General features: G+C 45.0%; 44 protein-coding genes and 1 pseudogene (1 of these 45 only partly in view). 25 read left to right on the top strand and 20 right to left on the bottom strand.

The window, feature by feature from the left end; genetic code table 11:
* The 4 genes from ACED36_RS11075 to ACED36_RS11060 form a co-directional block, all read left to right on the top strand.
* A protein-coding gene (locus tag ACED36_RS11075; RefSeq protein ID WP_017002873.1) for a lipocalin-like domain-containing protein crosses the window boundary here: on the top strand, positions 1-713 show its 3' portion. It extends 406 nt beyond the left edge of the window; the window shows 713 of its 1,119 coding nt (coding positions 407-1,119); the start codon falls outside the window, past its left edge; it ends in the stop codon at positions 711-713.
* A gap of 275 nt (positions 714-988) precedes the next feature.
* Entirely contained in the window at positions 989-1,864 is an 876-nt protein-coding gene (locus ACED36_RS11070; RefSeq protein WP_016962209.1) for an aldo/keto reductase, read from the top strand.
* A gap of 141 nt (positions 1,865-2,005) precedes the next feature.
* Positions 2,006-2,329, top strand: a complete 324-nt coding sequence (locus ACED36_RS11065; RefSeq protein ID WP_017002872.1) for a hypothetical protein — start codon at positions 2,006-2,008, stop codon at positions 2,327-2,329.
* A gap of 13 nt (positions 2,330-2,342) precedes the next feature.
* Positions 2,343-2,579: a hypothetical protein gene (locus ACED36_RS11060; protein WP_026023793.1), complete on the top strand. Its 237-nt coding sequence runs from the start codon at positions 2,343-2,345 to the stop codon at positions 2,577-2,579.
* A gap of 146 nt (positions 2,580-2,725) precedes the next feature.
* On the opposite strand, the gene ACED36_RS11055 is transcribed toward ACED36_RS11060, so the two are convergent.
* The 4 genes from ACED36_RS11055 to ACED36_RS11040 form a co-directional block, all read right to left on the bottom strand.
* Entirely contained in the window at positions 2,726-2,920 is a 195-nt protein-coding gene (locus tag ACED36_RS11055) for a hypothetical protein (RefSeq protein WP_017002799.1), read from the bottom strand.
* Between the two features lie 26 nt (positions 2,921-2,946).
* Positions 2,947-3,456 carry a hypothetical protein gene (locus ACED36_RS11050; protein ID WP_016962205.1) on the bottom strand — a complete coding sequence of 170 codons (510 nt, stop codon included), beginning with the start codon at positions 3,454-3,456 and terminating at the stop codon, positions 2,947-2,949.
* Complete coding sequence (locus ACED36_RS11045; protein WP_017002798.1) at positions 3,419-4,126, bottom strand: winged helix-turn-helix domain-containing protein; 708 nt, start codon at positions 4,124-4,126, stop codon at positions 3,419-3,421. The genes ACED36_RS11050 and ACED36_RS11045 overlap by 38 nt, the downstream gene beginning before the upstream one ends.
* Positions 4,127-4,223: 97 nt before the next feature.
* A complete protein-coding gene (locus ACED36_RS11040; protein WP_371733257.1) occupies positions 4,224-6,965 on the bottom strand; it encodes an Ig-like domain-containing protein in 2,742 nt (913 codons plus the stop codon).
* A 252-nt stretch (positions 6,966-7,217) separates the two neighbouring features.
* Here ACED36_RS11040 and ACED36_RS11035 point away from each other — a divergent pair, with 252 nt between their 5' ends.
* Both ACED36_RS11035 and ACED36_RS11030 read left to right on the top strand, forming a co-directional pair.
* Entirely contained in the window at positions 7,218-7,982 is a 765-nt protein-coding gene (locus ACED36_RS11035) for an EAL domain-containing protein (protein ID WP_016962202.1), read from the top strand.
* Positions 7,983-8,056: 74 nt separating this feature from the next.
* Positions 8,057-9,230, top strand: a pseudogene (locus ACED36_RS11030) (IS3 family transposase).
* Positions 9,231-9,370: 140 nt separating this feature from the next.
* Here the strand turns inward: ACED36_RS11030 and ACED36_RS11025 are convergent.
* Both ACED36_RS11025 and cra read right to left on the bottom strand, forming a co-directional pair.
* Positions 9,371-9,748: a YibL family ribosome-associated protein gene (locus tag ACED36_RS11025; RefSeq protein ID WP_017002795.1), complete on the bottom strand. Its 378-nt coding sequence runs from the start codon at positions 9,746-9,748 to the stop codon at positions 9,371-9,373.
* Between the two features lie 147 nt (positions 9,749-9,895).
* Complete coding sequence (gene cra, locus ACED36_RS11020) at positions 9,896-10,876, bottom strand: catabolite repressor/activator (RefSeq protein ID WP_017002794.1); 981 nt, start codon at positions 10,874-10,876, stop codon at positions 9,896-9,898.
* 245 nt (positions 10,877-11,121) lie between these two features.
* Between cra and fruB the strand changes: the two genes are divergently transcribed.
* From fruB to fruA, 3 genes are read left to right on the top strand one after another with little or no spacing between them, the layout of a single operon-like run.
* Positions 11,122-12,237: a fused PTS fructose transporter subunit IIA/HPr protein gene (gene fruB / locus ACED36_RS11015; protein ID WP_371733255.1), complete on the top strand. Its 1,116-nt coding sequence runs from the start codon at positions 11,122-11,124 to the stop codon at positions 12,235-12,237.
* Between the two features lie 3 nt (positions 12,238-12,240).
* On the top strand, positions 12,241-13,209 hold the full coding sequence (gene pfkB, locus ACED36_RS11010; RefSeq protein WP_371733254.1) for a 1-phosphofructokinase: 969 nt from the start codon (positions 12,241-12,243) through the stop codon (positions 13,207-13,209).
* Positions 13,206-14,939, top strand: coding sequence for a PTS fructose transporter subunit IIBC (gene fruA, locus ACED36_RS11005; protein WP_371733253.1), 1,734 nt, complete (start codon positions 13,206-13,208; stop codon positions 14,937-14,939). The genes pfkB and fruA overlap by 4 nt, the downstream gene beginning before the upstream one ends.
* A 108-nt stretch (positions 14,940-15,047) precedes the next feature.
* Here the strand turns inward: fruA and ACED36_RS11000 are convergent, their stop codons facing one another.
* From ACED36_RS11000 to ACED36_RS10990, 3 genes are all read right to left on the bottom strand, one after another.
* Positions 15,048-15,515, bottom strand: a complete 468-nt coding sequence (locus ACED36_RS11000) for a hypothetical protein (RefSeq protein ID WP_016962194.1) — start codon at positions 15,513-15,515, stop codon at positions 15,048-15,050.
* Positions 15,516-15,590: 75 nt separating this feature from the next.
* Entirely contained in the window at positions 15,591-16,280 is a 690-nt protein-coding gene (locus tag ACED36_RS10995) for a DUF3334 family protein (RefSeq protein ID WP_016962193.1), read from the bottom strand.
* Positions 16,281-16,353: 73 nt separating this feature from the next.
* Positions 16,354-19,665 (bottom strand): ATP-binding protein, encoded by a 3,312-nt coding sequence (locus ACED36_RS10990; protein WP_371733252.1) that lies wholly within the window; start codon positions 19,663-19,665, stop codon positions 16,354-16,356.
* A 282-nt stretch (positions 19,666-19,947) separates the two neighbouring features.
* On the opposite strand from ACED36_RS10990, the gene ACED36_RS10985 reads away from it, so the two are divergent.
* The 4 genes from ACED36_RS10985 (at position 19,948) to ACED36_RS10970 (ending at position 23,687) form a co-directional block, all read left to right on the top strand.
* Positions 19,948-20,292: a DUF3802 family protein gene (locus tag ACED36_RS10985; RefSeq protein ID WP_016962191.1), complete on the top strand. Its 345-nt coding sequence runs from the start codon at positions 19,948-19,950 to the stop codon at positions 20,290-20,292.
* A gap of 122 nt (positions 20,293-20,414) precedes the next feature.
* Complete coding sequence (locus tag ACED36_RS10980) at positions 20,415-21,131, top strand: tRNA-uridine aminocarboxypropyltransferase (protein ID WP_016962190.1); 717 nt, start codon at positions 20,415-20,417, stop codon at positions 21,129-21,131.
* Between the two features lie 153 nt (positions 21,132-21,284).
* Positions 21,285-22,196 (top strand): N-acetylglucosamine kinase, encoded by a 912-nt coding sequence (nagK, locus tag ACED36_RS10975; RefSeq protein WP_016962189.1) that lies wholly within the window; start codon positions 21,285-21,287, stop codon positions 22,194-22,196.
* Between the two features lie 213 nt (positions 22,197-22,409).
* Positions 22,410-23,687: a GGDEF domain-containing protein gene (locus ACED36_RS10970; RefSeq protein ID WP_241823336.1), complete on the top strand. Its 1,278-nt coding sequence runs from the start codon at positions 22,410-22,412 to the stop codon at positions 23,685-23,687.
* Positions 23,688-23,754: 67 nt separating this feature from the next.
* On the opposite strand, the gene ACED36_RS10965 is transcribed toward ACED36_RS10970, so the two are convergent.
* The 4 genes from ACED36_RS10965 to ACED36_RS10950 form a co-directional block, all read right to left on the bottom strand.
* Positions 23,755-24,846, bottom strand: coding sequence for a ketoacyl-ACP synthase III (locus tag ACED36_RS10965; RefSeq protein WP_016962187.1), 1,092 nt, complete (start codon positions 24,844-24,846; stop codon positions 23,755-23,757).
* A gap of 179 nt (positions 24,847-25,025) precedes the next feature.
* A complete protein-coding gene (locus ACED36_RS10960) occupies positions 25,026-26,396 on the bottom strand; it encodes a DASS family sodium-coupled anion symporter (RefSeq protein ID WP_017002788.1) in 1,371 nt (456 codons plus the stop codon).
* Between the two features lie 202 nt (positions 26,397-26,598).
* Positions 26,599-27,261: a vancomycin high temperature exclusion protein gene (locus ACED36_RS10955; protein ID WP_017002787.1), complete on the bottom strand. Its 663-nt coding sequence runs from the start codon at positions 27,259-27,261 to the stop codon at positions 26,599-26,601.
* Positions 27,262-27,391: 130 nt separating this feature from the next.
* Positions 27,392-29,083 (bottom strand): NAD-dependent malic enzyme, encoded by a 1,692-nt coding sequence (locus ACED36_RS10950; protein ID WP_016962184.1) that lies wholly within the window; start codon positions 29,081-29,083, stop codon positions 27,392-27,394.
* Positions 29,084-29,375: 292 nt separating this feature from the next.
* Between ACED36_RS10950 and ACED36_RS10945 the strand changes: the two genes are divergently transcribed.
* A complete protein-coding gene (locus ACED36_RS10945; protein WP_016962183.1) occupies positions 29,376-31,721 on the top strand; it encodes a helicase-related protein in 2,346 nt (781 codons plus the stop codon).
* 106 nt (positions 31,722-31,827) lie between these two features.
* Here ACED36_RS10945 and ACED36_RS10940 read toward each other — a convergent pair whose 3' ends face one another.
* From ACED36_RS10940 to ACED36_RS10930, 3 genes are all read right to left on the bottom strand, one after another.
* Positions 31,828-32,361, bottom strand: coding sequence for a dihydrofolate reductase family protein (locus ACED36_RS10940; RefSeq protein WP_016962182.1), 534 nt, complete (start codon positions 32,359-32,361; stop codon positions 31,828-31,830).
* 86 nt (positions 32,362-32,447) lie between these two features.
* Positions 32,448-32,930 carry a YajQ family cyclic di-GMP-binding protein gene (locus ACED36_RS10935; RefSeq protein WP_016962181.1) on the bottom strand — a complete coding sequence of 161 codons (483 nt, stop codon included), beginning with the start codon at positions 32,928-32,930 and terminating at the stop codon, positions 32,448-32,450.
* A 59-nt stretch (positions 32,931-32,989) separates the two neighbouring features.
* Positions 32,990-34,048: a 3-deoxy-7-phosphoheptulonate synthase gene (locus ACED36_RS10930; RefSeq protein WP_016962180.1), complete on the bottom strand. Its 1,059-nt coding sequence runs from the start codon at positions 34,046-34,048 to the stop codon at positions 32,990-32,992.
* Between the two features lie 342 nt (positions 34,049-34,390).
* Here ACED36_RS10930 and ACED36_RS10925 point away from each other — a divergent pair, with 342 nt between their 5' ends.
* Both ACED36_RS10925 and ACED36_RS10920 read left to right on the top strand, forming a co-directional pair.
* Positions 34,391-35,194, top strand: a complete 804-nt coding sequence (locus ACED36_RS10925; RefSeq protein ID WP_016962179.1) for a putative PEP-binding protein — start codon at positions 34,391-34,393, stop codon at positions 35,192-35,194.
* A gap of 268 nt (positions 35,195-35,462) precedes the next feature.
* Positions 35,463-36,299, top strand: coding sequence for a S1 RNA-binding domain-containing protein (locus ACED36_RS10920; protein ID WP_016962178.1), 837 nt, complete (start codon positions 35,463-35,465; stop codon positions 36,297-36,299).
* Positions 36,300-36,567: 268 nt separating this feature from the next.
* Here the strand turns inward: ACED36_RS10920 and rsmF are convergent, their stop codons facing one another.
* The 3 genes from rsmF to ACED36_RS10905 all read right to left on the bottom strand — a co-directional run bounded on the left by rsmF (position 36,568) and on the right by ACED36_RS10905 (position 41,995).
* Complete coding sequence (gene rsmF / locus ACED36_RS10915) at positions 36,568-37,998, bottom strand: 16S rRNA (cytosine(1407)-C(5))-methyltransferase RsmF (protein WP_026023785.1); 1,431 nt, start codon at positions 37,996-37,998, stop codon at positions 36,568-36,570.
* A gap of 144 nt (positions 37,999-38,142) precedes the next feature.
* The gene (locus ACED36_RS10910) at positions 38,143-40,767 is read right to left on the bottom strand and encodes an MlaD family protein (RefSeq protein WP_371733251.1); all 2,625 of its coding nucleotides are present in this window, start codon (positions 40,765-40,767) and stop codon (positions 38,143-38,145) included.
* A complete protein-coding gene (locus tag ACED36_RS10905) occupies positions 40,754-41,995 on the bottom strand; it encodes a paraquat-inducible protein A (protein ID WP_016962175.1) in 1,242 nt (413 codons plus the stop codon). The genes ACED36_RS10910 and ACED36_RS10905 overlap by 14 nt, the downstream gene beginning before the upstream one ends.
* Positions 41,996-42,352: 357 nt before the next feature.
* On the opposite strand from ACED36_RS10905, the gene ACED36_RS10900 reads away from it, so the two are divergent.
* The 4 genes from ACED36_RS10900 to ACED36_RS10885 all read left to right on the top strand — a co-directional run bounded on the left by ACED36_RS10900 (position 42,353) and on the right by ACED36_RS10885 (position 46,417).
* Positions 42,353-42,811 carry a GAF domain-containing protein gene (locus tag ACED36_RS10900; RefSeq protein WP_017002783.1) on the top strand — a complete coding sequence of 153 codons (459 nt, stop codon included), beginning with the start codon at positions 42,353-42,355 and terminating at the stop codon, positions 42,809-42,811.
* A 114-nt stretch (positions 42,812-42,925) separates the two neighbouring features.
* Positions 42,926-43,582: an RNA chaperone ProQ gene (gene proQ, locus ACED36_RS10895; protein ID WP_017002782.1), complete on the top strand. Its 657-nt coding sequence runs from the start codon at positions 42,926-42,928 to the stop codon at positions 43,580-43,582.
* Positions 43,583-43,599: 17 nt separating this feature from the next.
* Entirely contained in the window at positions 43,600-45,603 is a 2,004-nt protein-coding gene (gene prc / locus ACED36_RS10890) for a carboxy terminal-processing peptidase (protein WP_017002781.1), read from the top strand.
* 151 nt (positions 45,604-45,754) lie between these two features.
* Positions 45,755-46,417, top strand: a complete 663-nt coding sequence (locus tag ACED36_RS10885) for a hypothetical protein (RefSeq protein WP_017002780.1) — start codon at positions 45,755-45,757, stop codon at positions 46,415-46,417.
* A 112-nt stretch (positions 46,418-46,529) separates the two neighbouring features.
* Here the strand turns inward: ACED36_RS10885 and pncB are convergent, their stop codons facing one another.
* Complete coding sequence (pncB, locus tag ACED36_RS10880; protein ID WP_026023784.1) at positions 46,530-47,708, bottom strand: nicotinate phosphoribosyltransferase; 1,179 nt, start codon at positions 47,706-47,708, stop codon at positions 46,530-46,532.
* Between the two features lie 306 nt (positions 47,709-48,014).
* On the opposite strand from pncB, the gene pepN reads away from it, so the two are divergent.
* The 5 genes from pepN to ACED36_RS10855 all read left to right on the top strand — a co-directional run bounded on the left by pepN (position 48,015) and on the right by ACED36_RS10855 (position 57,648).
* Positions 48,015-50,624, top strand: coding sequence for an aminopeptidase N (gene pepN / locus ACED36_RS10875; protein WP_371733250.1), 2,610 nt, complete (start codon positions 48,015-48,017; stop codon positions 50,622-50,624).
* Positions 50,625-50,691: 67 nt separating this feature from the next.
* A complete protein-coding gene (locus ACED36_RS10870) occupies positions 50,692-50,919 on the top strand; it encodes a DUF2835 domain-containing protein (RefSeq protein WP_371733249.1) in 228 nt (75 codons plus the stop codon).
* Between the two features lie 155 nt (positions 50,920-51,074).
* Entirely contained in the window at positions 51,075-55,892 is a 4,818-nt protein-coding gene (locus tag ACED36_RS10865) for an NAD-glutamate dehydrogenase (RefSeq protein ID WP_371733248.1), read from the top strand.
* Positions 55,893-55,950: 58 nt separating this feature from the next.
* Positions 55,951-56,961, top strand: a complete 1,011-nt coding sequence (gene pyrD, locus ACED36_RS10860; protein ID WP_017002776.1) for a quinone-dependent dihydroorotate dehydrogenase — start codon at positions 55,951-55,953, stop codon at positions 56,959-56,961.
* Positions 56,962-57,099: 138 nt separating this feature from the next.
* Complete coding sequence (locus ACED36_RS10855) at positions 57,100-57,648, top strand: cell division protein ZapC (RefSeq protein ID WP_371733247.1); 549 nt, start codon at positions 57,100-57,102, stop codon at positions 57,646-57,648.
* Positions 57,649-57,671: the final 23 nt, after the last annotated feature.

Below are 57,671 nucleotides of genomic sequence, written 5' to 3'. Positions count from 1 at the left end.
AGCGATTTGCGCGAGGGGGCATTGGTCAAACAGGTGTGACGAGCAAACCGTTCAATGCTTGGCTCGATAACTGGGAATGGCGCAGTCAAACAGCCGCCCCTTTTCCTGCAGAGCTCACCGCACAAGACGATGATTTCAGTTTTGATCTTAATATGGTTCAGAGCCAAGCTGAAATCATGCAAGGCGACCAAGGTTATAGCCGAAAGCATGCGACAAAAGATGTCGCTTCCTACTACTTCAGCGTTCCTGCTGTGGTATTTGAGGGCACAGTGACCATTAATGGCGAGAATATCGAGGTCAGCGGAAAAGGCTGGGTAGATCGCGAGTGGAGCACACAAGCCCTAAGTGACGATCAGCGAGGCTGGGATTGGTTTTCACTCCAGTTGGACGATGGCCAGTCGTTGATGGTGGTACAGGTACGAAGTGAGCAGGGACCGTATCGTTTTGGCTCACTAACTGCCGCTGATGGCAGTACGCGTACTTTGGATCATGATGACATCAACATGGTGCCTACGTCGTTCTCAAAAATGCCTACCGGGCGCCATTTGCCAACCGAGTGGCAAATTCAGATAGCGGACGTAGACATGACAATAACCACGTCTCCGGTGAACGCTAACAATTGGTTGCCGTTCGCCTTTCCATACTGGGAAGGCCCCATTAATGTATTGGGCTCTTCGACAGGCGTCGGGTTCATGGAAGCAACGGGCTATTAGCATGCAGGTGTGCGCTAAGCGGGGCGCACTTATCTTCCAATATCTGATCTCAAGAATCGCACAGTTCATCCCTCATATTTAACCACTTCATCATCATCTGAATATCACTCTTTATCGCGTTTATCTGTTGTTTTAGACGGAGATTAGAATGAATATCGACTCGTTCAATGGTTGTAAACACAGACAAAGGCTATTGTTATAAGGAAATTTAACAATAGTGCAACATGCCTATCTCAATGTTCACTGTGAGTATGGGCTGTGGAGGATGTGGCAGAATGTTTCCCATTATTTTAGGTACGGCAAAATTCGGTACCTACACCAATAAAGACGACAGCTTCGCGGTTCTTGATGCTTTTCTGGAAATGGGGGGCAGTCGCTTAGATACTGCCAATAACTATGCGTGTTGGCACCCCGATGGGAAAGGGGACGAAAGCGAAACCGTATTAGGGCAATGGCTGCAAGGCAAAGACAGAAAGCGTGTAGAGGTGATGACGAAAATAGGGGCTCAATCCGTCGATGGATTCACTTATGACAAATTAGACGGTCTTTCTCCCGACAATATCAAACGCTCATTGGACAAAACACTAACACGACTCAACACCGATTATCTTGATGTGTTGTACGCGCACGTGGATGACTTAAACGTGCCATTACTCGATACTTGGAAAACACTGTCATCCTTGGTGGACGAGGGGATTGTCAGACAGTTGGGCATTTCAAACTATAAAGAATCGCGGGTGTTAGAGCTCGTTGATGTGATTGAACAACATCAACTTAGGCCTTTCGATTATGCTCAATATCGATACTCGATTATTTCACCAAACGCAGGCGCAGATTTTGGTCCGCAAGTGATCCTCAATGAACATCTTTTTGGCGCATTGAAGCGACTGGCTGTTAAACCAGAGATTATTGGCTACAGCCCTTTACTGGATGGATGCTACGAATTCTCCGCAGACGATCTGCCAGAGAATTACGACAACTTGTTGAATTGCGCCATGCTTGACGACATTCAAGCGCAAGCTGAAGGGAATGGTTCAACGCCTTCAGCCCTGGTGTTGAAAACCATTGCTGATTACGGCATAACACCCGTCACGGCAGCGTCAACGCCAGAAAGGCTTAAGTCTAACCTTCAGTTGCTTCTTCCTATATAAGAGAGCGCTTAACCCCGATCTTAACGTTACTCAGGGATATATAGGATGTAGGGGTACATCCGTCAGTTAGGCTGTGCTAATGTGTTGAATATGTTGTGATGTCGTCACGGCGGACAATAAAGTAAACATGGAAATAGTCTAATGATTAAGCCAATTCTAACCTTAGGGTTTGCTTTGTCGCTTGCGGCCTGCACTTCGTCACCGGATCCTGTAGACGAACGTATTGAAGCAGCGATAAAGCTTTGTCATAGCGACAGCGCCAAAGCGTTTTCACAAACCGTTGATGGCCTGCGTGTAATGTGTCATAGCGGAAGTTCATACATCATTCGTGGTGACATTTCTCTGGATGACATAGTCGAAATGGACAGGGTGTATTGTTCAAGCATGGGCATTCGTGATTTTGTGTCGAGCGAAGCTGGCGAAGTGAAACTCTCTTGTAGCGATGGTTCCAATTACGTTTTATAAAGCGAGAATAACAATGAAAAAAATAATGGTGATGGCGGTCATTGCCGCGTCAATGGCAGGTTGCTCTTCGATTGAAACGGCAGAATCTATGCCAAACCCTGATCAACGTGTTGTTGACAGTCGATTGAACATTTCGACAGACCTGAACGCCACCTACTGTGAAGGTAAAGGCTTCGAGAAGTACATGGAGCGCGAGAAATACTATACGTTTACCTGTAAAGATGGTGCTTTCTTCAATATAGCGAAGTGATTTAGCTACTTTTGTTATTGATTTTTAAAGGCGTTGACGGTAGTCGGCGCCTTTTTGTTATTTGAGATTGTTTTATCCTTAATATTCTGTATTTAAAGGATAATGATAGCGCTAAATTACCGTATTTCTGCACAAATTTCTGTGTATTAGAGTGGGAAGATTGTGTCTTTTAGGTGGTTCATCATTATTTCTTCCAAACGAGAACGCTCTCTTCGCGAATTTTTAGAAATGATTTGCTCGGTGATATGGCGCTGACGGGCTGCCTTTCTTTGTTGGCGAATACTTGGTCGATAAGTGAAGAAGGTACTGGCTGACCACACCGGAAGCGCGACATTGTTCATTCTAAAAGTTCTTCCTGTTTTTATTTCTACTCAACACCGATGAATTTTGGTTTGTAATCAATGAATCCAAACTTACCGTTAATATTATCCTCATGGATTAAATCAATGGGGTAGTCATAAACTGAATAGATTTTCCCCTCTGAGGACTTGAATATCTTTGCAGACAAGAAATTGACATGGTCATATTGAAAATCCTGTAAGTCGATATCTTTTTTGTTAGATATATCGATAGGTTTCTGCCATTTTTCTGAAATTAAATAGAGAAATATATCGCTACCCCAATAACCCCAAATATACTTTTTCGTGTATATTCTTCCTGATTTTTTCTGATGCACTACTGATGTCAATATGCCATCTATACATGCACCTTGAGACTTCAAGCTCTCCGATTCACTATTGAATTTGAACTTGCATCCGGTGCCATTTATGAAAGGCTTGATATTCCAGAGGAACATAAGTAGACCCAACACGATGAGAGCTGCAAGTACAGAATATTCTCTATTCGACTTTTTTAAATGATGCTTCAGCTTCGCCATTATAGTGTCCATATAGGTATTCACCATCTTCTAACCCTGAAGTATCCCCTATATGACCACTCGTGGAACAAACAACTTTACCGTCAAAAGTGATACATTCAAGCGATGCTTGATGGGATTGAAAAACAAAAGAAACAAAAAACGACAATGCATAAATGAAGAATAACAACGTAATCAAGACTAATTTTGTTTTCTTATTATGAATTACATTTTCTTTTTTATGCGGTATTGATTTGACTTCTTCACCTTCATAAAAACGTGCAACGGGATCGTTATTTTCAGACACGGTGGGTTCAGCTGTCGCACTGTCTTTAACATTAGGCATGTCGCCTATTTTTTCATCTAAACTATCTTCTATAAAGCCAGAGTGAAGCATATACCCTTTACCGGGCAGCGTTTCTATTATTTCGCCTTTGTCTGAAAGTGCTTGGCGAATGGCTTTTATTGCCATTGTCAAAGAGTTTGGACCTACCACTCGCATCGGCCAACCAGCAGCAATAAGATCTGATTTTGTGACCTCATTGCCTTTATTTTCAATAAGATGAGAGAGTACCATTGATTCAGATATACTAAGCTTTGACACTTCTCCAGTGCTATTGTTAAAAATAGTTTTTTTCAACCTATCAAAAATGTAGCTGTGCATATTTTCTTCTCGAATCAATGAAGACACACTCTCTCTCCTACCTATTATAGATTACAATATGGGAACGGGATTTACATTAGTCGTCCGGGTAGTAATCAGACCCAGAACCATCAGTTTATAGAGCTCAATTTGCAAATTCACCAGGTAATGGATCTCTTATGGTAAATCGATCTGTGAAATAGGAGATTCGTTTTTTCAATTCTCCACCACCTGTTGTTGTTGAATTTTCGTTAGAATAATAAGTTTGCTCTACTTCGAAAATAAAAATAAATTCCCCTCTCGTTTCTTTACCGAAACTTAATGTATTATTGTTGTTACAACCTACTTGCTCCGCACTTACATTGCATGGGAATTTAATATATGAACTTGGATTAGGATTACTTTCTAATCCTGAATTACTTGCTAATAAACTTTGATCAATAATTTTCACTGATCTTACTTTCTTGTCATTTTCATCGTTATTGAACGTCTCACCGAAATCATCACCTTTATCTAAAACCAGTAAATATAAATAGTATTGGCGACTATTGAGAAATTCTTTTATTCCGTCGGCGACCCAGGTATTTTGGGTTATAGTTGCATATACTTGATGATTTGTATAATTAAGACTTTCAGCTCCGGTCATTTGTGGAAGTAATGAAGTCTCTTTTACCTTGATCGTTTTAGATGAACAAAGACTATCCATTTCTTTATGGCAATATGTTATTTTGAAATCGCCTGCTTTTTTTGCTATGAGTTGTTGAGCTCTTTCATCAAATACAATACAGCCACCATCTGCGCATCCTGTAACTTGTATTTGTCTCTGGGAAACATGCTCTTGATGCATGCTGTTACTATTTAGGAAGCCTACTAGTATCTCTATTTTTCTCCTTTCTCCGCGTAGCATTGGCGTTTCATCTACAAGAAGTAAGAGATTTGATGCTTGTTCGACTGAGATGATCATACGCTCTGTTGCAACATGTTGATTTGATCTTAGTTTTGCCTGCAGAGTAAAATCGCCCTCACCAGTCGCTGTTAAATAAGAGTTATTTTGTTCAGTCACATTAATATTGTCACCATTATTCTCGATAACAAAGATCACATCCTCCACATCGCCGACAGAATCATCTGTATAGATGCCAGAAACCGAAATTTTTGTTGTTATACCCGACGGTATTCTGATATTAGAGTTTTTGAAAAAGATCTTCTTGAGCTCTTTTTCTGCTACTTCTAATTTTTTGGGTTCGGACTCAAAATTATTTAAAAATGCAGAGATCTCTACTTCACCTTTCTCTAATGCATAGATGTAGCCGTTCTCTATGTTGATGATTTTATTCGAACCTGGTTTTTTATAATCCCACCCAACTACACTAGTGACATCTGCTTTTTGCTTATTATTGTATGTGGCAGTGACAGAAAATTTTGTGCTGCTTCCTTGGCTAAGTTTCACTTTATCTATATCTATCACTAATGCTTCTATTTCTGCAGAAGATATATCAAATGTAAACTCATCACTCTCTATCTCCTTCCAAGCCACTTTAACAAAGGCCTGACCGTACTCTTTGAATTTTATAAATCGCTGATCTAAATCTTTGCTATTTGTTCTAACGACTTCAATATTATCAGATGTATTCCAAAAAACTTGGGAGGTGACAATACTGGAACTCTCATCGCTAAATTTACCAGTGGCTTGGATTTTTTTGCTCAAACCTACGATATAAGAGCTAGTGGTCTGCTCGCTTTGCTCAACCCAATCTAACGTTATTGCTTGAAGCTCAGCCTCTGTAACTTCAACTAAAAATGTATGAGAGACATCTCCATTGTCATAAGTTAAATTGACCTGACCAGGTGTTTTAGATGAAAATAAAACGTTACCGTTACCGTCTTTGTTAATGATGACATCTGTGATATCTGTGGCGTCTTGATACTCCGCCTTAATATGCTCTAGGTCAATATCGATATCATCAGTTGTTCCGTTGGTGTAGGTCCCTTTAACGGTAACTAATGTCTCGATACCCGCAGGAATAATTGGTTTATTCACGCTTAAGTTGACGCTTTGAAGCGTTGCTTCAGACACTTCTAACGTGAATGCAAAAGAGACACACTTTTCCTCACATAAACTATCATTCGGTGTTTCACCGCTTGGAATTTGCTCACCATAATATACAAGGACAGGCACATTCGTCGCTTGGTTGATATTAGTCAGATCCAGGTTATTATTTTCATCTAAAGAAACTGTTGGTGCGTCACCTACTGCGGACTGGTTTTTAGCAATTTTCAGATTACCCTTATCAATGAGATTAGACGATGTTTGAACGCGAGATCCATCGCTAAAAATGATATCCATGTCAAAGGGCTTATTTACACCCGCTATCGCATTCTGATCCTTTACCTCTATGGAAAGTACCTGTTTTTCTAATACTTCCAAGTCATAGGTTGAATCGATGAGATTGTAGCCATCTAGCCTTGGATCTTTATATGTTGCTGTAATGACAGTACTACCAGAATTATTCCCTTTAACTATGCCATTAGAACTAATGAATGCCACGCTTTGATCACTGGATGACCATTTAATATATTGACTATTAGTGAGGTCATCTGTCGAGCCATCAGTAAAATATCCAGTTGCTGTAAAACTATTTAAGAATCCTGAGACTAATCCTGTTTCTGTATCACCTTTTATTTTTGTATTGTATTCGATTCTTAGTTCTTCAAGAAATGGCGCTTCTTCATTAGCATCGTCGATAGCTTCTACATCTCCGGCTTGTTGTGCTACAGATGTCTTATCACCCTTACAGCCTGATACTAATAAAATAAAAAATATTATACATAGTGCAGATATTATTAACCTGATTTTTTCTTTTTTATCATTTACTACTTTGTTCATGGTTTGTACTCATCTTTCCACATTGGTTAAAAGAGGTCCTGATGATAGTGGCATTGTTTTTTTTTGCATCCAATAAAAGATAATAAACATTATAAATGTTATAAAACAATGGCTTGTAGGTTTCCTTTGGTTTGTTTTATATTGTTAATTCAGGCTGACTTTTTAGCTTTATTTCTTATTATAATTTATTACTTCTGGTTTTTTGTTTTTGTTTTTATATTCCTCGGTGAATTATTCTGTTGAGGTGTTACAATGTTTTCTACTAAAAAAGCCGCGAATTTAGTCCGTAATTACAAGCTGGATGACTTTCATTTTTTTAACGTTAATAAAACTATTCAGACCTGGGAGATCAATGATATTGAAAGTTCGGTTGTAAGGTTTCGTGTTTTTAGTCAGCCTATAGTTAGGCGATTCGGCCAATTCGAAAAGAAAGCGAGAGAGTTACTTTTTAGACCACATAATATTGATGATGTGGACGCTTTTTATGATGGTTTATCGCGAGAGTACAGAAGAAACCTTGCTGAGGAGCAAATCAAATTCTTGACATTACAGGTTAGGAAGAAAAACATTAACCTCGATGAAGGTGAACTGATATTTATCAATATGGAACCTGAGGTGTTATCGTTTCTAACCGTGGAAGTTTATGAACTTTACCAAGCGCTTTTTTTCGCTGGCGCGAATTTGGTTATTGAAATTACGGAAAGAAATATTGAACGACTCGATCTTAGAAGTGTATATAGGCTTTTTGATCTTGGTGTTGAGTTTGCGCTTGACGATTTCGATCTGATGGGGCAGTACTTGGACTTCTCGCTTTTGGCGAATGAGTGTTTTCGTTTTATAAAGATTGAGCTTGATATGGCGTTACAAAATAAAAACACTGTATCTGAAATAAGAGAAAGTTTTGGTAAAGAAGTGATCGTTGAGCGTATTGAATTTCAAGAGTCTATGTTAGAGGTTATGACGTTACATTGTGACTACCTACAAGGATATTTATTGGCTGATCCACAGTTAATTTAATGGAACTGTAGTGGTCTAATGTTCCCGGACACCATTTAAGGTGATAAAATGACCACTAAAGAAAGAGGTGTTCCATGACAAGACAACGTCGTTCATTTTCAGCTGAATTCAAACTGGAAGCAGCCTGCTTGGTGCTTGACCAAGGGTATTCAATTGCTGAGGCTAGCCGCTCATTAAACATCGGTGAAACAGGACTCAGACGCTGGGTCACACAACTTGAACAAGAGCGTGGCGGTAGTACGCCAGTTTCCAAAGCCTTAACGCCAGAGCAGCAGAAAATCCAAGAGTTAGAGGCAAGGATCCATCGACTTGAACGAGAAAAATCCATTCTAAAAAAGGCTACTGTAGATTCAACTGCTCTCTTGATGTCGGACGAACTCGAACGTACGCGTTGATAGACCAATTGAGAGAGCAAGAACCGGTGAATTGGTCTGTGCTGTGTTCGGTATCGCCACGTCGACTGACTATGAGCACTGCCAACGACGCCATGATATTGATGCTGAACGTTTGCATCTTCGTAGCGAGATCAACCGACTGTTTACGCTGAGCAGAAGCTCTGCGGGTAGTCGCACTCTGGTCGACATGATGTGTGAAATCGGACATAAGATTGGACGATTCAAGGTTTGCCGATTGATGAAAGAGGCACAACTCATCAGAAAGCAACCCGACTCACATAACTATAAGCAAGCCACGGTTGAGCGGCCTGATATTCCCAATCATCTTGATCGTCAGTTCATTGTCGACGGCCCAGATCAAGTATGGTGCGGCGATATTACCTATATATGGGCGGGTCATCGTTGGTGCTATCTTGCCGTTGTCATTGACCTGTATCGCAGACGGGTTGTCGGTTGGGCCATGTCTGACAGTCCTGATGCGGCATTGGTGACAAAAGCGTTGTCGATGGCGTATGAGCACCGAGGAAAACCAAGTGGCGTGATGTTCCATTCGGATCAAGGGTCCCAATACAGCAGTCGCCAGTTTCGACAACACCTGTGGCGGTATCGGATGACACAAAGCATGAGTCGACGTGGCAACTGCTGGGACAACGCTCCAATGGAAAGGCTATTTAGAAGTCTAAAATCTGAATGGATACCAGCAACAGGCTATGCATTTTTCGCTTAGGCATCCAAAGATATCAGTCATTACCTGATGAGCTATTAAAATTGGAAGAGAGCGCATAGTTATAACGGTGGGCTTCCACCTGCGAAAGCTGAAAATCGACCTAATTTACTGTCCGGAATGAGTTGACCACTACAATTTTCGAGGGTGTAGCGAAGACAGTGATGCTAAAAGATCGCGTTGTTTGAGTTGGATTATTGGTTTCAACGAGCCAAGAGAGTGAGAACCCAGCGTCGCACGATGGGTTCTCACTGCAAATAATGGGTCGATTAGAATGGCTTTTGTGCGTAGCCTGTTACTTCTGTGACACCGATTTCTTTACCCAATGCAGTCATTGGATGCACAACCATTAGGCCGCGAACAGATTTCTTCAATTTACCCATGTCGGCTTGTTCGGTTTTTGATAAAACACGATTGAAGTTCAAAGCAACGATTTTTTGTGCTTTTGCACTTAGATGAGTTTGTTGCTGGGACTTAGCTTCGGAAATTTTAAGCGTTAATGTGTTGATTTCATTAGTCAGCTTCGCAATTTCTTCGTGGTTTTTTGTCAAGTTGGCCACTTCTAGGTGACGGCGACAAAAATCAAGCTGCTTATTGTCTTCTTGTATTGTGGTTTTTAAATTCATGGCTCTGCCTTTTTTGAACATGCCTTTTCAGATGCCTTTAATGAAAGGTCTGTTTTAGGACGTTGATCTGTCTTTTGTTTAATGCGGAGAGTATACCAGTAAGTGTTTTGTCTTTTTCAATAAATGTGATCTTAAGCCTCTTCCGCCGCTATTTCTTTGCCTTTTGGGTTATATGCGCCACTTCGGCTTTCTTGGCACTACTTCCACACCTTGTTGGTAGCGGCCTGCAATGGCATTGAGGGTGAGTTCTAATGCGTGTTCACTGATCAATTCAAACTGCTGTGGCAAAGATTGCACTTTCATCGGGATGAAATCGAGCATGCGGTTGTCACCAAAAGTGGCGAATTTCGTGTGATTAGCAATGTCGGGATGAACGAGAATAGCATCAAGTACACCTTCAAATAGCGCATAAGAGGTAGTAACCACGGCATCGGGTAGCAGGTTATTCTCGTACCAGCACAGCATCAACCGCTTACCTTCTTCTTGGCTGAAATGGTCTCCGTGAATCACTTGTGTGGCGACACCGGCTTGACTTGCCGCGGAGAGAAAGCCCTGTTCGCGCTCTTTCGATACGCCCAACTCTGGGACTGCACCAATCAAGCCTATCGATTTAACGTTCTCTTCCATCAATTTTTCCGTCAGGGCGAATGCCCCTTCGAGATCTTCGCTAATGACACAGGCGAAATATTCATCATCCAATGCTCGGTCAATGGCGATGACAGGTGTGCCTGAAGATTGAATGGCAGGGTAGAAGTCATTGTCCGCAGGCAATGAGGAGGCAACAATCAAGGCATCAATCTTTCGACTGAGCAGCGTGTTGGCTACCTGCATTTCTGTTGAAGGGTTGTCGTCAGAGCAACTAATGATAAGTTGATAGCCTGCCAGCCTAGCGTCTCGCTCTAGAAGTTTGGCAATTTTAGCGTAGCTGGTGTTCTCTAAATCGGGGATCACAAGGCCAAAAGAGCGGCTGGTTCCTGCGCGCAATGCACTGGCTGCATGGTCTGGGCGATAGTTATGTTCATTCACAACCGCCATGACCTTTTGCTGTGTGCGTTCGCTAATGCGGTACTTGGCCGATTTTCCATTGATCACATAGCTTGCCGTGGTACGAGAAACGCCTGCCAACTTTGCAATTTCATTTAGCTTCATTGTTTTTCATTTCCGTACTCTGTGCGCGTGATCAAAAAACGCAAATTGGATCAAAATCATTCTTTGCATTATAAGCTGAAAGGATTCAGCATCAATAGCAGAAAGGTTTCAGCATGTTTAAAAATGTGCGCGGAGCCCTTTTTTTGACCTGCTTGCTGAAACGATTCAGCTAGTGGGTGAGAAAGGATAAACAAGGTATGTAAACGCCGGTGAGCATGATTCACCTAACGGCAGAGGTAGGCAAAATGTTGGAACTCACACCAAGCGATATTCTCCTAGGTAAGCAGGCGAATAATAAACAAAAAGCGATCAGCAATATTGCAAAAGACTTGGTAAATAAAGGTCTTGTTGCTGAAGGCTACGATGTAGGCATGCTTGCGCGAGAAGCGCAAAATTCGACGTTTCTCGGCAATGGCATTGCGATTCCGCACGGCACCACAGACACGCGAGACTTGGTGAAGGAAACTGGCGTACAGCTTCATCATTTTGCCGAAGGTGTTGATTGGGGCGATGGCAACACGGTTTACCTTGCTATTGGTATTGCGGCGAAATCGGATGAGCACTTAGGCATTTTGAAACAACTTACCCATGTGTTGTCTGCAGATGGTGTTGAAGATGCGCTGAAGAGCGCGGTGCTTGCAGATGATGTGCTGGCGATATTAAACGGTGAAGGGCAAAAAGGACTTCTTTTTGATGACTCTGTGGTCACTGTTGATTTTCCTGGCTCTGACTTGATTTCATTACTCGCGGTCACGGCAGGCAAACTTAAGAACGCAAACGCGGTGAATGAAGATTACATTGCAGATTTGCTCGTAAAACCTGCCACGTATTTAGGGCAGGGGCTATGGCTCGCTTCATCCGAAAATGGCGTAAACCGACCTGCCTTGTCTTTCATTTCAGTACACATGCCATTTGACGTGGAAAGCAAACCTGTGAAAGGGCTGATTGCTATTGCGGCGTCAGGTGCAGCACACGTTGAAATATTGAATAACCTCAGTGCACTTTTGTTCAATGGAAAAACCAACGATCTGTTTGCGAGCACTGCTGAAGATGTGATTAAAGCACTGACGGAAGTGCGTCAGGCGGGTATCAGTCATACGTTCAAGATTAAAAACGCCCACGGTTTGCATGCGCGACCTGGCGCAATGTTGGTGAGTGTCGCTAAAAAATTCGATTCACAAATTTGGGTGGCCAATGTCAGTTCTGAAAGTAAGCAAGTCAACGCTAAAAGCTTGATGAAAGTCATCGCGTTAGGCGTTAAGCACGGGCATGACCTTGAGTTTACGGCTGATGGCGTTGATGCCCTGCAAGCAATAGATGCGATTGGCGAAGCGATAGCTAATGGTTTGGGTGAGGGCTGATAAATGAAAAACAATGGCGTGGTAACCGTAACGCTTAACCCTGCACTGGATATGACCGGAAGCATGGGAACACTCAAAGCGGGATTCGTTAACTTAATCAATTCATCAAACCTCAACCCAGGCGGCAAAGGCGTGAATGTCGCTAAGGTGCTTGCAGAGCTTGGCGCGAAAGTCACGGTAACGGGCTTCTTAGGCGATGACAACCAAGACCCTTTCGCACATTTGTTTGAACAACTCGGCATTGAAGACAGATTTATTCGTGTGTCAGGCGCATCGCGTATCAACGTGAAGCTAGTTGAAGACACTGGACGAGTGACGGACTTGAACTTCCCAGGAGTGACGGTTGATCTGGCCTCATTGCAGGCATTCGAAAATACCTTGTTTGAATTGGCTAAAACCAATGATCTCTTCGTGATTGCTGGCAGCCTTCCTGTTGGCGTCACTCCAGCTCATTTACATGGCTGGATTGCCGCCCTGCGAGAGAAAGGCAAAAAAGTGTTCTTTGACAGCAGCAATGCAGCACTTGTTGAGGGGCTGAAAGCGTCTCCATGGTTGGTGAAACCGAATGATGAAGAGCTTTCACAGTGGGCAGGACGAGAACTCAATGATTACCAATCCCTGCAGGATGCAGGCTCTGCATTGGCGGCAACAGGCATTCAAAATGTTGTCATTTCTCGCGGGGCAGACGGTGTGTTGTGGTGTAGCGAGGGCGAATGGTTTGCTAGTCAGCCTCCTCGAATGGAGGTTGTCAGCACCGTCGGTGCCGGGGACACCTTAGTTGCAGGACTGTGCTGGGCTGAGCTTAATCAATGGGAAAAAGAACAGGCACTCAGTTTTGCAACGGCGCTATCCGCGCTCGCCGTGACACAGATTAATGTCGGCGTGTCGGATATTTATCAAGTCGAAGCGCTGCAAAACGAGATAAGCGTAAAACGGTTAGAAGCAAATCATGAAACAGGGGTAGAAAGATGAAAGCAGTCATTATTACATCGTGCCCAAGCGGTATTGCAAACACTATCATCGCGGCAGGCATGCTGGAAAAAGCAGCGGCAGCGCTGAAGTGGAAAGCAACGATAGAATGCCAAAACACAGTGAAAGCAGTACAGAAGGCCTCAGCATCGGATATTGAGTCCGCAGACTTAATCATCGCAGTCGGTCCTGTTTCTGACATGGCACGCTTTGATGGCAAGAAGGTTTATCAGGCCTCACTTGACGAATGCTATAGCAGTTCAACGCAATTGATAGAAAATGCAGCGTCAAATGCGAAAGTTTACGCACATAAAGATATTGCGCCAGCGACTGATGCTGACAAGGTTGCCTCTGCAAAAATTCGTATCGTCGGCATTACGGCGTGTCCAACCGGTGTAGCGCATACTTTTATGGCCGCTGAAGCTGTTGAAGAAGAAGCCAAAGCGCAGGGCATGTGGGTGAAAATGGAAACTCGTGGCTCTGTTGGCGCCAAAAACCAACTGACCGATGAAGAAATTGCGCAGGCAGATTTGGTGTTTATTGGCGCAGATATCGAAGTGGACATGGCCCGCTTTGATGGCAAACGCGTATATCGCACCAGTACCAGTGCGGCCTTAAAAAAGACCAAACAAGAACTGGCTAACGCCTTTGATCAAGCGGCAGTGTATAAGCACGGTGGTTCTGATAGCGCCAATAAGAATGAGCGCACTGGCGCTTACAAACACTTGATGACAGGTGTATCTCACATGCTGCCATTGGTTGTAGCGGGTGGTTTGTGTATTGCGCTTTCGTTTGTGTTTGGCATCGAAGCGTTTAAAGAGCAAGGTACGTTGGCTGCGGCGTTAATGGAAATTGGTGGCGCGAGTGCGTTTGCATTGATGGTGCCTGTGCTGGCCGGTTTCATTGCATTCTCGATTGCAGACCGTCCGGGCTTAGCACCGGGTTTGATTGGTGGTATGTTGGCCAGTTCAACTGGCGCGGGTTTCCTTGGTGGTATCGTCGCGGGCTTCTTAGCGGGTTACACCGCGAAATTCATTGCGGATAAATTGGAACTGCCAGATTCCATGGCGGCATTGAAGCCAATACTGATTATTCCATTGGTGGCGAGCTTGATCACTGGCCTTGTGATGATCTTCGTTGTCGGTGGTCCTGTTGCTGGCATCATGAATAGCCTGACCGAATTTTTAAACAGTATGGGTTCTACCAATGCCGTGCTATTGGGTGTGATTCTTGGTGCGATGATGTGCTTTGACTTGGGTGGCCCGGTTAACAAGGCAGCATACACGTTTGGTGTGGGTCTGTTGGCCTCTCAAACGTATACGCCGATGGCGGCAGTGATGGCGGCAGGTATGGTGCCAGCAATGGGGATGGGCCTTGCGACGTGGTTAGCAAGAAGCCGATTTTCAGCGCAAGAGCGAGAAGCGGGCAAAGCGTCATTTGTCCTCGGAATGTGCTTTATCTCTGAAGGTGCCATTCCGTTTGCCGCGCGTGATCCCATGCGAGTGATTCCAGCGTGTATGGCGGGTGGGGCATTGACGGGTGCTTTGTCGATGCTGGTTGGGGCAAAACTGATGGCACCACATGGCGGTATATTTGTTCTGTTTATCCCGAATGCGATTACCCCTGTACTCCTGTATTTAGGTGCTATCGCCGCCGGTACTGTGGTAACTGGTGTTCTGTATGCCGTGCTGAAACGCAGTGAAGAGCCACAGGCTGTCGCTCAACAAGCTTAATATCTGACAGATAGTTAAAGCGGGAAATAAAAGAGTCGGCCAATGTGCCGACTCTTGTTGTATATCTCTATTTTCCACGCAATTTACGCGAGCAAATCTGACAATTTGCTAGCGAAATGAGCGGTGAGATTGATAAAGGTTGAGGCCGTTTTGCCCTTGCATAAACGCAACATGAAGCTCGACCAATACCTCACTTTCTTTTATCCAAGCGTTATCTTGCTGTTGTTGGCAAAATTCCATCATTCCCACAATGATCGTGTCGAGTTTCTTCAGGCTCCAGCGTTTAACCTCTTTTTCGACATCAGCATGAGAAGCCAAACTTTGAAGTTTCGCATAGCAAAACTGCAAATAATTATAAGCTTCATCTATGCGGCCTTCGCTTTGATGAAGACGCTGTAGTTTTTCACAGCCATCGACAAAATAAGCGATGGCATCGCTTTGTGTTTGGCTAATAGGTGGAGCGAAAAGGACAGAGGGCGTATTCGTAATGAGGTTTGCCAACCCATTGACACCGGAACTCGTACCTTCGCTATACCATGACTTGATATCTTCTAACCAAATGTTTGCTGCGTCCATTTGCTCGCTCCTTGGCTCGTTGAGGAGCATGGGCAATCAATCATCACAACGACAAATTACGCCGTTGTGAATAGATTAAATGCCGAGGTCATCCATCAATGAATTGGTTTCTTGCTGCGGCTTACTATTGGATTTCTTTGAATCTTTGCCTTCTAGCTGTTTAGCAATTTCTGTCTCGAGAATATCGTCAGGGTTGAGTTCTTCCGCTTCTTCAAATTCTTCGAGTTGGATGAACTCCGTTCTCTCCATGGAAAGCTCGAGGTAGAAAATATTGTTATCTTCGGTGCTAAAGCTCACTCTACGAGCCTGAGGGCGATCGATATTGCTATCAACAGTGACATTAATGTTTTTGTTGATTGCCATCATTTTTGGCTGATTTTGGGTAATGTTGGTTTGAAGCGAACGTTTTATTTTACCCGTGAAGTCACCCACCATTTGATTCATTAACTCGCCAAGCACATCAGCTACCTCGTCAGACGTATGAAGAGTGGCTAATTCTTCCTCTGGGATACCCATGTGTGACATGTACTTGGTGTAGAGCTCAAGTGCCGCTTTCGCGTCGAAATTAATGACCACAAGACCAGAAAAACCACCGTCAAAGAGAACGAAGCAGCCAAAATCAGGCTTCAAACTGGTTTTAGTGATTTTCTGAACCATGGCAGAGTAGTGAACAGGTGAATCTGTTGCTTTCGAAAGCACGGATGTAACAGACTTACAAAGCTTCAGTAGGATGTCTTCCGTGGTCACAACTTTAGTTTTTCTCATAAATAACTCGCTTGTTCTTTTTTTAAAATTATCTCGTCAATTGTGGCACTAAATTGGAAAAAGTGCCGAGTTCTCAAGCATCAGGTGTGCTGACTTTTCCATGATCGAGTTCATGTGTTAATGCAATGCGTTTGGATTTAACTGCTGAAATGGTTCCATCGAGTTGTTCATTCAAAGTGAAAATCAACGATTCTATGTCTTTACTTTTTGCATCAGCACTTTGTTCAAGCGAAATACACAAGTCTGAAAGGGCGAATGCCCCAATGCTGCGAGATGATGTTTTTAGTTTATGTGCAGAGGCTTTTATTTGGTCAAAATCATAAGGGGCATGTGTCATCGCCAAATCGGTTAATTCCGGCACACAGTGCTTGATGAACTCTCCGAGAACGTCTGCGTAGGTTTCTTTATCTCCCCAGAACAGCTTTTGAAGCACACTGGCTTCGAGTTCCACCTCTACCTGCGGCAGAGCAGTCTCTTGGATCATATTTTCAGACCGCGCTGTGTCGGTGTTCGCTACCTCGTGCAGCGCTGTCTCATTGGTCAAGGGATCGGAGACGTTTAATGCGACACTGGTCGGAGAGGAGATTTCCTCGAAGGGCTTGCTCTTAGAGCACCATTTACTCAGTACTTTTTGGATAACATCAATTTCAACGGGTTTCGCTATAAAGTCGTTCATGCCTGTCTCAATGCAACGTTCAGCCTCGCCAACAAGTGCATTGGCAGTTAGCGCAATAATTGGGACAAATTCATTTCGTTCTTTTTGAATAGCACGTATGGCATGAGTGAGTTCATAACCGTCCATGTTAGGCATGTGGCAATCGGTCAACACAAGAGTGAATGCCTGTTTACGGTAAGCACGCAAAGCCTCTAAGCCATCACCTGTCATGACGACCTTGTAGCCGAGATAAGTAAGCTGCTTATTGATCACTGTTTGGTTGGTGACATTGTCTTCTGCGACAAGAATGGTTCCTTGTTCTTGATCAGTACGTTCGATGAATGCTTCTCTTGTGCTGGTGTCAAGCGCGGGATAGTCAGGGCTTTCAAGCCCAACACAGATGCGCAAGCCGCTGAGTAGCATCGACAATTTCAATGGCGAAGCATAGACAGCAAACACATCAATACCACCATAACGATGGACGGGGAGTTGCATATCGAGTTCGAGATAGCGAATTTCGACACTAGACGAAAGAAATGGCGGCATGAGTTGTTTGGTTTGTAGATAATCGCGACAGATGACGACGTATTTCACATCGCTTCGCTCAAATTTTTGCTGATGCAGCAATTCGACTGACGTGCTGTGACATGAAATATTTAACTGTTGCAGATAGTTATCGATGCTAGTTTTTAGGGCGCCGTTTTCTAGTGTGTTGACGCATATCACGCTGCTAAGCGTCTGCGCAGACTCACGCAGCAAGTCAATATTGCAATTTTCTGGAATGTTGATGTTGTCAGCGACAGGCAGTTCAAAACTTACGGTAAATATTGAGCCTATGCCTTCCTCACTTTCAGCGCGAATACTTCCCCCCATAAGAGAAACAATGTTCTGACTGATTGCGAGGCCTAAGCCTGAGCCACCGTAGCGACGAGTCGTTGAATACTCAGCTTGGGTAAATGGTTTGAAAATCGCTTCAAGCTTGTCTTGGCTGATACCAATACCGTTATCACGAATCTCGATGGATATGGATGAGTGGTTGTTGTGTTCAGGTTGATTTTTTATCCAAACTTGCACTTCTCCACGATGTGGTTGACCACCTGAAAATTTAATTCCGTTACCAATAAGGTTAAACAGTATTTGCCGAATGCGGGTAGGGTCACCACTGAGACACGTTGGGACGGAGGGAGATATGTAAAGCGTCAAGGATACGTTTTTGTCTGTCGCCTCTGTTGCCAAATTATCCATCACCTGTTCCGCGATGTTGCGCAATGACAGTGGAACATCATCAATTCGCATCTTTCCGGCTTCAATACGAGAAAAATCGAGAATATCGTTGATGATAGAAAGAAGTGATAACGCCGAATCACGAACCGTTGTGGCCACGCCCATTTGTGTCGCGTCCAACTTTGAGCGCCGCAAAATATCAATCATGCCAATGACGCCGTTCATTGGCGTACGTATTTCATGGCTCATTGCCGCCAAAAACTGTGCTTTGGTTTTTGACGCCGCCTCTGCCAATTCTTTCTGATAGAGAAGTTGTTCTCTTGCCTGATTTCGCGAAATGATGTGGTCGCGAAAGGAGCTAAGTGCGTGAGAGATTTGGCCCACTTCGTCAGGTCTGTTTTTGTAAAGGATCGGAATCTCGGTATTACCATCAGCGAGGTTGCGCATGGTATCAGCGAGCCTAGCGATAGGCTGCGTGACTTTTTTATAGATGTAAACGGTCAATGCAATACTGACTAGTGTCATGATGGCAAACAATCCGAAAAAAGATATCTGATTGTTTTTCAATACTTTATGCAGACTGGCCATGGAGTTAGCCGCACTGAAACTGGTCTCGCGTGAAAACGTTGTTAGCGATGTTTCCAGTGTTTTGTATTCGTTGTTGTTGATGGTTTTAAGGGCATGAATGGCTTCATTCTTTTTGAGCGGGTCATACTCGCTAAAGATTCGTTCGGTGCGTGTCACTAGGTCGTTGATGATTCGTTCAATTTCGTCAAGATTTAGCGTGTATTGTTCGTTAGTGGACATCGCCCGTAACTGCTGGAGATAATTGGAAAAGAAAGCAGCATTTTCATGGAAATGTTGAATTTGGTTATCTTCACCGTTGAGATAGAAATACACAGAAGACATCATATCTTCTGCGTCCTCTCTCATGAGCCATATGACTTGATGGTTATCAACGTTTGTCTCAGTATCGTTGCTAACATCTAACCCTAACAGCGCTTGAATGGCACGATTCAATTCTGGTGCAAGGTCTTTCTTGATCAGTTTCTTTTCATTCATTGCCCACTTTTCTCTTTGTGGGTCGTATTGTCTGAGTACCTCACTTTCGATTTTCGTTTCGAACGCTTTGTAATTACTTTCAATACGATGAAGTTTACTGGCGTTATCACCATGAATCTTATTCAGCTCTTTCAACGAAACTTCAAATTGGTTCTTGTTCTTGAAATAGGTGTCGAGTGAGGCGCTTTCGCCTAAGGCATAGCTCAGCATATTGCGGTTCATTTCACCGACGAAACGTAGCATAGAGACTGAAAGTAGGGCGCGTGGGATTTCTAACTGGCGGGTATTCGTGGTGTCAGTGCTGGCGGTATCATGCATGACATAGGTGGAGACAGAAAGCAGCATGGCGCAAAGTGTCATCATTGCCATAATAAATCCCACTTTCCCAACGATACTTTTGGAAAAGGGGAATTGATTGTCGCGCTGGATTTGGTTTTCTGACATCACGAATCCTTGATGAGTGACACTTTCGTCCAGTAAGTGCAGGTGGTGACATTTTTAGCGTGATTTAGGCATTAATTTTTATAGGATGGTGCCAACTTATTTCGCCATGAAAAGACGCGTTAAAGTGCTGCGCTTGCGTCATCGAACTTATAATGTAGTAACACCGGGCTCTCTTGTGAGTACTATGACTCAAATAAGTGACATATGGCTAATTAATTGGTATCAATTTTCATGTCAGAGCAATAAAATTGGATGTAGGAAGTCACGCATTGGAGGTATTAAATGGTCGTTGAGTCAGATGGATATGCGGCTCTAATTGAGTATTTCATTGAAAACTTGGCTGTGTTTGCTGCGTCAGGTGACAAAGTTGGTTCTGAAAACATTGATGATCTTGTCCATGAACTGGTTGCAAGCCAACTTATGGTCATTTGTGAACAGAACAAAGACATGCCACAACCACTGCGCTTTGCGGTGATGAGCGAAGCGGATAAAGTGGTTGCCGATTTAGAAGAGATATTGAGCTCGGTTTGGAATCAGAAACCTACGTTTGCTCAGATTAACGTGCTTGAAGAGTATATTGGTCTGGTTAAAAACCTGTTTGATGCTGCTGTTGCTGAGTGTGCTTAAACCTCTGGTGGTAACGTCGGGATGGCACTAAGTTCGCGCATATCGCATCTTAGCGCAAACAAGTGGTTGCACTGCTCTCTGCTCTGATTAAAATGCGCCTTTATTCTTTTAAGGCGCATCCCATGAAACCTCACGCCATTCACAAACTCTACGATCAAAGGCTTGCGCAGTCGACTAAGCCATTTCGTGCGCGAGGGGCCAGTGTTGTTCGCTGTATTCACTGCATGGTTGTTGAAAGGTTATGTATTTGTGAAGAAAGACAAACCTTGACGACGAACGCCGGATTTTTGCTCGTTATGTATGATGATGAGGTATTAAAGCCGAGTAATACTGGGCGTCTCATCGCGGATACAGTTGAAGATACCTACGCGTATATTTGGTCGCGTAAAACGCCCAATGAAGAGATGGTGGCGTTGGTCAATGACCCGATATGGCAGCCATTCGTTGTTTTCCCTGCACAGTATGCCAGCGAAGACCGCGTTGTTAGTCAGCCAGTGATAAAAGCGGGAAAACGTCCTCTTTTCATCATGATTGATGGCACTTGGCAGGAAGCGAAAAAAATATTCCGTAAGAGCCCTTGGTTAGATGAAGTGCCCGTTCTAAGCATCAAGGTCGATACGCAATCGCGTTATCAAATGAGAGAAGCGAACGGTGAAGGTCAGCTTGCAACAGCAGAGGTGGCCGCACAAGTGCTGGCACTTGCGGGGGATATCAAAGCGTCCCAATGTTTGGATGCATGGTTTGATGTGTTCCGTGAGTACTATTTGACGGGGAAAAAACAGCGTAATCTCCCAGACCCGGCTGCGCTTGATAAATATAGAGAGCTTCGAACCCTCTAATTTAACAATGGTTTGCGATTCACTTCGCATAGTTGTAGCGCTGAAAAGACGACACAAAGAGTTACTTTGTCTTTAGTCACATTAAGAACCGTTTGAAACAGGGATAATTCAAACAGATTGACGATTTTGCTATTAGGAACAACGGAGTAAAGGATGTATTACGGCTTTGATGTAGGTGGCACCAAAATTGAGTTTGGCGCATTTGACAATGATCTAAAGCGTCAGGCAACAGAGCGCGTGCCTACCCCCGGAGACAACTATGAGCTGTTGGTTGAAACGCTAGCGGGCTTAGTGGCGAAATACGACCAAAAATTTGGTTGTGAAGGCACGGTCGGGCTTGGTATTCCCGGCATTGAAAAGGCTGAAGATGGCACAGTGTTAACGGTCAATGTGCCAGCTGCGAAAGGTAGAACGCTTCGTGCAGATCTTGAAGCAAAAATTGGCCGAGCGGTTGCGCTTAACAATGATGCGAACTGCTTCGCGCTGTCTGAAGCGTGGGATGAAGAGCTTCAAGGTGAAAAGGTTGTCCTTGGCTTGATTCTGGGCACAGGGTTCGGCGGTGGCATTGTGCTGGATGGCAAGATTGTTTCTGGTAAGAATAATGTCGCGGGTGAGCTCGGACACATGCGCATGCCGATTGACGCTTGGCTGCACCTTGGTAAAAATGCGCCAATTTTTGAATGTGGTTGTGAGAAAAAAGGCTGTATCGACAACTATCTCTCTGGTCGCGGATTTGAAATGCTGTACACGCATTTTCATGGTGAAGAGAAAAAAGCGGTCAATATTATTGCGGATTTTAAAGCAGGTGAATCTCGTGATGTTGAGTTCGTCGACATCTATATGGAAATGCTAGCGATGGTCTTTGCTGGTTTGTTTACCGGTATTGATCCCGATGTGGTGGTGTTAGGTGGTGGACTGTCGAATTTCGATGCCATCTATGAAGAAATGCCTAAACGTCTTCCTAAGCATTTACTTTCCATTGCTCACCCTCCAAAAATCATCAAAGCCAAGCACGGAGACTCCGGCGGAGTGCGTGGCGCTGCATTTTTGAATATCCAGCGCTAAAGACTTAGCTGAGACGCTTGGAAACGAAAGGCACCTGAGTGAAAGGTGCCTTTTCTCATACCAAAACATTAAATTGGCTTCATGTACCGCTGATCTATTCGGCGTTATGTGTGGAATAATTCCTCAGCTATCTGAGTTGTATCAATAAAAATTGGATAAGTTGATCAGGTGATTTTGAAACAGAACACTTCGCGAACTCTTTTCGTACTCCTTGTGCTTTTATTCTTGTCTGTCGTCGCCATTGTTTGGTTTTATGCTGGTGGTGCGCGTTCAACCTACACGGTCTCTCCAACAGAGTTTAAGGTTGAATATATTGATGACACCCCAATGGGGGGAGATACACAAGGAAGTGTTACCGTTGATGGCGATGGATACGTTGTTCTTAACTGCAATCTGGGTAAAGCGCACCGATGGCCTTTCTGTGAAGTGGCGATCAGTTTAAGCGCGGATGCTGCAAACGGGATTGATTTAACGCACTATCATTCTATGGTCATTGAGGCTGCTTACGATACGCCTGAGCCGAATCAGCGCTTACGCGTGTATCTGAGAAACTTCAATTCGGCATACTCTCGTATTGATGACCCTGTTTCGCTGAAATTTAATGGGCTTGAATACAACCCGAGTGGATCGATGTCTGAGTACGTGCTGCCTTTAAAAGCGTTTCAGGTTATCTCTTGGTGGATCTCTGATCTAGATATACCGCTGGAGCATGCTGGGCCAGAATTGAGTAATGTCTCATTGATAGAGATAGCAACGGGTAGTGCGCCAATATTGGGTGAGCATGAGCTTGTTATCAGAGGTATTCGCTTTGAGGGACTGATGCTCTCAGAGTCTCAGCTTTTTCGTGGAATAACGTTTGTTTGGCTTGCCACTATCATGACGCTATTGACGGTTAAATACACGCAAAGCCGACGTATCTATAATCTGGAGCGTTCACGAGCAGACCGTTTGAAAGTGATTAACTTGGCGTTAAAGCAAAAAAGTGAAACCTTGTCAGTGCTTGCCAATACTGATGCACTCACAGGGTTGAGAAATCGCTTGGGTATCTATCAGGAACTCGAAAAACATATTACTTCGATGGACGATAGAAGCTGCACGGTGTTGTGTTTGGACATTGACCACTTTAAGTATGTCAATGACACCTACGGTCATGACATGGGTGACAAACTACTCGTGAGTACGGCGAAAATCATGCGAGAATCAGCAAGTACTAGCGATGTCATTGTCCGTTGGGGGGGAGAAGAGTTTGTGATTTTCTGTCCTAAGCGCAACTTAGCTCAAGCATCCTTCTTAGCCGAAAGAATTCGATCCGCGTTTGAGTCTACAGCATGGTCTCATGGCGAATTGCTAACGTGCAGTATTGGTGTGTCATCGATGCGCGAAGCCAGTATCGCTGCAATGATCGCAGATGCTGATGACGCTCTTTATCGAGCCAAACAACTCGGAAGAAATCGGGTGGAAGTGTTTGCTGAAACACTGATGACGGTTTAAACAAAAAAAGCAGCGTTGATAAGCTGCTTTTTTTAAATTTCATTTTTGTTTCTATGCGGTGCGATGTTTACAGCTGTGTTTTTTCAGCGTTTGCTTTGCAGTGTTTAACCGCATTTTCTAGCAAGCCCAGAGCGGATGTTTCTGGCTCAGGAAGTGCGGCGTCCGACACGTTAATCGGCGAAGTGCGATCACCCCAACGTATCACGCCCGCACCCCAAGTCAGGCCTGCACCAAATGCTGCCATCAACAATGTGCTGTTTGGTGTCACTCGGCCTTCTTCAACGGCTTCACACAACGCGATTGGAATGGTTGCAGCCGAAGTATTGCCATACTTGTGGATATTAATAAACGCTTTATCCAACGGGATCTTTGCGTGATCGCAAAGTGCTTCGATAATGCGCTTGTTAGCTTGATGTGGGATCACCAAGTCAATATCACTTTCCGTTGCATTAGCGCGTCCGAGAACGGCACTTGCAGCGGCTCCCATGCCTTTTACGGCACGTCTGAAAATTTCACGGCCAACGAAGTTAAAGCTGAAATAGCCGCTGTCTTCTTCAAAGCGCTGCATGGCGGTGCCAAATGCAGGGATAGCGAGCACATCTCTTCCTTCGGAATCACAGCCAAGTTGGGCTTCGAGTAGTCCTACTTCTTTATCTGTTTTACTCAGCACAACGGCGCCTGCGCCATCACCAAACAAAACGGCAGTATCACGTTTGCTCCAATCGAGATACCAGCTCAAGCGCTCCGCACCAATGATCACTGCATGTTGATACGCACCAGCCTGAATCATTCTCGTCGCTGTTTCAAGCGCATACAAAAATCCGGTACACGCTGCGTTTAAATCGAACGCAGCCGCTTTCTTAGCGCCAATTTCAAGCTGTACTTTCGAGGCAATGTTCGGAATTAACGTATCTGGCGAGCAAGTGGCGACGATGATGAGATCAACATCAGCACCTTCAATCCCCGCTGTTGCCAGCGCATGTTTTGCGGCAATTGTTGCCATGTCTGATGTGTTGACGTGGCTGATGCGGCGAGCACTGATACCGGTTCGAGAAGAAATCCATTCGTCTGAAGTGTCAATGATGGTGCTTATGTCGTTGTTGGTGAGTTCTGCCTGAGGTAAGCATTTTCCCCAGCCAGTAATTTCGGCAAATGGCATGAGAGTCTCTTGTTTTGTTTTAACTGTTGCCAGTGTACCGCTGTTATATTATTGAAACAAATAGCGTGCTGTGCGCTGTGAACAATAGCGACATATTCCTGAGCAAGGATACTGAAACCAAAAGTGGCCCGAAGGCCACATGGTTTACGTGTTGATTGCGCCTTGAAAACGAGGTTCTGTTACCAAAACAACCAAGCAAATATCGCGAGAACAGTAATGGCAACCACATTCAAGTAAATTCCTGCACGCATCATCTCTGACTGTTTGATGTGACCTGATGCGAAAACAATGGCATTTGGCGGCGTGGCGACAGGCAACATAAAGGCACAGGAGGCTGCAATGGCAATCAATGCAGACAGAATTACGGGTGAAACCCCAAGTGCTTCAGCAACCGTGGCGAATACAGGTACGAGAAGCGCAGCACTCGCGGTGTTACTGGCAAATTCCGTCAGAAACACGACAAATGCCACAACAGCCAGCAAGGTAAAGAAGATGCCTGCTGATGAAAGGAAGCTGCTCAACGATTCAGCCAAGAACACACTGGTCCCGGTCGCTTTCAACACGTTGCTCAAACACAAGCCGCCACCAAACAGCAGTAATACACCCCAGTCTGTTGTTTTCTCGATATCTTTCCAATTAACCACACGTGATGCGCCAAGAAGGATAATGGCAGAGATAGCGACAAGGGAGTCAAATTTACTTAAGCCACCCAGCATTTGGTTGATTGGCTTACTGAAGATCCAACAGAACACCGTCAGTGCAAAAATAGCCAGAGTAAGACGACGCGCATTGGTCCACTCAATAGGCTTGTGATCCAGTTCGAAGGTGTGGTTCAAATTGGGTTTGGTCAAGAAATAAAGAACGGCAATGGTGATCGGTAACAACGTGACGGTAATTGGCAGGCCTAGTTTCATCCACTCTATAAAGTTTAAGTTAACTTCTGCCGCTGCAATGGCGTTGGGAGGGCTACCAACAATTGTCGCGATACCACCAATGCTGGCGCAATATGCGATACCTAGAAGTACAAACACGTAGGTACCACGGTCAGATTTTGCATTGACCTTGCTGAGTACGCCAAGAACCAATGGCAGCATCATTGCCGTTGTTGCTGTGTTTGAAATCCACATTGAAAGGCCGGCAGTAACACCAAACAACATCATCACAGCAACGCTCATTCTGCCTTTGGCAATGACCAGCACTTTGTCGGCAATGGCCTGATCAAGTTTTTGGGTATGAAGCGCAGCCGCTAGCGCAAAGCCACCCAGAAAGAGAAAGATAATGGGATTGGAAAAATTTGACAGCGCTGTAGAGGTATTAAAGACCCCTAAACCGACGGCAAGTACCGGAACAAGCAGCGCAGTAATACTGACGTGTAGCGCTTCGGTAAGCCAAAGTACGGCGATGAAAACAAGCAGGCTTAGACCGACGACAACGTCCTTCTCGAAAGGAAGGAAGGTCATCATAAGGGTGAACAGTGCAACGTTGGCTATAAGAATTAGGCTATTTTTGTTAAACAGCCAATCTTTGAAAGCAAGGGTTAATGCTGTCATATCGACTTCCTCTAAGAATATGTAGGGTGGTTTTTATTGTTTGAATTGAATTCAACTGCATTATTGCCTACCTAAATGATTTCGTAGAGAGCGCCAAACCACATCATTAACAAGATGTTGCTTGAATGTTTAAAACTGGGATGGCGTGAATTTTAAATGGGTAGGTTTCCACCCACCAGATTTGAGAGGGTGTGACAGAGTGTTACTCAGGAAGAGAAAGTGTTTCGGTCGGGATGGTTTCTTTGGGGCCGAGGAATTTGGGCTGCTCGTTTAGAACATAGATATCCAGCACGGCTTTTACTCGTGCAAGTATTTCACGAGCGCGTATTTTTAAACCTGCCAGCCCTTTTGGACTTGGCACGGCCAGACAAATAGCATCAATTTCGTAATAGTCTGCAATGAAGAGGGCGCGTTCACAGTGAAATGCTTGAGTGACTAGCGTGAATTCGTCTGCATCAAAGACTTTCTTGGCTCGTACGATGGAATCAAGCGTTCTAAATCCTGCGTAATCAAGAAAGATACGGTCATCAGGAATACCTGCTTTTAGCATATCTCTTTTCATCGTCCATGGTTCGTTATAAGAGCGATGCGCGTTGTCACCACTGAGCAGCAATACATCGACTTTGTTGTTGAGATAAAGGCGTTGAGCCGCTTCTATTCGGTAGGTATAAAAAGGGTTAAGGGTCTTTCCAATGTATTTGCTGGTGCCCAATACCAAGCCAACATGACGAGCAGGCGTTTCAGCGATCGAATCGTAAATGCGATCTTTTGCTTGATAAGAGACCCAGAGATCCATCGCCGCAATACTGAGTAGCGAGATAATAAAAAGAATAAAGACAGCAGTTGACGCTTTTCGAAATGACATCACAATTAGAAAGGTACTAAAACCAGTGAGGAACCAGAAGGTTAAACTAAAAAATGAAAAAAAACAAAAAGAACCGCCGCTTCCTTACGGAAAACGGAGGTTCTTGTTCAAATTATTTAATGATTCAGCGTTAGAATGACGTACGTTTGTACTGACGGTACTTCGGTTCCCAGAAGATCGCATCAATGCGTTCTTGTAACACGTCGTCGGTCAGTTCCAGCGCAACACCGTCTTCAATGGCTTTCTTTGCCACAGCGAGAGCAATGTATCGCGATACCGACTGAATCTCTTCTAGAGGCGGTAGCAGTGGACCTCGACCATATTTTGCTAACGGAGAACATTCGGCCAATGCGCGGCTTGATTCCATCAACATGCCATCAGTCACGCGTTTCGCGTCTGTTGCCAGCACACCGAGACCAATGCCAGGGAAGATGTAGCTGTTGTTACACTGGGCGATGGTATAGGTTTTACCACCATCCAGAACAACGGGATCAAACGGGCTTCCCGTCGCCACTAATGCTTCGCCGTTGGTCCAACGCAGAATATCAAACGGCGTGGCTTCCACGCGGCTTGTTGGATTTGACAGTGGAAATACAATCGGGCGTTCGCAATGTTCATGCATCGCTTTGATCACATCTTCGCTGAACAAGCCTGGTGCACCAGAGACTCCAATCAAGACTGTAGGCTTAGCATTCTTCACCACGTCTAACAGGGAGATGTTTTGGTCTGCGAGTTCCCAATTTTTAATTGCTGACGATTTCTGAACCAACTTCTGTTGGAAGTCGAGCAGGTTTGGCATGGCATCAATCAATAGACCCCAGCGATCAACCATGAAGACGTGTTGTCGCGCTTCTTTGTCGCTGATCCCTTCGGAAACCATTTGGGCAATAATCGCTTCAGCGATACCACAGCCAGCAGAGCCCGCACCAAGGAAGGTGACACGTTGGTCGGATAGCTTGGTGCCTGCAGCTTTACAGGCGGCAATCAAAGATCCCACGGTAACAGCAGCGGTACCTTGAATGTCGTCATTAAAACAGCAGACGCGATCTTTGTAGCGCTCAAGGATTGGCATTGCGTTCTTTTGTGCGAAATCCTCAAACTGGATCAGTGCATCTGGCCAGCGATGCTGAACGGCTTGGATGAATTCTTCGATAAAATCATCGTAATCTTGGCCTGTGATACGCGTATGCCTCCAACCCATGTACATAGGGTCAGACAATCGCTGTGGGTTATTGGTACCCACATCCAATACGATTGGCAATGTATAAGCGGGGCTGATACCACCACATGCGGTATAAAGCGAAAGCTTGCCAATAGGAATACCCATGCCACCGATACCTTGGTCACCCAGACCAAGAATACGTTCACCGTCAGTCACCACGATAACTTTAACGTTGTGGCGAGAAGCATTGTTAAGCATGTCGTCAATGCGGTAGCGGTTCGGGTAAGAGATAAACAAGCCACGGCCACGACGATAAATTTCAGAGAAATTTTCACAGGCTGCACCGACAGTCGGGGTGTAGATTATCGGCATCATTTCGCTGATATGGCTATTCACTAAGCGATAAAACAGGGTTTCGTTAGTATCTTGGATATTGCGCAAATAAATGTGCTTATCCATATCGTTTTCGAAACGCTGATATTGTTTGTAGGCACGTTCTGCCTGTTCTTCTATTGACTCAATAGCTTCTGGAAGTAGGCCTTCCAGATTGAAGAACATCCGCTCTTCAACAGAGAACGCACTGCCTTTGTTAAGCAGCGGCGTTTCAAGCAACGCTGGGCCAGCGTATGGAATGTAGAGTGGACGTTTTTGATTATGCATGAAGAAGACAACTCAATTCTTTCAGAAGACATGATTAAAATAGGGTAAGTGTTTAGACAGACGGGAATTTACTTCCCGTTTAAGCAGTGTAGTGGTGTTGACCTTGCACGTTCAAGATCATTTTAAACAAAGCGACCACCTGAACCTTAAACAGTGACCTACTACAAACAAGTCGGGTGGATATCCACTCATCTCGTTGTCTATTGAAAATCAAGAAACGTTTGGCGCTGTTTGGGCACTGTTCTGAGGTACACTAGGCGCATTGAAATTCAAACGCCTACACAATGAATCCATGATCAAATCAACCCTTCAGCTACCCATTGACGCTATTCAAGCATCTGTCGAAATCGCGTTAGCCAAGCGTAATGTGATTATTCAATCAGACACCGGAACAGGCAAGTCCACGCGCTTGCCTGTTTGGGCATCGAAACTTGGTCGAGTGCTTGTGATTGAGCCACGTCGTGTGGCTTGTACATCACTGACGGGCTTTGTCGCAGAAAGTATAGGCGCAAAGATTGGTGAGCAAGTCGGGTATGCCATCAAGTTTGATTATCGTTTTAGTGATGACACTCAGATTGTTTTTGCGACCCCAGGCGTTGTGCTTCGTTGGTTCAGTGAAGATAAGCTTTCTAAGTTCGATGTGGTGATGATTGATGAATTCCACGAACGACGTGCAGAAACCGATTTGCTGGCAGCGCTACTAAATAAACTGAACAAGCACCGATTGATCATCACGTCTGCCACGTTAGACAGTGACAAACTTAGCCAATATTTTCATGCGGAGATGCTTAAAGCGGATGCCAAGAGTTACGGTGTCACGGTTTCTTATCATGCCTCAGACAGTCAAGTGATGCCGTCGGGCAAGCACATAGAATCACGACTAAAGCCTGTGGTTGAGCGTGCATTGGAACGCGGCGGTGATTTACTGGTGTTTCTGCCAGGGAAAAAGGAAATCAATCTGTGCCGTTCGGCGTTGAGTGGACTCGGCGCTGATGTTATTCCACTTCATGCATCGGTGTCCGATCTTGATCGAAAACACGCACTGAACCAAAGCGACAATCAACGCATTGTGTTGGCGACCAATGTGGCGGAAACCTCATTAACCATTCCTGGCATCGTGACAGTTATTGATACGGGAATGGAAAGGCGCACCCATCAACGCAATGGTCGAACAGCGTTGGCGCTCCATACTATCTCCAAGGCGAGCGCCAAGCAGCGGGCAGGGCGTGCTGGGCGAATAGCAGCAGGGTATTGCGAACGACTTTATGGTCAACATGCGCCGCTTGAAGCTTTTACACCGCCAGAGCTTGAACGCGAAGATTTGATTGAAACCATGCTTGCTGCAGCGTGCAGTGGTTTTACATTAGACCAACTCGTGTTTCTTTCTCCTTTACCCGACAAGTCTCTGCTATCCGCACGCACAAGACTCATTGCTATGGGGGCAATTGATAACAATGGCGTAGTGACCGAGCATGGTAAATTGCTTTATCCACTCCCGATTGATTCTCTGTTTGCCCACTTGATATCCGGTATGACGTCTAGGCCGAACAAAGAAGCCATGTGTGATTTGGCCGCCATACTGCAAACGCCAGTGACCGTCTGGAAGCGTCGACCCGGTGAAATGGCATTAGAGAACTACAAGGCATGGAATACGCATGCGTGTGACGTTGTCACTTCAATCGCTGTGCTACGCGGTGAGCAGTCAGAAGACATTGATGTGGATCTGCTTGCACGTGATGAAGCAAGACGTTTATCTGCGTCTTTGAGAGAGGCCATGGTGTTGCCGCAATGGGATGCTGCCAGTCGATTTCAGCGAGAAAACTTCTTGCGCAATGTCATCGACATTGCACCAGAGCTTGCCTTTGTAAGGCGAGAGAAGCGTCAACAGGCGTTTGGAAATGGTGACAGTGAAGTGGTACTCAGCCGTGATAGTGATTTCCCTGCAGAGCCGCAAGCGGCGCTTGTATTTGATCAGTTCCACTTAGCTGGCCGAGGCGCAAAGCAAACCACATCGTACGCCACCTGCATGGCTCCGTTGCCCTTTTTATGGCTTACGCATGCCGACTTGGGCGAGCTGGAAATAGCCGAGCAGATTGAAAAAGCGGGCAAAGTGTTTGATGTGGTTCAGCGCGTATATGCGGGGAGAATCATAGAACAATGTGAACGTGAAGCCGAGGGCGCGAGTTTACTTCTCGCGATAGCCAAGCAGATTCTAGACGGCGAATTGATGAATGGTGTTGGCGAGCACCTATCCCATCAGATCACTTACTGGAATTTATTCCAAACCTTGGTTGCTGAAAAACCACAGCCGGCAGTTGATGTCTTGGTTTGGCTCGAGCAGACGCTTTCTGATCTTGGTGTTGAAACAGTTGATGACATGGACTTGATCGACCCAAGCGACATTCAGTTTGATGGCATTCCATCTTGGGAGTTTGACGACTTTGTTCGGACATACCCGTTACAGGTCACCTTGGCTGAGTTAAAACTCGACGTTGAATATTCTAGATCTAAACGCATGGTCGTTGTTCACTATGTTAAAGGTAATCGAAAGGATGGGCCAAAGCGGTGGGAGTTACCTTCGTGGAATGGATGGCGGGTTAAGTACAAAAAAGCGAGCCGTATTGTCGATGTTAAGTAGCCGCATCTGAGAATGAGTAGCCAAGCGGATGTGAAGCAATTTACTTTGATGTAATGTTGAAAAAGCGAACTCGTCAAATCGAATTCGCTTAATTTTAGGTGTTTGATTAACGCACGCGGCGATAGTGATTTTTCACCATGGCGTTCAACAACACTTCGCTTTTTACCAACGTATATTGTTGAGGTTGCTCAAGCAGACCAAACAGTGATGCGCCGCCACCGAGTAACGTAGGGATTTGAGTAACAATAAGTTCGTCAATCAGATCTTGTTCTAGAAAACTCTGAACGGTTTTACCGCCGTCGATGTAAAGTGTTTTATAGCCCTGCTCGTTGAGATTGGTGACAATCTCTTTGATATCTCCAGATACAAGAAACACTTTGTCTTCGTAGGCGTTGGGAATGCACTTGAGGGTATGACTTATGACGAAAACGGGTTTGGAGTAGGGCCAGTCAATACCAAATCCACAGACGGTTTCGAAAGTATTTCTGCCCATCACCAATGCATCAACACTTTGCATGAACTCAGCCCACCCAAAATCCAAGCCCTCAGGATTAGGAATGCTGTGAAGCCATTCAATACCGCCGTTTTTGTCAGCGATATAGCCATCTAAGCTGGTAGCAATATATACGATGTTTGTCATTGGTATTTTCCTAGAACAGGCTTAAAAAACAAAAAAGCCATTCACTCGATAAGCAAATGGCTTCTCAATTCAGCAAGAAAGCGGGATTAGTCGCGGAAGTTATCGAACTGGAATGGTTGACCCATATCCGCTTCGCGAACCAATTTCATGACAGCTTGTAGATCATCACGATTCTTTCCGGTGACACGAAGTTGATCGCCTTGGATTTGAGTTTGCACTTTAATCTTGGCGTCTTTGATCAACTTAACGAGCTTCTTCGCGATCAAGGCTTCAATGCCGTTTTTAAAATGTACATCGCTGAAAAAGGTTTTTCCTGAGTGAATCATGTCTTTTGGTTCCATCGCACGGGCATCGACGCCTCGTTTAGCGAGGTTGCCACGAAGAATGTCCATCATCTGATTCACTTGAAAATCGGATTCTGCAGAAACCTTGACGACTTCTTTGTTGAGTTCAAAACTTGCGTCCACATTACGAAAGTCAAAACGGGTTAAAAGCTCGCGTTTAGCGTTGTCTACCGCGTTTTTAAGCTCAACGTTGTCAATCTCCGAGACGATATCAAAAGCAGGCATAGTGTGTTCCTGATGTTTATCTAATGAATAAAAAAGTGACGATTCTGCATTGCTGGGTGTTAACTATTGCGCTTGGCAACCGCATCCGACAGCATTTGCAGCATTGTTGTTGTATCGTCCCAGCTTAAGCATGGGTCAGTAATCGACTGACCATAAGTTAGGCTATCAATCTTGTCTTTATCGACAGCTTGATTACCTTCTTCGATAAAGCTTTCTGCCATGATCCCAGCGATGTGCGTGTCACCATCAACAATCTGCTGACAAATATCGGCTGCAACATCGATCTGGCGTTTGTGTTGTTTTTCGCAGTTTGCATGGCTGAAGTCAACGACCAATCGCGGTACTAAATCGAACGTATTAAGATCATCAGCAGCACTTACCACATCTTGACGGTGATAATTGGGTTGATGACCACCACGCAGAATAACGTGACCGTAAGGATTACCGCTGGTGCGATAGATAGTCATGACACCTTGCTTGTCAGGCGAGCAGAACAAGTGAGAGGTTTGGCTTGAGCGGATCGCGTCAATGGCGATTTTGATATTGCCGTCAGTGCCATTCTTAAAGCCAACAGGGCAAGACAGTGCTGATGCCATTTCTCGGTGGATTTGTGATTCAGTGGTACGTGCACCAATCGCCCCCCAAGAGACCAAGTCGGCAATGTATTGGCCGGTGATCATGTCAAGAAACTCAGTGGCTGTTGGCATGCCTAACGTATTAACATCCAGTAAGAACTTACGCGCCTTGAATAGGCCTTCACGTAGGTTACAACTGCCATCTAAGCGAGGATCGTTGATCATGCCTTTCCAGCCAACAACGGTGCGTGGCTTTTCAAAATAGGTACGCATGATGATATGAAGCGTGTCGCGATGGGTGTCCGCAAATGCTTTCAAGCGTTTTGCGTAATCAAGCCCAGCATCGGGGTCGTGAATCGAACATGGGCCTACCACGACGAGCAGGCGGTTATCGCGTCCTGCTAAAATTTCTTCTGCTTGTTGACGCGCTTCCGCGATATGCAGTGCAACAGTATCAGAAAGTGGGGAAGCCGCTTCCACTTCTGCTGGCGTTGGCAAAGTGTCAACAGGTTGTGTTCTTAGTTCGTCGGTTTTAATCGGCATGGAAACTGCCTTCCTTACTTCATCGTTGTTGCGAAGCCAGTAAGATATCAAAATTTTGTACTTAGAAAAGCAAGGAGTTTATGTTTCAGCGATTTATTCTGCTTATTGCCGCAGATTTCGCCTATTCAGAGGAAATCTGCAGGTAACTTGTGCTGTGGCTTTCGCTAACATGTAAAACAAAAGACAATTTTGTTTTTTCACTTGTAACGTCTCAGTAGTCTGGGTATGTTTTGTATTAGACGTTCGAAAATCAGGCGGTTGCAAAAATACGCTGTCAAACGTTCGCTATCTATTTTATGCCGTTATGGCACGTTGATTTTTACAAGGCAGTATTGGTGCACTATGTCTCAAATGGATTTGACTTATTCTTACGTTCTTAAATCTCCCGCTCAACTTGATAATCCCGAACAGGCAATTGGCTTGGTGGCATTAGGGCCACTTTTCAACAATGCTGTTGGCGTGCATCCTGCTTCGTTGGACGATAAATCCCAAGCTGTTGAAACCCTGGTAGCCTTGCTTGATAAAACGTATCAGTGTAATCCTGACCGCCCACTCCGTGTCATGCTTAATGAGCAAAGCACGTTGGCTTTACGTGACCTTAAAGGCGGCGAGTCTGAGCCGAGGGAAGCAAACCCTGCGATGGGGTTACGCGGTGTTTCTCGCTTTGCCAGTGCGGTTGGAAAACCGGGTTTCGTGTTGGAATGCGATGTGCTTAAAAGTGCCATTCGCGATAAAAACCTACCTGTAGAAATTGTTGTTCCTTTTGTTCGTACGTCGAGCGAAGCGGCAACCATTATTGATTTGTTGGCAGAGCAGGGACTATGTCGTGGCGCGAATGGCTTGAAAGTGCTGGTGGCTTGCCAACTACCTTCCAATGCTGTGCTTGCCGAGCCCCTTTTGGCGTATTTCGACGGATTCGTCGTCGACGTCGACAATTTGGCTGCATTCACTTTAGGTGTGGATTTTTCAGACACCTCTTTGCCTCATGCATTCAATAAAAACAATGAAGCCATACGCAGTTTGATTTTAGATACCATTCGTAAAACGCAATTGGCAGAGAAGCCGATTCAAGTGCTCACTCAAGAGACGGATACTTCGATCATTGAGCTTGCAGAAGCGGCCAATGTGGAGTTGGTTTACCAGTAATCAAGCTTACTTGCTGCATTTAGACGCCACGACAATCGCCACCGATTGTCGTGGCGTTTGTCGTTTTGGAAAGCAACAGTTGTTTTATTTTCTTGTTAGCAGTCTTTTTGTGTTTAAAATTTCGCATCTTGATGCTGGTCGGGCAGATAAATCACCGTAAAACCGCCCAATAAAGAATCAATCAGCATGTGGATTCAAATTACTACAACCGTCGCTCGCATAAATCTCGTATACTGCGCGATAGTCAAAATGAATGAGCAAAACCTCGATGATTAAAATTGGTCAGTTGAACACTCTTACTGTTGTTAAAGAAGTTGATTTCGGCGTGTTTGTCGATGGTGGCGAGGACTTCGGCAATATCTTGCTGCCTAAGCGATACGTCCCGAAAGGCACACGACTTGGCGATGAAATTGAGGTATTCATTTATTTTGATTCACAAGATGAAATCATTGCGACGACCGAAAAGCCGCTGGCTCATGTGGGGCAGTTTGCGAAGCTAAATTGCATCAGCACAACGCCTGTGGGCGCGTTTCTCAATTGGGGGCTGCCGAAAGATCTGTTGGTCCCATTTAGCGAGCAGCGTATTCCTTTGCAGGAAGGCCGATCTTATTTGGTGTTTTTGTACATGGATAACGCATCAGGCCGTATTGTTGGTACGACCAAGTTCAATAAGTTTCTCGATAAAACGCCAGCTCGCTACGAGAAAGGCGAACAGGTTCATGTCACCATCGTGGAAGAAACCGATCTGGGTTACAAGTGCGCCATCAACGATGCGCATTCAGGTTTACTGTTTAAATCGGAAGTGTTTGGTAAATTGTTCGTCGGTAAGAGCTTGAGAGCGTATGTGAAGCAAATGCGTGAAGACGGTAAAATCGACCTGTCTCTGCAAAAGCTTGGTCGCGGTAAGCTGGATGACCTTTCTGAGAAAGTGCTGCATACGTTAGAGCTAAAAGGCGGATTCTTGCCAGTCAATGATAAGAGCAGCCCTGACGAGATCTTTGAGTTGTTCCGCACCAGTAAAGCGACGTTTAAGAAAACCATTGGTAGCCTTTACAAAGAGCGTCGAATTCGCATTGAACAAGATGGCATTCACCTCACCAAATGATTTTTGTTAGACGGCATTGATGCTAGAAAAAGCTGCTTCGGTGGCTTTTTTTGTGCCTGTGTGTTTGTGACTTTACGCGGATGAGGAATGTCTGAAAAAGACGAGAACCGTGAGATAAAAAGAGTCCGGAACGATTCCTGTTCCGGACTTAGGGGAATGGCTCGTTAGAGCCTTGCGCTAACTGGTTTTAATGGAGATTAATAACACTTCAAAATTTAGTCTGTGCAAGGCTGTCGTGCCGTTTCATCATTGAGACTTTTGCAATCAACTAGTCGATGAAAAGATTAATGTCTCTAACTAGCTCTCTAGGAAGGCCATTTTTGATGCGATTGCCTACCCATTTACCAATACCAATTGGCTGGTTTCGGTAGCATACAATCACTTCACCTTTCCCAATGCCGTCACTTGGACGTATATCTCTTCCCATATACCATTCTTTAGCATCTTGTGCTGTTAGTTCAACGCAGGATGGTTCTGAGCCATTAGCCAGCGCCATGATGGTTTCATGCTGCCAGCGGAATCCGTTTTTATGTGACTCTGCGAGTTTCAAGCCAATACGGTCGAATTTAATTTCAGGAAGCAAAGCTTCAATCGCCGCTGGGAATATCCACACTTCTTTATCGCGAAGCCAAACGTTGGAAGAGACGGGGGCATCTAACCCCAATGTTTCTTTCAGCGCTACACACACTGCATCTGCCTCATTTGGCTTGGCTTTTAGGAATGGGAACTTGCGAGGGCGTTTTTTGATCATTTCGCTGCCAACACTCGCGGTCTTTTTCAAGCGCGCTACGAAGAAGCCTTCACTGTCAAAGATCTGAGGGAAGACGTGCAAGAAGCCTTCTTCTGTGCAAGCCGCGTCTGCGCCATCAAACAAAGTGTTTAGTGGCTCAAACTCAACCGCATCACCAAAGGTTTCTTTGAGGAAGTAACAGACATGCTGGTTTTCTTCGTGGCTCAGGGTACACGTGGAGTAAACCATCATGCCGCCGGGCTTCAGGGCATGGAATGCACTGACAATCAGATCTTTTTGCGTATTCGCAATGTCGTTAACCGCTTCTAAGCTCCAGTTCGCAAATGCATCAGCATCTTTACGGATAGTCCCTTCGCCTGAGCAGGGGGCATCAAGTAAAATGGCGTCAAAGGTCTCTGGTAGCCATTCCCCGAACACGCGTCCATCGTATTTTGTGAGCGCTGCATTGTGCACGCCACACCGCAACAGGTTGGCATGAAGGACTTTCACACGACTTGCTGAATACTCGTTGGCAACGAGCAAGCCGTTATTGTTCATCTCAGCAGCGATCTGTGTTGTTTTAGACCCTGGCGCAGCAGCCATATCAAGAATGCGTTCCAGTGGGAGCCCATTTTCAAACAGTGCTGTCACAGGCAGCATCGAGCTTGCTTCCTGAATATAGAAAAGCCCTGCCATGTGCTCGGCAGTATTGCCGAGAGGAACCGTATCGTTCTCATCCTGGTCGATCCAGAAGCCGTTATCACACCATGGAACCGGAGTGAGGGTCCAGCTTTTCTCTGACGCACGTCGTTGGAAATCTTCGATCGACGTTTTAAGGGTGTTGACGCGAATGCTTCGGCGCAAAGGGCGCTTACAGGCGTCAACAAAGTCCGTCATGGAAAGGTGGGAAGGCAGGATTTGTTCTATCTGGTTCAAGAACAATGCTGGCATGTCGATATTTGGATGCACCGGAGCGGTCTCTCTTTGGAATTTCTGAACTGCGAAGTGTAAAAGGAAAGCGGCTGAGACGCCAGACGAAGCGCTTGCTGTTAAAGAAAAAGGCGCGAATCCAAGGGAGTTCACGCCTTTATGCCCGTATTTGTTAGTCGATAATTAGAAATAAGGGATAGCGGTTCGCCAAGATGTCCATTCCTCTTTTGGTTGCTTGTTAAGAAGGAAGTGCTGATCGGATCTCGCGGGTTTCGCCAGTTTGTCACCTTCCGGTGTAGCGAAGGATATTCCGCCTTTTATAATACTTTCTAGGGTACCACTTCGAACCGTCGCGCCAGTCAGACCAATGGAAACGTCGACACCGGATTGGTTCCAGAAAACCGTGTTGTTCCTTATTAGGTGTTTATAGTCATCACTGATCTTCACTTCAATTAAGACACGGTCGGCAAAGCGACCCAAACTCACATCAGTGACTGCGCCGACTTCGAAGTCACGAAACAATATGGGGGTACCAACATTAACGGAATCGCGATTTTCGCTTTCCAAAATGAGCGTCAATCCGCCCGCATATTCGGCAGCTTTGTGAAGCTGGAAGGACTGACGCTTCGCACCTTTACCAGGCACGACAGAAATGTAAGCACCAAACAATGAATCAAGATTCTCTGTTTTCGTTAAGCTAAGTGTTGGTTGAGCAACCCAAAAGTAGCTGGTTGCGCGTGCTAACTGCTCTGAAAACTCTGGATAGATTGTCGCATTTACAATGACACCACCATCTTTAAACGCAGGAGATAGCTTGTTAACTTCACCAACATCAACACCTTGGTAGCGTATCTTACTTCCTGATGAGAGGCCGCTGGCATCGTCAGCGGTGAATGTGAGTTTTAATCCGTAATTTTGAGCGGCGGTAAAGCTGTTATATAACTTCCAATGGGTACCAGTTTTGTTGTCGATACCTTTGATGTCACCAAAAGAGATCCCGCCCGCGACGATAGATTTAAGCGAACCCGTGTCAATCTCAACACCGGAGAGTCCTGCTTTGATGTCCACACCTGAATGATTCCAAAACACAGTGTGTGGTGTGATCAGATGATGGTAACGGTTGTCGATCTGTAGCGAGACTTTCACTTTATCTTGTGCCAATTCAAAACGCTCAACCTTTCCCACGGTGAAGTTTTTGTACATCACCGGGCTACCTTCAGACACTGACGGCAATTTGTTTGCCGTCAGTGTTATTCGCTTGAATCCTCGAAGTGCTTCTTTGGCGTTACGAGCAAGAATTTCTGATTCAAACAAGAGATATTCAGTTTTTGCTTTGCTATTCCCTTCGCTGGTAAAGCTGATGGTTTTGTCCACCATCTGAGCGAAGGTTGGAACACTGAATTCAATCCCTTCGGCACTCACATTTCCGTTAATACCCCCTAAAACAAAGAAGCGAGAATGGCTTTTTATGAGATGTGCATAGTCTGGATAAACAACAAGGCTGAGAGAAACGTCGTCAGCGTTCAGTTGTGTGTTGCTGACGAACCCTACTTGAATACCACGATAAATCACCTTGGTGCCTGTTTTTAGCCCCCAAACATTGTCAGAACTCAGTGTCAGAACGAGCGCACCAGGATCGTTAGCGATCATGCTTACGCTGGTCTTTGCCGTGAACTCATGACTTTCTTCACCTTCGCCCGGTTGTAACGATAATGTGTTTCCAGTGACTAGGTTTGCTAGGTGTTTCACACCACTCAAAGACAGCTCAGGCTTATCGATAATAAACTCAGTGCCCGCTGTTAATGTCCATGCCATTGAAGGGTTAATATTGGCTTTGGCGATAGTGCCAGAGAAGTTGTCATTAAAATGGATGCCATTCAGGCGGCCAATCTCCAAGCCTTGGTAAAGAATGGGGGAGTTTGGGTTGGTTATCCCGTGGTTCTCGGGCAGAGCAATAGTGATAGGAAGGCCACGGTCAGTATCGTTAATCGAGCTGTAAAGTGTGAAAACGTCTAAAGGAACGGCAGGTTCAGCATTTTTGGGAGAGTCAAAGGCAATACCGCCAGCGAGTACTGATGCAAGGTTTTCAACTTTAACGTCAATACCACCTAAGCCAATATCTGCGCTGACACCACTGACATTCCAGAATTTAGTGCTTTTTGTCACTAGCTTGGCGTATTCTTTCTGAATACTGAGTGACACTGTCACACCTTGATTGTCAGAGGTTAAACGATAGTCAACCACTTCGCCCACACGGATTTTTTTATAGTAAATACCTGAGCCAATATTTAATGACCCCAAATCCGGGGCTTGCAGTTGAATGTGTAAATTACCATCGCCAGAGGCATTAACAGGAGGCTCTTCTGCGGCAACAAAAGTGGTTCGCACTTCACCAATTCCTGGCTTAACTGCAATGTAGTTGCCAGTCACAAGGGCATCTAGCCCCGTAATGCCTGTGATTGATGCTTTTGGTCTAACAACCCAAAAAACAGTGTTCTGACGCAGGATTTTTGTTGCTTCTGGGTAGATGTCAGCTTGAGCTGAAATGCTTTTTAGGTCGTCAGAGAGCCTCACTTTTCTAACGATCCCGACTTCTAGGCCTTGATAGCGAATTGTGGTTCTTCCAGCCTCAATGCCTTGGGCGTCAGTAAAATGGATTTCGATACGCTCACCGGCTTCATTGACCGATTTGTACAAAAGCCAGCCTGCAAGCATGAAGGCGAGGGCCGTGAATATCCACAGAGGTGAAATGCTTTTATCTTTTTTCAATTGTGGTTCAGTCACTTGAGAATCTTCAACGTTGCTCATGTTTGTCCCAAATAAGTCGAGAGTCGAGGCTTTCAGCCGAAATCATGGTTAACACCACGACCAGCCCAAAGGCGATGGCGCCAGGCCCAGGAGTAAAATCGAGTAGGTTGCCACGGTCAATCAGTGAAACCATGATGGCAATAACACAGAGGTCCATCATTGACCATTTACCAATCCACTTGACGAAACGATACATTTTCATTCGCTGCCTGCGACCTATTGTCACTTTGAGGTGGATACAAATTAAGATGTATAGGAGGCCAACTATCTTTGCGACAGGCACGATGATACTGGCAGTGAAAATGATAATGGCAATGCCATACATTCCTTGCTTTATCAGACCTGCTACGCCTGAAAAAATGGTGTCTTCAAACCGTTTTCCGTTGCTCAACAGAATAGAAATAGGATAGAAGTTAGCAGGAAAGATAAATATGACGGCAGCAAGTAGAGATGCCCACGTTTTTTGGACGCTTTGAAAAACGCGAGATTCCAGCTTTGCACTGCATCGGAAGCAATGTTGATGATTGCTCTCTTGCGTTAACCCACAATGTTGGCAGCGGATCAGCGTTTCAGTTTTAAACGTGCGATTACCAACGTGATTGCTAGGTTTATTCATCTCAAAATCTTGCAACGCTTCATTGTTGATACTGTAGGCATCCCAATAACGTTTTGGGGAGATGCGAGACAACAAAAAGGCGACTAGCACTTGTAACATCACAAAGCTAAGCAACGCTGGCCCTACGGATATCTCCGCAATCTCAATCACCTTGAAGCCGGCAACCGCCAAGCTGACGAGAAACACATCGATCATGACCCAATGTTTAATGACTTTTAGGCAATAAGTGGCCACAAAAAGAGATTTGGCATGATGGAAAGACAAAGCCAAGTTTGCGCCTAAGATGGAAACAAGAAAAAGCAATGGGGCAAAGGCGGTACAAAAGATGACGAGCAGGCCAACAAAAGGGAAGGAATCCATTAAGGTAATGGCACCACTGGTTACCGTTGTGGAGAGTGGGACACCCACCAAGTTAATAGAAAGCAGTGGGAACAATTGTGCTGGGAAGAACAGAGCAAGTGCGGCGAATGCAATAGCCACTTCTCCAGACCGACTAAGCGAGGAGTTTTTAATGACACGAGAGTCACAGGTTGGGCAACGAGCACTGAAACCCCGCTGAACAGGGATCTCTTGCAATAGCAGATCACAGGAGGTGCATTTAAGCACGCGCATAGCGGTTTATTCCCCTAAGGTCGTTCGAATTACCCATAGATTGGGTATAGTTTATCACCCAACACGGCAAATATTGCGGTGTTGATATCGAGACCCTGTCCATGGGCTGCTTTGGTATACATGTATGCTGCAAATGTGCATCTTAATCAATCTGTTATTCAAGAACACGTAATTTTTGATAAAACATTGGTATAGCGTCGAGACAAATTGAGTGGCTTCATATTTTCGAGAACATTCAATCACACAAGTGATAACTGGATTAACGCACCATCTTAGCGTGACAACATTGAACCCTTGCTCAATAATCTTTATCTTATCTAACTTGGTCCAACTTGATCCAACTGGATGTAGTCACATATGGATAGTAAAACAGAATTTTACGCGCTGCTTTCCCGCCAAACTGTGTCTCTTATTGAGAATGAATCGAACCTTATTGCTAACCTTGCTAACGTTAGTGCACTCCTGTTTCAGTCATTAGATGACATTAACTGGGCTGGGTTTTATCTGGATGATGGCGAGGAATTGGTGCTAGGACCATTCCAAGGCAACACGGCGTGTGTGCGTATTCCTTACCAAAAAGGCGTTTGCGGAAGTGCGTTCAGTCACAAACGTGTTGAACGAATTGCAGATGTACATCTTTTTGATGGGCATATCGCTTGTGATGCACAAAGTAATTCAGAAATTGTTTTACCTTTGTATAAAGGCGAAAAATTGTTGGGTGTGTTGGACATAGATTCGCCAAAAATAGCAAGATTTGATCACCATGATGAAACCGGACTCACTTTATTGGTCAATGAATTGCAAAAACACCTCTAAATTTAAGGTTCTCTGTGGTTTTTCGGACACAGGTATCTATAATACGCAGCACTAAATTTGTTAACTCGTACACGATCTCTGTTGTCGCCGTTGCGCAATGAGACAGGAAGAAAAATGGAAAACACTGAAAAATTAGCCAACAGCAAGCAAGTTATTGCCTATATCGCTGAACGTTTCCCTGCATGCTTTACCCTTGAAGGTGAAGCCCGCCCACTGAAAATAGGCATATTCCAAGACTTGGCTGAACGTCTTGCTGATGATGCTAAAGTCAGTAAAACGCAACTTCGCGCGGCACTTCGCCAATATACATCTTCCTGGCGTTACCTTTACGGCGTAAAAGCCGGCGCTATTCGTGTTGATCTTGACGGCAACGATTGTGGTGAGCTTGAGCAAGAGCACGTTGACCACGCGCAAACTGCGCTAGCTGAAAGCAAAACGCGTGCAGCTGAGCGTCGTAAAGAGCAAGCTGCGAAAAATGGCGATAAAAAAGCCAGCTCGAAAGAGAAAAGAGCGCCAAAATCAAATAAATCAACAGCTAACCCAGCAAATTCTCGACCAGCTAAGGCAAAAAATACTAAGCTAGTTAAGAAGCCGGTTGAGCCACGTCGTGAACTCAAGGCTGAAGACATTGTCGTAGGTAAGGACGTAAACGTTAATATGGGTAATGGCAACATGCCCGCTACGATTGTAGAACTTAACAAGGACGAGGTTCGCGTTCGTTTGAGCAATGGTCTAACCATGCTAGTAAAAGCGGAGCACCTCAGTTCGTAAAGGAGATCCTTCGACGCATGATCTGTCGATTCCGCTTTTCCGTGATTGCTGCCAGCTTAATGCTGGTGGCGTCCACCCAAGCCTTAGAGGCTAATTACGCCACCGCTGAGCTGCCTACTCTGGTTTCAGAACCTCAGCATAAAGCTGCCAGCGTGCGGATAACGAGTAGTTTTGAAACGTCGCATTACAAGCAATTCCAGCTAAATGACGATTTTTCTTCTAATGTGTTCGATCGCTATCTTGAAACGCTAGACTTCAATCGCCTCTTCCTGACTCAGGTAGAAGTGGATGCGATGTCTAAGTGGCGTACGAGCATAGATGATCAATTGCGCTCTGGCGACACTTCCGCAGCTTATGACATTTTCAATACTGCATTGAAAAAACGTTTTGAGCGTTATCAGTACGCGCTTGCTTTGCTTGATAACGAAATTACGTTTGATGCAGAAGAAGAGATGTTGATTGATCGCAGTGAAGAGCCATGGGCAAAAAACACTGACGAATTGAATGAGCTTTGGCGTAAGCGTGTTAAGAATGACGCGTTGAACCTTAAGCTTGCCGGTAAGGCGTGGCCTGAAATTCAGGAAACCTTGTCAAAGCGCTACAACAGCGCACTTAAACGATTGATTCAAACCAAGAGTGAAGATGTTTTTCAGGTTTATCTGAATGCTTTCTCTCGTGAGGTTGATCCACATACCAGTTACCTTTCGCCACGAAACGCTGAACAATTCCAATCAGAGATGAATCTCTCTCTTGAAGGTATTGGCGCCGTGCTGCAAGTAGATGATGACTTTACGGTTATTCGTTCGCTTGTTGCTGGTGGGCCCGCATCGAAATCGAAAAAGCTTTCTCCTGGTGATCGCATCATTGGTGTTGCTCAAGATGATGAGCAGATTATAGATGTAATCGGCTGGCGATTAGATGATGTTGTTCAGCTGATCAAAGGACCGAAAGGAAGCAAGGTTGAGCTGCAAATCTTGCCTGAAGGTGCTAACGCTAAGAGTTACAACGTCACTCTTGTGCGAGACAAAATTCGCCTTGAAGACCGCGCTGTTAAATCTGAAGTGATTGAGCAGGAAAGCGCGAAAGTCGGCGTTATATCTGTCCCGAGCTTTTATGTTGGCCTCGCCGAAGATACCAAGAAAGAAATCGCAAACCTGAAGAAAGATAACGTAAGCGGTATTGTTATTGATCTGAGAAATAATGGCGGCGGTGCGCTTAGCGAAGCATCGGCACTAACAGGTTTGTTTATTAAGGGTGGTCCTGTTGTACAGGTTCGTGACAGCTATGGTCGTGTCAAAGTAAACGGCGATAGTGATAGCAAGATTTATTATGACGGCCCAGTCACAGTGTTGATTAACCGTTATTCAGCTTCTGCTTCAGAAATCTTTGCTGCTGCACTTCAAGATTACGGTCGCGCAGTGATTATTGGTGAGCAATCCTTTGGTAAAGGGACCGTTCAGCAACATCGCACGCTGCAGAAGATCTATGACTTGGGCGATAAACCGTTAGGTCATGTTCAATACACGATCCAAAAATTCTATCGCATCAATGGTGGCAGTACGCAGCACTTAGGTGTTGTACCTGATATTTCATTCCCAACAGCGGTTGATCCGGAAGAAACCGGTGAAAGTGTTGAAGACAACGCATTGCCGTGGGATAGCATTAATCCTGCTGCTTATAAAAAAGTTGGTGAATTGAATTCCTTGTTCTCTAATTTGGACAAGGCACACCAAGAGCGTACTAAAACGGATACTGAGTTTGGCTATATTCTGAGCGACATTGCAGAATATAAGGCTTTGAAGGACGATAATGCTATTTCACTCAATGAAAAAGCACGTGTTATCGAACAGGAAAATGCCGATACCAAACGCCTTTCTCGTTTGAATGAGCGTCAGGTGGAACTTGATAAACCACCGTTCAAATCGTTGGACGATGTACCAACAGATTATGAAGAGCCGGATGCTTACCTCGATGAAGCCGCATTAATTACGCTTGATTTGGCAAAAAAACTAAACAGTTAGTGTGATTCTCACAGTAACCAATCGAAAAGCGGGCTTATGCCCGCTTTTTCTTTTTTCAATAGAAGAAGTAACGAAAACGTTAACAAAATGAGCCCCTAATAGTGATATGTGTCTAAAATTAAAGTGATGCTATCAAGCGAAGGGGAAGCCAATGACAAAGTTCATCAGTCTATTTATTGTAATTTTCTCTGTATCATTGCCAATCAAAGCACAAGACCTCACTCAATTTGACTTCCCCTTGTTGATTGGCGATTGGTACTGGTTTAGTCCCGATCAGCAAGAAGGTACTGGAACGGATCCGGACGTAAAATACAAAGCGATTAATATCACATTCAGCTCAGACTACCAGTTCAATGTGAAGTTACTGAATAGCGATGGAACTGTTGAAGAAGCTAAAGGCTTTTACGATCTTGATGATTCTACGTTAGTGCTGAACGACGAATACGGTGATTCTCAACACCATGAATACCAACTTAATCACAATCAATTGATGCTAAAAGGTGCTCGGTTCACCAAAATTTTGCCACACAATTTGTCCGGCGCATGGTTTAGCGAAGTGATTAAAGGTAAAGATGTTGATGAGCAAGTCGAAAAGCTCGCACTGATGTTACGTCCTGATTTCTTGTTTTCAGTGAGAGTATCTGGAAAACAAGGGCAGCAAGTTACACATCGAGGCGTCTACTTTTTAGAGAATGACCATCTTGTTCTTATCTATCGAGGTGGTCAGCAAGATTCAGAATTTCAATTGGATTCAAATACGCTGACATTAACGAACACTGATTTTGGTATGGAAGCGATATTAAGACGTCAATGAGAGTAGAGCGGAATATCCATCAAAGTAAAGTACGGTGGTTGATGTGATTCAAGTGAAAAGAATGAAAAAGAAAGGGCGCTGTTCTCAGCGCCCTTTTTGCGAAAGAGAGGAATTAAATATTGAAGGCTTTTTTCAATGCGTTGAGATAATTGCTGTCTCGACAGATTGATTTTCCGGGCTCATCCGAAATTTTCGCAACAGGTTTACCATTGCAAGTGACAAGCTTAATGACAATGTTAAGTGTTTCTACTTCAGGTAAGTGACAAGTCAGCTGCGTACCGATCCCAAACGACGTATTAATACGGCCTGAGAAATGGTGATGGATATCGAGCGCTTTTTCTAGGGTCAGTCCATCAGAAAAAATCAGCGTTTTTTCCATCGGATTGATATCTAGACCTTGATAATGCGCGATCGCTTTCTCACCCCAAGTCATCGGGTCTCCACTGTCATGACGTAGTCCCGAAAACTGTTGACTCAAATACGGCGTGAAGTCTTTAAGAAAAGCGTCCATGTTAATGCAATCAGTGAGTGCGATGCCGAGTTTTGTCGGGTATTCCTGTAACCATCGGTTAAGTGCAATTTGTTGTGAATCGGCTAAATCGCCCGCCAGTTGTTGATGTGCCTGGAACCATTCATGGGCTTGCGTACCCACGGCGGGAATACCATGCTTTGCAGCCAACAAAAGGTTCGATGTCCCAGCAAAGTGGATCGAATGATGCACCAGATGATCCACGATGGCATGATGCACCGCTTTCGAAAAGCGGCGACGAGTACCAAAATCGACAAACTGAAACGCTTTGTCTGCATTGGAAAGGGCACTGTGCGCCGAGAGGGTGTTTAACTTATTATTGAGTAAATCAACAGCATGTTTGGCGTGTGTGTCTGGGTATTTTTCGTGACAACGTAACTCGCAAATTATAGCCAATAATGGCACTTCCCATAGGATGATATCGAGCCATTTACCTTCGATACGAATAGCAAGTTGCTTGTCTTCAATCGACACGGTGACATGGTCCGCACTGAGTGAGAACGTTGAAAGAAATGTAAGATAATCAGATTGATAAAGCCCAAGAGTTGAAAGAAATGTCACATCACTTTCTGTAAAAGACAGATTCGCAAGTGATTGAATTTCAAATTCCAATCGAGTTTTTAATGAAACAAGACTTTCATCGCTACGGCAATGGAACTCAGCAGTGGCAACAACATCAGGATAGTGATGAAAGATCGCCTGCTGCATATTTAGTTTGTAGGCATCCGTGTCTAATAATGACGAAATAATGGGTGTGTGCATGCCTGATTTTATACCTCGAATCGGGTGTTGGCTGAACGTTGGCAATTCTCGCCCAGTTGCGCCAGGCAGTTTTATTTAAGGGTGCAAATTTAACGTCAAACTAGGCAGTCTAGTCAACCTATAGATAATATGATCTCCATCTATTCTTCTAAACGTTAAAGTGCGTTTGGTTATTTGCTGCTCAGCCAAGCTATAGCAATACACTGGCTTAGTGAGTATCTTAGGTGAATACTCCGATTTTTTAACAGGCTGCTGGTGGAATTGACTAACAGCCTGTCAATCGTTATGCAATAAAAGGAATCTGACATGACGCAACAACCTCAGGCCAAGTACCGTAAAGATTACAAGGCTCCTGACTTTACGATAACTCATCTTGACTTGGATTTTGACCTTCAAGCTTCACACACACAAGTTATTGCTAAAAGCCGAGTGAAGCAGCAGGTTATTGGTTCAGATTCTATGTTTTTGGATGGTGATGGTCTGTCTCTAAAGCGTGTAGAGATAAACGGTGAAGCGTGGCCGCATTTTGAAGAAACGCCAGAAGGGCTAGTCCTAACGCAATTGCCAACAGAATTTGAACTCTTGATAGAGACACACATTGATCCCGCTGCAAACAGTTCATTGGAAGGTTTGTATTTATCCGATGGGGCATACTGCACACAATGTGAAGCAGAGGGCTTCCGTCGAATTACTTACTATCTTGACCGTCCTGACGTGCTGGCCAAGTTCACCACAAAAATTGCCGCAGATAAATCTGCTTTTCCATTTCTACTAAGTAACGGGAACAAAATCGGCTCTGGAGAATTAGAGAGTGGTCGTCACTGGGTACAGTGGGAAGACCCGTATGCAAAGCCAAGTTACTTGTTTGCGCTAGTAGCGGGCGATTTTGATCGACTTGCAGACAGTTTCACCACACGCAGTGGTCGCGATGTTGCCTTGGAGATTTTCGTCGACAAAGGCAACTTAGATCGTGCAACCCATGCAATGACATCACTGAAAAACTCGATGAAGTGGGATGAGGATCGTTTTGATCTTGAGTACGATCTTGATATCTACATGATCGTTGCCGTTGATTTCTTCAACATGGGAGCAATGGAAAACAAAGGCTTAAATGTCTTTAACTCCAAGTATGTTCTCGCGAATTCAGACACCGCCACCGATACTGACTACCTTGGTATTGAAGCGGTGATAGGTCACGAATATTTTCACAACTGGACAGGCAACCGTGTGACCTGTCGTGATTGGTTCCAGTTAAGCCTTAAAGAAGGTCTGACGGTTTTCCGTGACCAAGAGTTCTCTTCAGATCTCGGTTCACGAGCAGTAAACCGTATTGGCAATGTGCGTACTATGCGCGGTCCTCAATTTGCAGAAGACCGCAGCCCAATGGCACACCCAATCCGCCCAGACAAAGTTATCGAAATGAATAACTTCTACACATTGACCGTGTATGAAAAGGGCAGTGAAGTGATCCGTATGATGCATACCCTTCTAGGAGAAGTGAAGTTCCAAAAAGGCATCAAGCTTTACTTTGAACGTCACGATGGCACCGCGGCCACTTGTGAAGACTTTGTCAAAGCAATGGAAGATGCATCTGGAATCGATTTGAAGCAATTCCGTCTTTGGTATAGCCAGTCTGGAACACCTGTGCTTGATGTAACCAGTGTTTATGATGATGAAAGCAACACGCTGACATTGCGTGTAAAACAACAGACGCCACCGACTGCGGATCAGAAAGACAAGCAACCTCTGATGATCCCATTCGATGTAGAGCTATATGCTTCAGATGGTAATGTTATTAAGTTACAGTGTAACGGTTCGGTTGTCAGTAATGTCTTGCACGTTACTGAGTCTGAGCAGACCTTTGTCTTTGACAATGTAGGCGAACAACCCGTTATCTCAATGCTGCGTGAGTTCTCTGCGCCCGTCACACTTCATTATGCCTACAGTGATGAAGAGCTCGCGTTTTTGATGGTGCATGCACGTAATGAATTTGCACGTTGGGATGCAGGTCAGATGCTTTTGGCAAAGCACATCAAAGCAAATGTCATTCGCGTGCAGGCTGGCGAAGCCGTTCACATTCCTGAAGAAGTCGTTGATGCATTCCGCGGTGTCTTGTTGAGTGATCAGCTTGATGCGGCACTGATTGCAGAAGTGATGCAGTTGCCGAGTGAAAATGAAATCGGTGGCTGGTTTGACGTTGTTGACGTCGATGCCATTAACGCAGTTCGTGGTGCCACTAAACAGCATTTTGCTAATGAATTGGCGGATGAATTCAGCGCGATCTATCACTCTCTGAAGCAAATGGAATACAGTATTGCGCATGATGCGATAGGTCAACGCAGTCTGCGTAATATGTGTTTGGCTTATTTGGCACTGACTGAGCAAGGGGATGACATCGTTTCTGCGCATTACACCGACTCTAACAACATGACAGATACTGCAGCGGCATTGGCAGCAGCGAATCATGCAGAGCTGGCTTGCCGAGCGACCTTGATGCAAGCATTTAGTGATAAATGGCAACATGATGGTCTGGTGATGGACAAATGGTTCATGCTGCAGGGGGGCAATCCAGCACAAGGTGCATTGGATAATGTGAAAGCGCAGATGTCTCATCCGGCGTTTAGTCTCAAAAACCCGAACCGCACCCGTTCATTGGTTGGTGCTTTCTGCAACAACAACCCGGTAAACTTCCATGCCACAGATGGGGCTGGTTATGAGTTCCTGTCTGACATTTTGATTCAACTAAATGAATCCAACCCTCAGGTCGCGTCAAGGCTTATAGATCCTTTGCTGAAATTTAAGCGATTCGATCAAGATCGTCAGGCGCTAATGCGAGATCAACTTGAGCGATTGGCCTCTCTTGATAATCTTGCGAAAGATCTTTACGAGAAAATCAACAAAGCACTCGAAGTGTAAACACAACACTTGCGAAAACTGTTGGAATAAGTAATTTAAAGCCGTCTAAGAGGAGACGGCTTTTTTTATGAAATCGAATGTGTACTTATTTACCCTTGATATCTCTTATCACACCTTTCAGCAACATTATGCCGGTGTGGCATCAACGGTTGTCGTCAAAACAGACAATGGTTTAACACTGCAACTGCCTGCATCGCGCTTGCGTCCATATCTAAGCCAATTAGGCCTAAAAGGCCGTTTTAGGCTGGTTGTAGACGAGGCGAATCGTTTTAAATCTCTCGAACAAATAGTCTAAACCGTACGTCAATCACATATCCAAAAACTCGAATACAATTAACGTTATTTGATGTAACGAATTTATTAACTAAGTCGTAAACTACTCCATACGTCGCAAAGACTAATTAACTTCTATACTCATAGCGATTACATAAAAAATATATGGAGTAAACCATGACCGCGCGTGACCCTATTGTGCCGGTGTTGCTTGAGAAAGTTTATCATCTCATTGCTGAAAAACTGGACAAGAAACAACAACCACTCGTAGAAACTTTGGCAAAAAGGATTTTGGGTCCCATCTCAGATGATGATTTACAGGAAAGGAATGAATCCGACCTCTACGGTGCTGTTATCAGCTTGTGGCATCATCTAAATACGTTCGAACAAGACCAGATCTTTGTAAAGGTATTCAACCCTACATTGAGTGGAAACGGTTGGCAGTCAACACATACGATCGTTGAAATTGTCACGCCGGATGCGCCTTTCTTGGTTGATTCTGTTCGCATGGCGTTGAATCGTCTTGATATTGCTTCGCACCTCATGCTCAATGGGCCGTTGCATGTATTAAAAGACAGTGGTGGGCATGTTGTCGAGATTGGCGGAGAGAAGGGGGTTCGTCAAACCGTCTTCCATCTAGAAATCGACCGCATGACCAGCAAGAAAGAAATGGCAGCTTTGGAAGCCGAGGTAACGGAAACGCTAACCGACGTTGCGCTAATCGTTAATGATTGGCAACCAATGCAAGCCAAAATGCAGGAGTTGATTGCAGCGCTTAAGAAAGATAAGCCGCCGGTTGATAAAGAACGTAAAGATGAAGCGGTAGAGTTTCTCCAGTGGATTGGTTCTCACAATTTCACGTTCATGGGTTACAAGTATTATGAGCTGAATGCGATAGAAGGTGACCATGAACTCAAACAATCTGACGAACAAGGATTAGGTCTGGCGAAGAAGTTAGATCTTAAACGACCCGGCGTAAAATTGTCTGCCATGCCTGAATCGGCACGCGCAACAGCATTGCGTAAAGAACTCCTTATTATCAATAAAGGCAGCAGTAAATCGCGTGTACACCGCCCAGCGTATATGGACTACATTGGCCTTAAGAGCTTTGATAAAAAAGGCAATGTTATTGGTGAGCACCGTTTTCATGGCCTTTATGCTTCTGCTGCATATAACCAAGCGACCAATGCGATCCCCGTACTGCGAAACAAAGTGCAACGGATCCTTGAGATCAGTGGTTACTACCAAGGATCGCATTCGTGGAAAGCGCTGGCTAATATCATTGAAAACTTCCCACGCGATGAATTATTCCAAGCGTCTGAAGCTGAGATGCTGGATATCGGTATGGGTATCGTTCAGGTACAAGACCGCGATATGTTGCGCGTCTTTGTTCGACGAGACCCATTTGGACGCTTCTTTTCGTGCATGGTGTATGTGGCGCGTGAACGCTATAACACTGAGTTCCGTATCGCAGCACAGCGTATTATGAAGAACTATTTTGGCTCCGATCAGGAAGTGGAATTCAATACGTTTTTCTCTGAAAGTCCGCTGGCACGAACGCATTACATTGTGCGTGTTGAAAACAACAACTTTGACATTGATGTGAAGAAATTGGAGCAGAACCTGACTGAAGCCGCGTCTTCTTGGGATGATCGTCTACAAGAATCTGTCATTGCAAACTTTGGCGAGAACAGTGGTACGCCAATTGCAAAACGCTATCTTGGTGCTTTCCCTCGTTCATACAAAGAAGCCATGTTGCCGGGCTCAGCGGTGGCTGATATCGAGCGATTAGAAAACCTAAGCGAAGACAATAAGCTAGATATGCTTTTTTATCGGCCTCAGGAAGAGCCCGCCACGTCTCGCTCAGTCCGTCTCAAGTTGTTTCAGAAAGATGAGGCAATCCACCTTTCCGACGTAATGCCTATGCTCGAAAATTTGGGTTTACGCGTGATTGGTGAGTCACCTTACAAGGTACAGACAACGACGGGTGATGTGTTTTGGATCCTCGATTTCTCCATGCTTCACAGTGCCGGCAACGGGTTTGATCTGTCTGAAGCACGTGAACGTTTCCAAGAGGCTTTTGGTGCGATTTGGCATGGTAAGCTAGAAAGTGATGGCTTCAACCGTTTGGTGCTAAATGCGGGTCTTACTGGGCGTGAAGTGACTATTTTACGTTCTTATGCGCGTTATATGCGTCAAGTCGCGTTCCCGTTCAGTCAAGCTTATATTGAAGAGACATTGACCTCGCATGCAGATTTGGCGCAATGCTTGGTGACGTTATTTGATAAGCGTTTTGGTGGCTCAAAGAATAGTCAGAAAGACCAAACACGTATCATCAGTCAAATTGAAGGCGAGCTTGAAAAAGTAGAAAGCCTTGATGATGACCGTATTATTCGTCGATACATGGAAATGATCCTCGCAACGTTGCGCACGAACTATTTCCAAAAAGACAAAGAGACGGGTCAATTTAAAGACTATCTGTCATTGAAACTTCAACCTTCTCAAATTCCGGAAATACCAAAACCCGTTCCTTTCTTTGAAATTTTCGTCTATTCGCCAGACGTTGAAGGTGTGCACCTTCGCGGTGGCAAAGTCGCACGTGGTGGCCTTCGTTGGTCAGACCGACAAGAAGATTTCCGAACCGAAGTCCTTGGATTGGTTAAAGCGCAACAGGTTAAGAATACGGTTATTGTTCCTGTGGGGGCGAAAGGCGGATTCGTTTGTAAGAAGCAGCACTCGCTAAGCGGCCGCGATGAAATTTTTGCGGAAGGTCAGCGTTGCTATCGTATATTCATTCGCGGTTTGCTCGATATCACGGATAACATCATTGAAGGCGAATTAACGCCACCAGTGAATGTGGTTCGTCATGATGAGGACGACCCGTATTTGGTTGTTGCTGCGGATAAAGGCACAGCGACTTTCTCAGATTTGGCCAACTCAGTATCAGAAGAATATAACTTCTGGTTAGGCGATGCATTTGCATCGGGTGGCTCAAACGGTTATGACCACAAAGCCATGGGTATTACGGCCAAAGGTGGTTGGGAATCGGTGAAGCGTCACTTCCGAGAAATTGGTATTGATTGCCAGGAAACGGATTTCACCTGTGTAGCTATTGGCGACATGGCGGGTGACGTATTCGGTAATGGCATGTTGTTATCGAAGCACATTCGATTAGTGGCTGCGTTTAACCACATGCATATCTTTATCGACCCGACCCCAGATTCAGCGAAAACATGGGTAGAGCGAGATCGTTTGTTCAAACTTCCTCGTTCAAGCTGGGAAGATTACAACACCAAGCTTACCTCTAAAGGCGGCGGTATATTCTCGCGTAAAGCGAAGTCTATTGAATTGACCCCTGAGATTCAGAAAATGCTCGGTGTGCGTAAACAGAGCATGGCACCAAATGAGTTGATCAAACAGATCTTAAAATCCAACGTGGATCTTCTCTGGAATGGCGGTATCGGTACGTATGTGAAAGCCGAGTCTGAGACGCATACTGATGTTGGCGATCGCGCTAACGACGGTCTTCGTCTAAACGGTAGCGAGCTTGGCGCCAAGATTATTGGTGAGGGTGGTAACCTAGGTATGACCCAGCTTGGTCGCATCGAATTCGCTATGAATGGTGGTCTGGTCAATACGGACTTCATTGATAACGTCGGTGGCGTGGATTGTTCAGACAATGAAGTGAACATTAAGATCTTACTCAATGGCTTGGTAGCGGCAGGGGATCTCACCTACAAGCAGCGCAACGAGTTGCTTGAGCGCATGGAAGATGAAGTCGGTGACATTGTTCTGGATGATGCTTACTGTCAAAGCGAGTCTATTTCTGTCACCAATAATCAGAAAGCCGCTCTGTTGAAAGAACAAATTCGCTTTATCCATTATTTGGAAAAAGAGGGCAAACTGGATCGTCAGCTAGAATATTTGCCAGACGATGAAACCCTTGCAGAGCGTCAACTGCATGGCAAAGGGCTGACAAGGCCCGAAATTGCTGTGCTGGTGGCATACGGCAAGATGGTACTCAAAGAGCAGTTAGTGGTAGAGCAAATTACCCAAGATCCGCACTTTGGAAAACTTCTGCCACAATATTTCCCACAAGAGTTACAGCGTAACTATCGCGAGGCAATGGAAACACACCCATTGCGTGCTGAAATCATTGCGACTTCCTTGGCAAATCAAATGTCCAACGTCATGGGCTTCAATTTTGTCACGCGAATGCAAGATGAAACCGGGGCGAGCGTTGGAGACATTGCGTCGGCCTACGCCATTGTGAATGAAGTGTTTGATTTTGATAAAACCTTCGAAGACATTCGCGCTTTAGATAACGTAATTCCTGCACAAATTCAGTACGCAGTCATGTTTCGCTGTCGTCGTATGCTTCGTCGTGCATCTCGTTGGATTCTTCGTAATCCGATGAAAGCGAAAGGCATTGAGGAGCAAGTCGCGTTCTACAAACCCGCAGTGAAGAATCTGGCTGATAATCTTGAAACCTATTTGGTTCCGGCTGAAATAGAGGAGCATGAAGAACAGGCGAGTGAATTCATTGTTCTAGGTGTACCAAAAGAAATTGCAAATAAAGTCGTGCGTTTAAGTAGTTTGTTCGCAGGTCTCGACCTGGCACAGGTGTCAGAGCAGATGAACAAGCCTTACGATGTGGTCGCACGTTTGTACTTTGTACTGGGTGACACACTTTCTCTGCACTGGTTCCTCAAGCAAATTACCAACCAACCCGTGGAAAACCATTGGCAAGCGTTGGCTCGTGCTTCTTTCCGTGAAGATCTGGATTGGCAGCAACGCTTATTGACGGCACATATCCTTGAAGGCATGAATAAAGGAGAGTCAGCGGAGTTGGGTTTAGAGTCCTGGATGGTTGAACATGCAGTGAGTCTCGGGCGCTGGGAAAGCATTGTGGCCGAGTTTAAAGTGGGCACAGTGCATGAATTTGCTAAATTCTCCGTTGCATTGCGGGAACTTACACTTTTAAATTTGAATTAAGCTAACAAAGTGTTGATAATACAGCCCCGTTTATTCGGGGCTTTTTTTTGGAGGTTACATGATGTACCGCCTCGCCAGATCGGCAATCTTTCAGCTAGACCCAGAGCATGCACATGATCTGGCAATCAAGAATCTTTCTCGCTTCACTGGCACTCCTCTTGATGTATTTTATCGTCAAAATCTTCCTCCTCGTCCCGTTCAAGTCATGGGATTGCATTTCAAAAACCCAGTAGGCCTTGCAGCTGGCTTGGATAAAAACGGCGAATGCATTGATGCATTTGGTGCAATGGGTTTCGGCTCTATCGAAGTAGGGACGGTCACACCGCGCCCACAAGATGGTAACGACAAACCACGTCTGTTCCGTGTTATTCCTGCGGAAGGTATTATCAACCGCATGGGTTTCAACAACCACGGTGTGGATGCGCTGGTGGAGAATGTTAAGAAGGCCAAGTATGACGGCGTGATTGGCATCAACATAGGAAAGAACAAAGACACACCATTGGAAAATGGCAAAGATGATTACCTAATCTGCATGGACAAAGTTTATGACCATGCAGGGTATATAGCGGTTAACATTTCTTCGCCAAATACACCTGGATTACGATCACTGCAATACGGTGACGCACTGGACGATTTGCTTTCTGCATTGAAAGTGCGCCAGAACGAACTTGCGAAAAGTCGCGGTAAATATGTTCCAGTTGCTTTGAAGATTGCACCTGATATGACCGAAGATGAACTGGTGCAAGTGGCCGATGCGCTAGTGCGTTATAACATTGATGGTGTTATTGCAACTAACACAACCTTGGATCGTTCTTTGGTCGAAGGTATGCCTCATGCACATGAGGCGGGTGGGTTGAGCGGTCGTCCAGTTCAAAACAAAAGCACGGAAGTGATTCGCCGTCTTCATCAGGAGCTTAATGGTAAACTACCGATTATCGGTGTAGGTGGCGTTGACTCAGTGATGGCGGCAAAAGAGAAAATGATGGCAGGCGCTGAGCTTGTTCAAGTTTACTCTGGCTTTATCTACCACGGTCCGCGTTTGGTTAAAGATATCGTACGAAATATTTAACCAAAAAAATTAAGAATGCGCAGTAAAGGGGGAGGATGACTTCCCCTTTTTTTTTATCTCAAGCCGATTACACTTCCCCAAAGCACAATTTATTCAGTGGTCACGGACCGATTCTCTGCAAGCGCAGGAGCGAGCACGATGTTGAAACCTAATAACGCATGGAAGTGGTACTTCGATAAAGAAGCACAAGCATTGATGCTGGATTTAGGTGAAGACATGGTTTTCCAAGTGGCCATAGAATGCAAACAGCTCATCCCCGATGCGTTTGCTGAAACCCCATTTTCAGTTGATGACGCATCACTATTCCAAGCGTATTTTGATGCAGTAGATGCGCTTTCTCTATCAGGCCCTCGCAAGGCCGAACTCGTTTTGAACGCAGTGGCAGCAAATCGCTTCCATAAACCGCTACTACCAAAAAGCTGGTTTTTCCAAGAACAAGAAGGGTACTCAGCCGCAGAAGCTGGCTCGCTTGTGACATTGAAAACTGAGCACGGCAGTGAATCCTTTTTAGTGATTGAAAACGCAGGCATCGCTTCATTGTGTATGCATGCAGGCGAGTCACCATTGGCGCTGACCGACACAAAACAAATGCGGTTCTGTGAAGCTGTAAAAGTAATGAATGATCGGTTATCAATATACCAACAGCAATACGATAACGGCAGTGGTCATTATGCGTTAGTAGGCTGATAGAACCGTTCTATCAGCCTCTT

This window comes from Enterovibrio sp. FF113, from assembly GCF_041439165.1.
Taxonomy (GTDB): Bacteria; Pseudomonadota; Gammaproteobacteria; order Enterobacterales; family Vibrionaceae; genus Enterovibrio; species Enterovibrio norvegicus_A.
This window is presented reverse-complemented; position numbering and strand designations above follow the sequence as displayed.

Excerpts from the sequence above, each read along its gene's own strand:
- ACED36_RS10995 (WP_016962193.1), bottom strand. The coding sequence starts at position 16,280 with ATGAGAAAAACTAAAGTTGTGACCACGGAAGACATCCTACTGAAGCTT.
- ACED36_RS11065 (WP_017002872.1), top strand. The coding sequence starts at position 2,006 with ATGATTAAGCCAATTCTAACCTTAGGGTTTGCTTTGTCGCTTGCGGCC.
- ACED36_RS11060 (WP_026023793.1), top strand. The coding sequence starts at position 2,343 with ATGAAAAAAATAATGGTGATGGCGGTCATTGCCGCGTCAATGGCAGGT.
- ACED36_RS10855 (WP_371733247.1), top strand. The coding sequence starts at position 57,100 with ATGTTGAAACCTAATAACGCATGGAAGTGGTACTTCGATAAAGAAGCA.
- ACED36_RS10920 (WP_016962178.1), top strand. The coding sequence starts at position 35,463 with ATGATTAAAATTGGTCAGTTGAACACTCTTACTGTTGTTAAAGAAGTT.
- pncB (WP_026023784.1), bottom strand. The coding sequence starts at position 47,708 with ATGCACACACCCATTATTTCGTCATTATTAGACACGGATGCCTACAAA.
- ACED36_RS10955 (WP_017002787.1), bottom strand. The coding sequence starts at position 27,261 with ATGTCATTTCGAAAAGCGTCAACTGCTGTCTTTATTCTTTTTATTATC.
- ACED36_RS11050 (WP_016962205.1), bottom strand. The coding sequence starts at position 3,456 with ATGGCGAAGCTGAAGCATCATTTAAAAAAGTCGAATAGAGAATATTCT.
- ACED36_RS10940 (WP_016962182.1), bottom strand. The coding sequence starts at position 32,361 with ATGACAAACATCGTATATATTGCTACCAGCTTAGATGGCTATATCGCT.
- ACED36_RS11035 (WP_016962202.1), top strand. The coding sequence starts at position 7,218 with ATGTTTTCTACTAAAAAAGCCGCGAATTTAGTCCGTAATTACAAGCTG.
- pyrD (WP_017002776.1), top strand. The coding sequence starts at position 55,951 with ATGATGTACCGCCTCGCCAGATCGGCAATCTTTCAGCTAGACCCAGAG.
- ACED36_RS10930 (WP_016962180.1), bottom strand. The coding sequence starts at position 34,048 with ATGCCGATTAAAACCGACGAACTAAGAACACAACCTGTTGACACTTTG.
- ACED36_RS10965 (WP_016962187.1), bottom strand. The coding sequence starts at position 24,846 with ATGCCATTTGCCGAAATTACTGGCTGGGGAAAATGCTTACCTCAGGCA.
- nagK (WP_016962189.1), top strand. The coding sequence starts at position 21,285 with ATGTATTACGGCTTTGATGTAGGTGGCACCAAAATTGAGTTTGGCGCA.
- cra (WP_017002794.1), bottom strand. The coding sequence starts at position 10,876 with ATGAAGCTAAATGAAATTGCAAAGTTGGCAGGCGTTTCTCGTACCACG.
- ACED36_RS10990 (WP_371733252.1), bottom strand. The coding sequence starts at position 19,665 with ATGTCAGAAAACCAAATCCAGCGCGACAATCAATTCCCCTTTTCCAAA.
- ACED36_RS10980 (WP_016962190.1), top strand. The coding sequence starts at position 20,415 with ATGAAACCTCACGCCATTCACAAACTCTACGATCAAAGGCTTGCGCAG.
- ACED36_RS10960 (WP_017002788.1), bottom strand. The coding sequence starts at position 26,396 with ATGACAGCATTAACCCTTGCTTTCAAAGATTGGCTGTTTAACAAAAAT.
- ACED36_RS11070 (WP_016962209.1), top strand. The coding sequence starts at position 989 with ATGTTTCCCATTATTTTAGGTACGGCAAAATTCGGTACCTACACCAAT.
- prc (WP_017002781.1), top strand. The coding sequence starts at position 43,600 with ATGATCTGTCGATTCCGCTTTTCCGTGATTGCTGCCAGCTTAATGCTG.
- ACED36_RS10900 (WP_017002783.1), top strand. The coding sequence starts at position 42,353 with ATGGATAGTAAAACAGAATTTTACGCGCTGCTTTCCCGCCAAACTGTG.
- ACED36_RS10885 (WP_017002780.1), top strand. The coding sequence starts at position 45,755 with ATGACAAAGTTCATCAGTCTATTTATTGTAATTTTCTCTGTATCATTG.
- ACED36_RS11000 (WP_016962194.1), bottom strand. The coding sequence starts at position 15,515 with ATGGACGCAGCAAACATTTGGTTAGAAGATATCAAGTCATGGTATAGC.
- ACED36_RS10905 (WP_016962175.1), bottom strand. The coding sequence starts at position 41,995 with ATGCGCGTGCTTAAATGCACCTCCTGTGATCTGCTATTGCAAGAGATC.
- fruA (WP_371733253.1), top strand. The coding sequence starts at position 13,206 with ATGAAAGCAGTCATTATTACATCGTGCCCAAGCGGTATTGCAAACACT.
- ACED36_RS10985 (WP_016962191.1), top strand. The coding sequence starts at position 19,948 with ATGGTCGTTGAGTCAGATGGATATGCGGCTCTAATTGAGTATTTCATT.
- ACED36_RS10925 (WP_016962179.1), top strand. The coding sequence starts at position 34,391 with ATGTCTCAAATGGATTTGACTTATTCTTACGTTCTTAAATCTCCCGCT.
- ACED36_RS11025 (WP_017002795.1), bottom strand. The coding sequence starts at position 9,748 with ATGTTCAAAAAAGGCAGAGCCATGAATTTAAAAACCACAATACAAGAA.
- ACED36_RS10950 (WP_016962184.1), bottom strand. The coding sequence starts at position 29,083 with ATGCATAATCAAAAACGTCCACTCTACATTCCATACGCTGGCCCAGCG.
- ACED36_RS10865 (WP_371733248.1), top strand. The coding sequence starts at position 51,075 with ATGACCGCGCGTGACCCTATTGTGCCGGTGTTGCTTGAGAAAGTTTAT.
- pepN (WP_371733250.1), top strand. The coding sequence starts at position 48,015 with ATGACGCAACAACCTCAGGCCAAGTACCGTAAAGATTACAAGGCTCCT.
- proQ (WP_017002782.1), top strand. The coding sequence starts at position 42,926 with ATGGAAAACACTGAAAAATTAGCCAACAGCAAGCAAGTTATTGCCTAT.
- ACED36_RS10945 (WP_016962183.1), top strand. The coding sequence starts at position 29,376 with ATGATCAAATCAACCCTTCAGCTACCCATTGACGCTATTCAAGCATCT.
- ACED36_RS10870 (WP_371733249.1), top strand. The coding sequence starts at position 50,692 with ATGAAATCGAATGTGTACTTATTTACCCTTGATATCTCTTATCACACC.
- ACED36_RS10935 (WP_016962181.1), bottom strand. The coding sequence starts at position 32,930 with ATGCCTGCTTTTGATATCGTCTCGGAGATTGACAACGTTGAGCTTAAA.
- fruB (WP_371733255.1), top strand. The coding sequence starts at position 11,122 with ATGTTGGAACTCACACCAAGCGATATTCTCCTAGGTAAGCAGGCGAAT.
- ACED36_RS11040 (WP_371733257.1), bottom strand. The coding sequence starts at position 6,965 with ATGAACAAAGTAGTAAATGATAAAAAAGAAAAAATCAGGTTAATAATA.
- pfkB (WP_371733254.1), top strand. The coding sequence starts at position 12,241 with ATGAAAAACAATGGCGTGGTAACCGTAACGCTTAACCCTGCACTGGAT.
- ACED36_RS11055 (WP_017002799.1), bottom strand. The coding sequence starts at position 2,920 with ATGAACAATGTCGCGCTTCCGGTGTGGTCAGCCAGTACCTTCTTCACT.
- ACED36_RS10910 (WP_371733251.1), bottom strand. The coding sequence starts at position 40,767 with ATGAGCAACGTTGAAGATTCTCAAGTGACTGAACCACAATTGAAAAAA.